The sequence below is a fragment of the Bradyrhizobium sp. GW821-FHT12B03 genome (assembly GCF_058807535.1).
Map to the genome: position 1 here is coordinate 557,584 of NZ_JBXAQU010000001.1, position 56,251 is coordinate 613,834.

Annotated in this window: 49 protein-coding genes and 1 pseudogene (2 of these 50 running past the window's edge); 24 read left to right on the forward strand and 26 right to left on the reverse strand. The window is 65.1% G+C overall.

The window, feature by feature from the left end:
- Positions 1-15: the start of an ABC transporter ATP-binding protein gene (locus AC1RUR_RS02725; RefSeq protein WP_492841067.1), read on the reverse strand. The gene continues 909 nt to the left of window position 1, outside the view; 15 of the gene's 924 nt are visible here — the first part of the coding sequence; it begins with the start codon at positions 13-15; its stop codon lies off the left edge, out of view.
- A 289-nt stretch (positions 16-304) separates the two neighbouring features.
- Here AC1RUR_RS02725 and AC1RUR_RS02730 point away from each other — a divergent pair, with 289 nt between their 5' ends.
- Positions 305-1,027: a hypothetical protein gene (locus AC1RUR_RS02730; RefSeq protein WP_492841069.1), complete on the forward strand. Its 723-nt coding sequence runs from the start codon at positions 305-307 to the stop codon at positions 1,025-1,027.
- A gap of 42 nt (positions 1,028-1,069) precedes the next feature.
- On the opposite strand, the gene AC1RUR_RS02735 is transcribed toward AC1RUR_RS02730, so the two are convergent.
- Both AC1RUR_RS02735 and AC1RUR_RS02740 read right to left on the reverse strand, forming a co-directional pair.
- Positions 1,070-2,248: a cytochrome P450 gene (locus AC1RUR_RS02735; RefSeq protein ID WP_492841071.1), complete on the reverse strand. Its 1,179-nt coding sequence runs from the start codon at positions 2,246-2,248 to the stop codon at positions 1,070-1,072.
- A gap of 19 nt (positions 2,249-2,267) precedes the next feature.
- Positions 2,268-3,479, reverse strand: coding sequence for an ABC transporter substrate-binding protein (locus AC1RUR_RS02740; RefSeq protein ID WP_492841072.1), 1,212 nt, complete (start codon positions 3,477-3,479; stop codon positions 2,268-2,270).
- Positions 3,480-3,638: 159 nt separating this feature from the next.
- Between AC1RUR_RS02740 and AC1RUR_RS02745 the strand changes: the two genes are divergently transcribed.
- From AC1RUR_RS02745 to AC1RUR_RS02755, 3 genes are all read left to right on the forward strand, one after another.
- Positions 3,639-4,061, forward strand: a complete 423-nt coding sequence (locus tag AC1RUR_RS02745; protein ID WP_492841074.1) for a MarR family winged helix-turn-helix transcriptional regulator — start codon at positions 3,639-3,641, stop codon at positions 4,059-4,061.
- 246 nt (positions 4,062-4,307) lie between these two features.
- Positions 4,308-5,159 carry a DUF3313 domain-containing protein gene (locus tag AC1RUR_RS02750; protein WP_492841076.1) on the forward strand — a complete coding sequence of 284 codons (852 nt, stop codon included), beginning with the start codon at positions 4,308-4,310 and terminating at the stop codon, positions 5,157-5,159.
- A 183-nt stretch (positions 5,160-5,342) separates the two neighbouring features.
- The gene (locus AC1RUR_RS02755) at positions 5,343-6,278 is read left to right on the forward strand and encodes a LysM peptidoglycan-binding domain-containing protein (protein WP_492841077.1); all 936 of its coding nucleotides are present in this window, start codon (positions 5,343-5,345) and stop codon (positions 6,276-6,278) included.
- Positions 6,279-6,619: 341 nt separating this feature from the next.
- On the opposite strand, the gene AC1RUR_RS02760 is transcribed toward AC1RUR_RS02755, so the two are convergent.
- The 5 genes from AC1RUR_RS02760 to AC1RUR_RS02780 form a co-directional block, all read right to left on the reverse strand.
- The gene (locus AC1RUR_RS02760) at positions 6,620-6,862 is read right to left on the reverse strand and encodes a hypothetical protein (protein ID WP_492841078.1); all 243 of its coding nucleotides are present in this window, start codon (positions 6,860-6,862) and stop codon (positions 6,620-6,622) included.
- 26 nt (positions 6,863-6,888) lie between these two features.
- Positions 6,889-7,206, reverse strand: a complete 318-nt coding sequence (locus tag AC1RUR_RS02765) for a hypothetical protein (RefSeq protein ID WP_492841080.1) — start codon at positions 7,204-7,206, stop codon at positions 6,889-6,891.
- 121 nt (positions 7,207-7,327) lie between these two features.
- Positions 7,328-7,783 (reverse strand): small heat shock protein HspD, encoded by a 456-nt coding sequence (gene hspD, locus AC1RUR_RS02770; protein WP_492841081.1) that lies wholly within the window; start codon positions 7,781-7,783, stop codon positions 7,328-7,330.
- A 247-nt stretch (positions 7,784-8,030) separates the two neighbouring features.
- Positions 8,031-9,104, reverse strand: a complete 1,074-nt coding sequence (locus AC1RUR_RS02775) for a tartrate dehydrogenase (RefSeq protein ID WP_492841082.1) — start codon at positions 9,102-9,104, stop codon at positions 8,031-8,033.
- A 21-nt stretch (positions 9,105-9,125) separates the two neighbouring features.
- On the reverse strand, positions 9,126-10,424 hold the full coding sequence (locus tag AC1RUR_RS02780) for an MFS transporter (protein ID WP_492841084.1): 1,299 nt from the start codon (positions 10,422-10,424) through the stop codon (positions 9,126-9,128).
- 156 nt (positions 10,425-10,580) lie between these two features.
- Between AC1RUR_RS02780 and AC1RUR_RS02785 the strand changes: the two genes are divergently transcribed.
- Together AC1RUR_RS02785 and AC1RUR_RS02790 are read left to right on the forward strand one after the other, a co-directional pair.
- A complete protein-coding gene (locus tag AC1RUR_RS02785; RefSeq protein ID WP_492841085.1) occupies positions 10,581-11,498 on the forward strand; it encodes a LysR substrate-binding domain-containing protein in 918 nt (305 codons plus the stop codon).
- A 38-nt stretch (positions 11,499-11,536) separates the two neighbouring features.
- On the forward strand, positions 11,537-12,361 hold the full coding sequence (locus AC1RUR_RS02790; protein ID WP_492841584.1) for an aspartate dehydrogenase: 825 nt from the start codon (positions 11,537-11,539) through the stop codon (positions 12,359-12,361).
- 136 nt (positions 12,362-12,497) lie between these two features.
- Here AC1RUR_RS02790 and AC1RUR_RS02795 read toward each other — a convergent pair whose 3' ends face one another.
- The 7 genes from AC1RUR_RS02795 to AC1RUR_RS02825 all read right to left on the reverse strand — a co-directional run bounded on the left by AC1RUR_RS02795 (position 12,498) and on the right by AC1RUR_RS02825 (position 17,775).
- Positions 12,498-13,802, reverse strand: coding sequence for a PQQ-dependent sugar dehydrogenase (locus AC1RUR_RS02795; RefSeq protein WP_492841087.1), 1,305 nt, complete (start codon positions 13,800-13,802; stop codon positions 12,498-12,500).
- A 133-nt stretch (positions 13,803-13,935) separates the two neighbouring features.
- Positions 13,936-14,145: a hypothetical protein gene (locus AC1RUR_RS02800; RefSeq protein ID WP_492841088.1), complete on the reverse strand. Its 210-nt coding sequence runs from the start codon at positions 14,143-14,145 to the stop codon at positions 13,936-13,938.
- Positions 14,146-14,287: 142 nt separating this feature from the next.
- A complete protein-coding gene (locus AC1RUR_RS02805) occupies positions 14,288-14,914 on the reverse strand; it encodes a methyltransferase family protein (protein ID WP_492841090.1) in 627 nt (208 codons plus the stop codon).
- 27 nt (positions 14,915-14,941) lie between these two features.
- Complete coding sequence (locus tag AC1RUR_RS02810) at positions 14,942-15,973, reverse strand: NAD-dependent epimerase/dehydratase family protein (protein ID WP_492841092.1); 1,032 nt, start codon at positions 15,971-15,973, stop codon at positions 14,942-14,944.
- A 29-nt stretch (positions 15,974-16,002) separates the two neighbouring features.
- On the reverse strand, positions 16,003-16,521 hold the full coding sequence (locus AC1RUR_RS02815) for an Mpo1 family 2-hydroxy fatty acid dioxygenase (RefSeq protein WP_492841094.1): 519 nt from the start codon (positions 16,519-16,521) through the stop codon (positions 16,003-16,005).
- Between the two features lie 172 nt (positions 16,522-16,693).
- The gene (locus AC1RUR_RS02820; RefSeq protein WP_492841586.1) at positions 16,694-17,359 is read right to left on the reverse strand and encodes an OmpA family protein; all 666 of its coding nucleotides are present in this window, start codon (positions 17,357-17,359) and stop codon (positions 16,694-16,696) included.
- Positions 17,359-17,775: a hypothetical protein gene (locus AC1RUR_RS02825; RefSeq protein ID WP_492841096.1), complete on the reverse strand. Its 417-nt coding sequence runs from the start codon at positions 17,773-17,775 to the stop codon at positions 17,359-17,361. The genes AC1RUR_RS02820 and AC1RUR_RS02825 overlap by 1 nt, the downstream gene beginning before the upstream one ends.
- Before the next feature lie 388 nt (positions 17,776-18,163).
- Between AC1RUR_RS02825 and AC1RUR_RS02830 the strand changes: the two genes are divergently transcribed.
- Positions 18,164-20,701 carry an HD domain-containing protein gene (locus AC1RUR_RS02830; RefSeq protein WP_492841098.1) on the forward strand — a complete coding sequence of 846 codons (2,538 nt, stop codon included), beginning with the start codon at positions 18,164-18,166 and terminating at the stop codon, positions 20,699-20,701.
- 3 nt (positions 20,702-20,704) lie between these two features.
- On the opposite strand, the gene AC1RUR_RS02835 is transcribed toward AC1RUR_RS02830, so the two are convergent.
- Complete coding sequence (locus AC1RUR_RS02835; protein WP_492841100.1) at positions 20,705-23,332, reverse strand: ATP-dependent helicase; 2,628 nt, start codon at positions 23,330-23,332, stop codon at positions 20,705-20,707.
- A 237-nt stretch (positions 23,333-23,569) separates the two neighbouring features.
- Between AC1RUR_RS02835 and AC1RUR_RS02840 the strand changes: the two genes are divergently transcribed.
- Positions 23,570-23,740 carry a DUF1328 domain-containing protein gene (locus tag AC1RUR_RS02840; RefSeq protein WP_458162376.1) on the forward strand — a complete coding sequence of 57 codons (171 nt, stop codon included), beginning with the start codon at positions 23,570-23,572 and terminating at the stop codon, positions 23,738-23,740.
- Between the two features lie 78 nt (positions 23,741-23,818).
- On the opposite strand, the gene AC1RUR_RS02845 is transcribed toward AC1RUR_RS02840, so the two are convergent.
- Positions 23,819-24,325, reverse strand: a complete 507-nt coding sequence (locus tag AC1RUR_RS02845) for a thioesterase family protein (RefSeq protein ID WP_492841102.1) — start codon at positions 24,323-24,325, stop codon at positions 23,819-23,821.
- Positions 24,326-24,410: 85 nt separating this feature from the next.
- Between AC1RUR_RS02845 and AC1RUR_RS02850 the strand changes: the two genes are divergently transcribed.
- The 3 genes from AC1RUR_RS02850 to AC1RUR_RS02860 all read left to right on the forward strand — a co-directional run bounded on the left by AC1RUR_RS02850 (position 24,411) and on the right by AC1RUR_RS02860 (position 27,686).
- Positions 24,411-25,835: an FAD-binding oxidoreductase gene (locus AC1RUR_RS02850; protein ID WP_492841104.1), complete on the forward strand. Its 1,425-nt coding sequence runs from the start codon at positions 24,411-24,413 to the stop codon at positions 25,833-25,835.
- Positions 25,836-25,936: 101 nt separating this feature from the next.
- A complete protein-coding gene (locus AC1RUR_RS02855; protein ID WP_492841106.1) occupies positions 25,937-27,229 on the forward strand; it encodes a Spy/CpxP family protein refolding chaperone in 1,293 nt (430 codons plus the stop codon).
- A 100-nt stretch (positions 27,230-27,329) separates the two neighbouring features.
- Positions 27,330-27,686 carry a hypothetical protein gene (locus AC1RUR_RS02860; RefSeq protein WP_492841108.1) on the forward strand — a complete coding sequence of 119 codons (357 nt, stop codon included), beginning with the start codon at positions 27,330-27,332 and terminating at the stop codon, positions 27,684-27,686.
- Positions 27,687-27,781: 95 nt separating this feature from the next.
- Here the strand turns inward: AC1RUR_RS02860 and AC1RUR_RS02865 are convergent, their stop codons facing one another.
- Positions 27,782-29,275: a caspase family protein gene (locus AC1RUR_RS02865; protein ID WP_492841110.1), complete on the reverse strand. Its 1,494-nt coding sequence runs from the start codon at positions 29,273-29,275 to the stop codon at positions 27,782-27,784.
- 145 nt (positions 29,276-29,420) lie between these two features.
- Positions 29,421-30,341 carry a LysR family transcriptional regulator gene (locus AC1RUR_RS02870; RefSeq protein WP_492841112.1) on the reverse strand — a complete coding sequence of 307 codons (921 nt, stop codon included), beginning with the start codon at positions 30,339-30,341 and terminating at the stop codon, positions 29,421-29,423.
- Positions 30,342-30,437: 96 nt separating this feature from the next.
- Here AC1RUR_RS02870 and AC1RUR_RS02875 point away from each other — a divergent pair, with 96 nt between their 5' ends.
- Entirely contained in the window at positions 30,438-30,881 is a 444-nt protein-coding gene (locus tag AC1RUR_RS02875; RefSeq protein ID WP_492841114.1) for a DoxX family protein, read from the forward strand.
- Between the two features lie 2 nt (positions 30,882-30,883).
- On the opposite strand, the gene AC1RUR_RS02880 is transcribed toward AC1RUR_RS02875, so the two are convergent.
- Entirely contained in the window at positions 30,884-31,051 is a 168-nt protein-coding gene (locus tag AC1RUR_RS02880) for a hypothetical protein (RefSeq protein WP_492841116.1), read from the reverse strand.
- Between the two features lie 171 nt (positions 31,052-31,222).
- On the opposite strand from AC1RUR_RS02880, the gene AC1RUR_RS02885 reads away from it, so the two are divergent.
- The 3 genes from AC1RUR_RS02885 to AC1RUR_RS02895 are packed head-to-tail and all read left to right on the forward strand — an operon-like array spanning position 31,223 to position 35,120.
- Entirely contained in the window at positions 31,223-32,254 is a 1,032-nt protein-coding gene (locus AC1RUR_RS02885; protein ID WP_492841118.1) for a TRAP transporter substrate-binding protein, read from the forward strand.
- A 22-nt stretch (positions 32,255-32,276) separates the two neighbouring features.
- Positions 32,277-34,130 (forward strand): TRAP transporter large permease, encoded by a 1,854-nt coding sequence (locus tag AC1RUR_RS02890; protein WP_492841588.1) that lies wholly within the window; start codon positions 32,277-32,279, stop codon positions 34,128-34,130.
- Between the two features lie 12 nt (positions 34,131-34,142).
- Complete coding sequence (locus AC1RUR_RS02895; RefSeq protein WP_492841120.1) at positions 34,143-35,120, forward strand: hydroxyacid dehydrogenase; 978 nt, start codon at positions 34,143-34,145, stop codon at positions 35,118-35,120.
- Here AC1RUR_RS02895 and AC1RUR_RS02900 read toward each other — a convergent pair.
- Positions 35,117-36,283, reverse strand: coding sequence for an ABC transporter substrate-binding protein (locus AC1RUR_RS02900; RefSeq protein ID WP_492841122.1), 1,167 nt, complete (start codon positions 36,281-36,283; stop codon positions 35,117-35,119). The two genes, AC1RUR_RS02895 and AC1RUR_RS02900, sit on opposite strands and share 4 nt — an antisense overlap.
- Positions 36,284-36,569: 286 nt before the next feature.
- Here AC1RUR_RS02900 and AC1RUR_RS02905 point away from each other — a divergent pair, with 286 nt between their 5' ends.
- The 3 genes from AC1RUR_RS02905 (at position 36,570) to AC1RUR_RS02915 (ending at position 43,319) form a co-directional block, all read left to right on the forward strand.
- Positions 36,570-38,999: a bifunctional diguanylate cyclase/phosphodiesterase gene (locus tag AC1RUR_RS02905; RefSeq protein WP_492841590.1), complete on the forward strand. Its 2,430-nt coding sequence runs from the start codon at positions 36,570-36,572 to the stop codon at positions 38,997-38,999.
- A 275-nt stretch (positions 39,000-39,274) separates the two neighbouring features.
- A complete protein-coding gene (locus AC1RUR_RS02910; RefSeq protein WP_492841124.1) occupies positions 39,275-40,576 on the forward strand; it encodes an MFS transporter in 1,302 nt (433 codons plus the stop codon).
- A 157-nt stretch (positions 40,577-40,733) separates the two neighbouring features.
- Positions 40,734-43,319: an EAL domain-containing protein gene (locus tag AC1RUR_RS02915; RefSeq protein ID WP_492841126.1), complete on the forward strand. Its 2,586-nt coding sequence runs from the start codon at positions 40,734-40,736 to the stop codon at positions 43,317-43,319.
- A gap of 243 nt (positions 43,320-43,562) precedes the next feature.
- On the opposite strand, the gene AC1RUR_RS02920 is transcribed toward AC1RUR_RS02915, so the two are convergent.
- On the reverse strand, positions 43,563-44,174 hold the full coding sequence (locus tag AC1RUR_RS02920; RefSeq protein WP_492841128.1) for a TetR/AcrR family transcriptional regulator: 612 nt from the start codon (positions 44,172-44,174) through the stop codon (positions 43,563-43,565).
- A gap of 142 nt (positions 44,175-44,316) precedes the next feature.
- Here AC1RUR_RS02920 and AC1RUR_RS02925 point away from each other — a divergent pair, with 142 nt between their 5' ends.
- The 4 genes from AC1RUR_RS02925 to AC1RUR_RS02940 all read left to right on the forward strand — a co-directional run bounded on the left by AC1RUR_RS02925 (position 44,317) and on the right by AC1RUR_RS02940 (position 51,122).
- A complete protein-coding gene (locus AC1RUR_RS02925) occupies positions 44,317-45,549 on the forward strand; it encodes a cytochrome P450 (protein ID WP_492841130.1) in 1,233 nt (410 codons plus the stop codon).
- A gap of 130 nt (positions 45,550-45,679) precedes the next feature.
- Positions 45,680-49,363: an AsmA family protein gene (locus AC1RUR_RS02930; protein WP_492841132.1), complete on the forward strand. Its 3,684-nt coding sequence runs from the start codon at positions 45,680-45,682 to the stop codon at positions 49,361-49,363.
- 349 nt (positions 49,364-49,712) lie between these two features.
- Positions 49,713-50,831, forward strand: coding sequence for a DUF2336 domain-containing protein (locus AC1RUR_RS02935; RefSeq protein ID WP_492841134.1), 1,119 nt, complete (start codon positions 49,713-49,715; stop codon positions 50,829-50,831).
- A 48-nt stretch (positions 50,832-50,879) separates the two neighbouring features.
- The gene (locus AC1RUR_RS02940) at positions 50,880-51,122 is read left to right on the forward strand and encodes a hypothetical protein (RefSeq protein ID WP_492841136.1); all 243 of its coding nucleotides are present in this window, start codon (positions 50,880-50,882) and stop codon (positions 51,120-51,122) included.
- Positions 51,123-51,371: 249 nt separating this feature from the next.
- On the opposite strand, the gene AC1RUR_RS02945 is transcribed toward AC1RUR_RS02940, so the two are convergent.
- Positions 51,372-52,109, reverse strand: coding sequence for a 3-oxoacyl-ACP reductase family protein (locus tag AC1RUR_RS02945; protein WP_492841138.1), 738 nt, complete (start codon positions 52,107-52,109; stop codon positions 51,372-51,374).
- 150 nt (positions 52,110-52,259) lie between these two features.
- Here AC1RUR_RS02945 and AC1RUR_RS02950 point away from each other — a divergent pair, with 150 nt between their 5' ends.
- Positions 52,260-52,808, forward strand: a complete 549-nt coding sequence (locus AC1RUR_RS02950; RefSeq protein WP_492841140.1) for a TetR/AcrR family transcriptional regulator — start codon at positions 52,260-52,262, stop codon at positions 52,806-52,808.
- Positions 52,809-52,948: 140 nt separating this feature from the next.
- A pseudogene (locus AC1RUR_RS02955) lies at positions 52,949-53,151 on the forward strand (LysR substrate-binding domain-containing protein); the annotation flags it as partial.
- Between the two features lie 47 nt (positions 53,152-53,198).
- Here the strand turns inward: AC1RUR_RS02955 and AC1RUR_RS02960 are convergent.
- The 3 genes from AC1RUR_RS02960 to feoB form a co-directional block, all read right to left on the reverse strand.
- The gene (locus tag AC1RUR_RS02960) at positions 53,199-54,650 is read right to left on the reverse strand and encodes a type II and III secretion system protein family protein (RefSeq protein ID WP_492841592.1); all 1,452 of its coding nucleotides are present in this window, start codon (positions 54,648-54,650) and stop codon (positions 53,199-53,201) included.
- Between the two features lie 256 nt (positions 54,651-54,906).
- The gene (locus tag AC1RUR_RS02965; RefSeq protein WP_492841594.1) at positions 54,907-55,404 is read right to left on the reverse strand and encodes a GNAT family N-acetyltransferase; all 498 of its coding nucleotides are present in this window, start codon (positions 55,402-55,404) and stop codon (positions 54,907-54,909) included.
- Between the two features lie 182 nt (positions 55,405-55,586).
- Positions 55,587-56,251 carry the 3' end of a ferrous iron transporter B gene (feoB, locus tag AC1RUR_RS02970; RefSeq protein WP_492841142.1) on the reverse strand. It continues 1,207 nt past the right edge of the window, so the window shows 665 of its 1,872 coding nt (coding positions 1,208-1,872); the start codon falls outside the window, past its right edge — the gene reads right to left on this strand; the stop codon is at positions 55,587-55,589.

Here is a 56,251-nt window from a genome sequence, read left to right on the forward strand (position 1 = left end):
AATGATGGAGGACATGATGGCCGCAAGTCTGAGGGCAAAGGCTGGGGAGGGGGGAGGCTGGAACCGGCCGGGCGGGCTGGTCAGCGGAGCCCTGAGATAGGAATGCCCTTGCCCGGTCGCAATTGGCCGGAGAAAAATGGTCCCAAAACAGGCGCTTCGGTGGCAGGTTTCGGGCAAGTGTTGCGCGATGGTCACGTGCTGCGGCTAAGATTGCCGCTCACGCGGCTCTTTGTTGCGTCTGCGAGCAGGCCATGGCTACGATTCCGGCCAATCGCAAAGCGTATTGTTCCCAGGGAATAGATCGATGAGACCGAACGGCCGTCACACCGCCGGCGCCAGCCAGTTGCCCGCCATCCGTGTGTGGGCGATGTGCCTGCTCCTGCTGTCAGCTGTTGCCATGAGCCCGACCACCGCAAAGGCGGCGCCGAGCCAGGCAGCCGCTGCGACCACGCATGTCTACCTGCTGCGCGGCGTGCTCAACATCTTCTCGCTCGGGCTCGACACGATCGGTTCCCGGCTTCAGGCGCAGGGCATTCCGGTGACGGTTGCCAATTTCGTGTCCTGGTCCTCGCTCGCCGATGAGGCCGCGACCGCCTACAAGGCCGGCCGCATCAAGACCATCGTCCTGGTCGGCCATTCCTCGGGCGCGACCGCGCTGCCGGACATGATCGCCAAGCTCAACCAGCTCGGCGTGCCCGTGAAGCTCGCGATCGGCCTCGACTCCGTGTTCAAGACCAAGCTGTCGACCGGCGCCGAGCGCTACATCAACATCTATATCGGCGATGGTCCCGGCGAGCCGGTGCGCGCCGCAAACGGCTTCCGCGGCAAGCTCGACAATGTCGACGTGCGCGGCACCGGCGTCGGCCACATCTCGATCGACAAGAACGAGGCGATCCAGCGCCGCGTCATCGCCGAGATCGACGCCGCGATCATGCGCTCGCGTGCGCCGGCGGCGCCGGTTGCTGCCGAGCCGGGCACACCCCGGCAGGCGCGCTCGGCCGCGGCCACGGCACCGCCGCGGAACTGAGCGCGTCGCTCCCGTCGGGATCCCGGACCCGCCTGATGCAGCCTAGCAGGCGGTCACGCGGACCGGCATGGTCTCCAGCCCGCGCAGGGAATTGTTGAGCCTGCGTCGCGGCTCCCCCACAAGCTCGATCGTCTTCACACGCCTCGCAAGCTCGCTGAAGATCAATTCACCCTCCAGGCGTGCGATCATCTGGCCGACGCAGGCGTGAATGCCGGCGCCGAAGCCGACATGCCCCGTCGCAACCCGTTCCACCTCGAAACGGTCCGGCTTGTCCCATCGTGCGGGATCGCGATTGGCGGAGGCCATGAACAGCAGCACCTTGCGGTGCGCCGGGATCACGCCGCCGTCGGTCTCGACGTCGCGCGAGGTGGTGCGAAAGAACGTCTGCACCGGTGAATCGTAGCGCAGGCCTTCCTCGAAGGCGTTGCGCGCCAGCTCCGGCTTGTGGTGGAGCTTGCGGTATTCATCCGGGTGCGTGGCGAGCGCGAGCAGGGTATTGCCGATGCCGTTGACCGTGGTGTCGATCCCGGCGGTGAGAAACGGCCGCACCAGATGGGTGGCTTCGTGCTCGCTGATCTCGCCTTCGTCGGCCGCCTGGTAGATCATCATGCCGAGCCCGTCGGGCTGCAGCGCATCTCGCGCGCAACATTCCATGATCCAGCTCTGCGCCGCGAGCCCCGCTTGCCGTGATGCCGCCAGCTGATCGTTCTCGGGACCAAAACTGTCGAACACGAAGGTGCTCCAGGCCAGCAGCTTATCGCGGCCGTCCGGCCGGATGCCGATCGCATCCGGAAACACCTTCATCGGATAGGCTTCGGCGAGATCGGCCACGGCATCGAACGTGCCTCTGTCGAGCAGCTCCGAAATCTTCTTCTCCGCCTCCTGCTGAAACGTCTCGCGCAGCCGCCGCGCAACGCCCGGCGACAGCGTGCGGCCGAGGACCCGCCGCCCCTTGTCGTGCTCCGGAGGATCGATCTGAAGCGTCAGCGGTCTCGGCAGGGCAGGGTTCATCCCGTTGAGGCCGACCCCTTCGCCGCTGATGAATGTCTTCCAGTCCTTCAGCGCCGCCTCGACCCCGGCATAGCCCGCCATGGCCCACACGTCGTAACGCTCGAGCTTGAACACCGGCCCGAGCGCGCGTAGCGCTTCATAGGCGGGGTAGGGATCGGCCAGGAAATCAGGCGCAAACGGATCGGCCTGGCTGCATGCGATGCCGGTCATCGTGAACTCCCGAAGCTGCTCATGGACTGGAAAGCGCACACTTGCCGTCGCCCTCCGGCCGGAACGCATCCTCACCCTTGATCGTGCCGGCGACCTTCAACAGGTCCCAGGCCGCGGTCGATTCCTCCGGCGCCTTGACCTGGAGCAGGTAGAGCGGATGGATCTTGCGACCGTCCTTGCGGATGTAACCCTTGCCGAACAGCGCATCGTCGGTGGGCAGGTCCTTCATCACGGCCACGACCGCCTTGCCGTCCTTGGCGCCGCCGGCCTTGTCGACCGCCTTGAGATAGTGAATGACCGACGCGTAGACGCCGGCCTGCATGTCGTTCGGATAGGCCTTCGACGGAATGCGTTCGGCGAAGCGTTTGGCGAAAGCGCGCGTGCCGTCGTTCAGATCCCAGTAGAACGGGTTCATGATCTGCGCGCCCTGCGCGAACTTCAGCCCGAGCGCGGGAAGGCCGTTCATGCCCAGGATCAGTCCGACGAGCTTGTGGTCCTTGGTCAGCCCGAACTCGGCGGCTTGCTTCATCGACGTGATGGTATCGTCCCCGGCATTGGCGAAGCCGATGACGTTTGCGCCCGAAGCTTGGGCCTGGAGCAGGAAAGAGGCGTAATCGGCCGTTCCCAGCGGATGTCGCACACTGCCGAGCACTTCGCCGCCGGAGGCTTTCACGGCCTCCGCGGCCTGCTTTTCCAGATCATGACCGAAGGCATAGTCGGCCGTGATGAAGAACCACTTCTTGCCGCCCTGCTGGACGATCGCCTTGCCGAGGCCGCGCCCATAGGCATAGGTGTCGTAGGTCCAGTGGATGGTGTTTGGCGTGCACTTCTCGCCGGTCAGCAGCACCGTTCCGGCGCCCGATCCGACGAAGACCTTGTTCTTCTCGGCGCTCATGCCGGCCACCGCGAGCGCGATCGACGAGTTCGGAATGTCGAAGATCGCATCGACGCCGTCGTTCTCGTACCAGCGTCGCGCAATGCCGATCCCGATATCGGTCTTGTTCTGGTGATCGGCCGCGACGACCTCGACAGGCTTGCCGGCGGCCTTTCCGCCATAATCCTCGACCGCCATCTTGGCGGCGACGACCGAGCCGATGCCCTGATAGCTCGCGAACGGGCCCGACTGGTCGTTCAGGATGCCGATCTTCACCACATCCTGGGCAAATGCCGGCGCCGCGGCGGCCAGCATCACGGCCGAAATGCATAATTTATGCAGGAATTTGCTGTTCATTGTGTCCCTCCCAAGCGCGGTCTTGGTGCCGCTGAATTATAGTTATATTTTATAGCTATTTTGCGGAGTGTCAATTCGGTGGACGTTTGGCCGCCGCGGTTTGAGGATCATGAGCCCGTGAAACCCGCAGTGAAGTCCGGCCGGCAGCCGGAGAAATCGTTGGATCTGAAAGCGCTCCAGCGCACGCCCGGCTTCATGCTGCGGCTGGCGCAGCTGAAGTTCTTCGAAGGCTTTTATGAAGAGTTCGCCGCATTGGGGCTGACGCCCGCGACCTATGCGATTTTCGCCGTCATTCGTGACAATCCCGGCGTTCCCCCGAGCAGCCTCGCCAGCCTGCTTCGGCTGCGCCTGCCGAACCTGATCAAGATCCTGAACGAGCTCGAATCGTCCGGCTTCATCAAGCGCAACCGCTCGAAGTCGGATCGTCGCGCCGTCGAGCTCATGCTCACGCCAAAGGGCGCGAAGATCATTCAGGAGGGGACGAGGCTCACGGAGCCCTATAACCGGAAGATGCTGGCCCCGCTCACCGAGGCCGAGCAGCGCACCTTGCTCGAACTGCTGAACCGGATGCTGCCGCTCTAGGCCAGGCCGCAGCGAACGGGGATCGCGATCGGCAATGTGCCGAGTTCTCAATGCGCGCGTCTTCCCCCGTGGACGCTCGATCCGGCAACAATCCAGCAACATTTCGTCATGAGAACATCAAGATTAAAGAGTTCCCTCTCGTCACGTTGACGCGCGACTGGGGGCGAGAGAGTGACTGCCGGAGTAATCTCTCCAATGGATTGTCTCGACGCGCGCCGGGCCAGGCGCTTGCGATGGGCGGTCCTGATGTCTGTCGCGCTTGCGCTCGGGGGATGCGCGACCGCGCCGCTTGAACGCGCCGGCTCGCTCAGGAGCTACGACCGGATGTCGGACGCGAACGGGCTGATGACGCGATCGCAGATCCGCGTGAACAAGCAGGACGTGCTGGCGGCGAAAACAATCCGGATTGCATCGACAGTCTTTCCCGCGCGCGGCGATGTCCCCTTGAATGAAAAGGAGCGGCGTCTCGTCGCCAACGCCATCAGCCGCGAACTTTGTCTCCGCTTGAGCGAACGCTTCCGCATCGTTGCCGCCGATGACGACGCGGACCTCACCGTGCAGGCGACGGTGACTCATGCGGCGCCGACCAACCCGACCGCCGCCGGCGCATCCCGGGCCCTGTCGATCGCCAAGACCGTTGCGCTTCCCGCCGTGCCTGTGCCCGTGCCCAGGCTTCCGGTCGGGCTCGGCAGTCTGTCGGTCGAGGCGGAAGCGCGCGACTTCGCCGGATTTCAGAAGGCGGCCATGGTCTGGGCGCGCGGCGCCAATTCGATCACGAATTCTGCGCGGCTCGCCAACGAGGGGGACGCCTACGATCTCGCGGCCGATTTCGGCGCCGACTTTGCCAAGCTGGTTGCGACCGGAGAGTCGCCGTTCGGCGGCGTTCCTGCGCTGCCTCCGATGGAAAGCATTCCCGTGCGCCTCGGCGGCGCGCCCAAATATGTCGCGTGCGAGGCGTTCGGACGGTTTCCAGGCGTGACCGGCTTCGCGGGACAGGGGCTCGGCCTGCCGCCTGCATGGACGGATTCCGGCGCCAAGGACGGTCCGCCCCCGGCCCCGGCGCCCGAGGTGAATTCAGAGCAGACACTGACGCAATGACGTCGATGCGTTGTTGGCCGCTTTCCGCGTGGCGACCGTGCTCGACGCCTGCGCAGCCGACCTGCCACGGTCGCGGGCTCCTTGGTCTCCAGAGCCCGGTTCCGTGCCCCAAATTCCACCCAATCGGTGGTCACTAAGCGCCTTGGGAAGGCGGCGGCCTTCCATCGTGGGACTGTTGGACTGATGATTGATTTGAGGCGACTAGTCGTGCTGGCAGCGGTCGCGCTGCTCGCCTTGAGCACCGGCACGGCCGTTGCCTCACCCGCCAAGTCAAAGCCTGCAGCGGTCGCACCCGTCGCTCCGCCGCCACCTCCACCGGCCGAGCCGCTGCCGCCGCCGAAAATCTATCTGTTCCGCGGCGCCATGGGGCCGATCTTCTCGACCGGCATGGATCGGCTCGAAGAGAAGCTGACGAAGGCCGGCTTCTCGGCCAACGTCTATGAGTTCACCATCTGCCGGTGGATCGGCGACCGTGCCATCGCCAGCTACAAGGAAAGCCCGGCGCCGATCGTGCTGATCGGCCACTCCATGGGCGGGTTGTGCTCGATCGTCATCTCGGAGATGGCGGCCAAGGAGAATATCCCGATCAGCCTCGTCATCGCCATCGATCCTGCGCATGCGACCGGCGACGTGCCGCTCAATGTCGAGCGCTTCATCAACATCTTCCTGTCCGACAGCGTGCTGGGCGGTGGCGATGTCGTGGCGGTGCCCGGCTATCGCGGCCATTACGCGAGCTACGACCTCAAGGAGAACAGCCGCGTCTCGCATATCAACATCGAGAAGTCCGACGACATCCATCGCCAGATCGTCGAGATGGTGACGCAGTTGCCGCGGATTCAGGCGCAGACCCAGGCCGATGCCGTGCCGCTGCGCTATGTCGTGCCGGCGAATACGCTGGTGGAATTGTGGGACTCCGGCGTGCGGGTGCCGGTACGCCGCGGCGACACCATGGAGAGCATCGCCGCGGCCAATCGCGTGCCGCTGTGGTCGCTTGCGCAGAGCAACTCGCTTGCGGAAAATGCGCCGCTCACGCCCGGCCAGTCCATCATCGTCCCCCGCCACCTGACGCCGCCCGAGCCGGCGGCCGCGATGGCAACGCCGCCGCCGGCGCGGCGGTAGGCCGTCAGGAGCGGAGATGGCCGGCACGGGCATTGCCTGACGCCGAGCGTCGGCTCCGTACCTCGTCTCGTCATTCGCGCATCTGCTGCCGCGGCAGCCACCTTGATGCTGGCGTCGCCGAGGAGGAGCGCGCCATGGCGGAGGCTTGGCTCGCCGGCCGATAGGGCGCGGCGAGAAGCATCAAGAACAATGCCCTTTCAGCCGCATATTTCGCCGCAGGCCGGTTGTTTTCGGACCCATGCATGACGAGGTGTCCTTCCGTCGTGCAGACGCGCCACCGCCATGTCCTTCGCCGGTATCTCCTCAAGAACATTTCGAATGTCGGGAGGTTGTCGGACATGTCAATTCGCCGCGGCAGCTTGCGTCATGAGCGTGGTTGCGTTCCGGATCGGCCTCTTTGGAGGTCGAAGGGCGAGGGGAAACGCGGAGGCTGCGAGCTTCTCGATCGCGCGGCGCTCCTCGGACAGGCGCCTCTCGATGAACCGCCGCTCGACCTCCGTCAGTTTGGTCTCGAGCAACCGTTGGTAACGGCCGATGTTGTTGCGGTGTGCGCGCAACAACGCCAGATCTTCATCCATCATCATCGCAATCCCCCTTGAGCCGTCGTTGCCTAGGCTGCGAGACCGGTTCGCAAGATGGATCGCGTGCGGACCGGCTTGCCACCCGGAGGGCCCTTTGGATGGTGGTCCAGCGTCGCGAGCGCTTCCAGAATCTCGTCGATGGGGACGGGCTGGTCCGAGCCCGGCAGTTCTCTGAGCGCCGGGTTTGAGGCAACGCTGGCGGCGTCCGAAGCCCAGGACGCCAGGATCGCGCGCTTCTCGCCGATCGACAGAGCCGGATCCGCGACGACGTCGCGAGGATGATCGTAGACAGAGCCGGGGTGCAGTATCGCGTTCAGGTCGATGATGTTGTCAGCATGATCGATCATGAGAGGTCCTCCTTCTCCTTTCGCTAAAACCTCTGGTTTGCATCGGGGGGTACGCGGTCGAAGGCAGGGTCGATCCCGCCCGACGATCAGGCGGGATCACCAGGTCTCCGACGAGCGAAAATCAGGCGGCTTTGCTCTCGAGCTGATGCACGGTGCCCGACGATGCGCCGTTGATGGCGATGCGCCGCGGCTTCATGGCTTCGGGGATTTCCCGGATCAGCTCGATCTTCAGCAGACCGTTCTCGAATGACGCGCTCCGCACCTGAACGTAGTCGGCAAGGTTGAACTGCCGCTTGAACGGCCGTGCGGAAATGCCCCGATAGAGATATTCGCGCTCGGCCTTGTCGGCCTTGTTTCCCTCGACGGTCACCGCGTTCTGCTCGGCAGTCACCGAAACCTCGTCCGGCGAAAAGCCCGCGATCGCAAGCGAGATCTGGTAGCGGTCCTCGCCGACGCGTTCGATGTTGTAGGGGGGATAATTGTCCTCGCCGGCACGCTGTGCCGTCTCTACGAGGTCGAAAAGGCGGTCGAAGCCAATGGTCGAACGCCACAGGGGAGAGAAGTCGTAAGTGCGCATAGCCAGATCCTCCAAGGAGCAAAATGGATACGAGCGGCACCGGACACGACCGGTGCCCGTCTCAGTCTTTCCCGACCCATCAGGCGCCGGGAACGCCACCTCTCGGCGGCATCGGAAAAATAAAAAAACTCGTTTTTGGTTTCAAGAGGGGAGGTCAAGAATTTTTAGAACCACCTGCGCCACCTGAGAGAACCGGCGCCCCCTGAACCAAAAAGGGACGCCGTACCAGGCGGTGCTGTTCGGCCTTCTACACATTCGATCCGTGAATCGCGTCGATCACGGCATCCGTGACTTCCTTCGTCGTCGCCTTGCCGCCGACGTCGGGCGTCAGCACGCCGGCTGCGCAGACGCGCTCGACGGCCGCCATCAGCCGTACCGCGGCGTCCTTCTCGCCGAGATGCTCGAGCATCTGCGCGCCGGTCCAGAAGGTCGCGACCGGGTTGGCGATGCCCTTGCCGGTGATGTCGAAGGCCGAGCCGTGGATCGGCTCGAACATCGAGGGGAAGCGGCGTTGCGGATCGATGTTGCCGGTCGGCGCGACGCCGAGGCTTCCGGCGAGCGCGCCGGCGAGGTCGGAGAGGATGTCGGCGTGGAGGTTGGTCGCCACGATGGTGTCGAGGCTCTTCGGATGCAGGGTCATGCGCACGGTCATGGCGTCGACCAGCATCTTGTCCCAGGTCACATCGGGGAATTCGGTCGCGACTTCGGCTGCGATCTCGTCCCACATCACCATGCCATGGCGCTGCGCGTTCGACTTGGTCACGACCGTCAGGAACTTGCGCGGACGTGACTGCGCGAGCTGGAAGGCATAGCGCATGATCCGCGTCACGCCGACGCGGGTGAAGACCGCAACCTCGGTGCCGACCTCTTCCGGCAGCCCCCTGTGGGCGCGACCGCCCATGCCGGCATATTCGCCCTCCGAATTCTCGCGCACGATCACCCAGTCGAGATCGCCGACGCCGACATTGCGCAGCGGCGAGGCGACACCCGGCAAAATCCTGGTCGGCCGCACATTGGCGTATTGGTCAAAGCCCTGGCAGATCGGCAGCCGCAGGCCCCACAGCGTGATGTGGTCGGGCACGTCGGGGGCGCCGACCGCGCCGAAATAGATCGCGTCGAACTTCTTCAGTTCAGCAAGACCATCGGCCGGCATCATCACGCCGTGCTTCTTGTAATAGTCCGAGCCCCAGTCGAAGGTTTTGACGTTGAAGGCGAGGTCGCCGCTGCGTTTTGCGAGAGCCTCTAGCACACGGACCCCGGCCGAGATGACCTCGGGGCCGATGCCGTCGGCGGGAATGGCTGCGATCGAATGGGTGCGCATGAAGATGCTCCGTGTGGGATGTCAGCGGGATTGCGGGACGGGTTCGGCGGGCGCGGTCTGCGCGCGCGACAATAGCAGGGTCAGGACCGCGGAGAGAACGAGCAGACCGCTGACGAAATAGAGCCCGCCGACGAAACTGCCGGTCTGGTCCTTGATCCAGCCGATCATGGCGGGCCCGACGAAGCCGCCGAGATTGCCGATCGAGTTGATGGTGGCGATGCCGGCTGCGGCCGCCGGACCGGACAGGAACAGCGTCGGCATGCTCCAGAGCGGCGGCTTGGCCGAGGAGATGCCGATGTTCACCAGCGCCAGCGCGACCAGCACGGCGACGACGCCGGTCGCAAGGCCGGCAGAGGCAAGGCCGGCGGCGGCGATCAGGCAGGCCCAGACGACATGCCAGGTGCGCTCGCCGGTGCGGTCCGAATGCCGCGCCCACAGCACCATGGCGACGACGGCCGCGGTCGCCGGCAGCGCATTGAGGAAGCCGACCTGGAGCGAGGACAGGCCGAACTGCTTGATGATCTGCGGCGCCCAGACGCCGAGCGTGTAGAGGCCGGCCGAGGTGCCGAAATAGATCAGCGACAGCGCCAGCACGCGCGGATCGGCAAGCCCGCGCCAGATGCTGTGGCTCGCGGTCGCGGCCTTGCTGGTGGTCTCCACGTGCATGGTCTCGATCAGCCAGCGGCGCTCGTCATCCGCGAGCCATTTCGCCTTCTCGGGACGATCGGTCAGGAAGCCGAGCACGACGAAGCCGAGCAGCACGGCCGGCAGCGCCTCCAGCACGAACAGCCATTGCCAGCCCTTGAAGCCGAACATTCCGTCCATCTCCAGCAGCGCGCCCGAGATCGGCGAGCCCAGCACGGTCGAGAGCGGTGCTGCCGCCATGAACAGCGCCGTCACCGCGGCGCGCTGGCGCGCCGGGAACCAGTAGGAGAGATAGAGGATGATGCCGGGAAAGAAGCCGGCTTCGGCGACGCCGAGCAGGAAGCGCAGGATGTAGAAGCTGGTCGGCCCTTGCACGAACGCCATCGCCGCCGACACGATGCCCCAGGTGATCATCACCCGCGCGATCCAGATCCGCGCGCCGATCTTGTGCAGGATGATGTTGGAGGGCACTTCGAACAGGAAATAGCCCCAGAAGAAGATGCCGGCGCCAAAGCCGTAGACTGCCGGCGACAGGCCGATGTCCTTGTTCATCGTCAGCGAGGCGAAGCCGATATTGACGCGGTCGATGAAGGCCACGAAGTAGAGCAGCATGATGAAGGGAACGATGCGCCAGGTAATCTTGCGCAGTACGCGCGTCTGAATCTCGCTCGTCATCCTCGCCTCCCTCGGTTCCGGCTTGTTGTTGTGTCGGCGGACCCGGAGGTCCATGCCGGCAGCGAGCCTAGGCGGGGGGAGGAGGCATACTCAATTGGCGCTGGTTTATACAAAAAAATGATATAATCATCGCGGGGCGAGACAAGAGGATCCGGGATGGAATTGCATCAGTTGCGATGCTTCGTGGCGGCGGCCGAGCAATTGCATTTCGGCCATGCGGCGCAGCAGCTCCGGATGCTGCCCTCCGCACTTGGCCGGCAGATCAGGCTCTTGGAAGAGGATCTGGGCGCGCGGCTGTTCGCGCGGACGACGCGCGCCGTCTCGCTCACGGAAGACGGCGCGACGCTGCTGCGCGACGCCCGCGCGATCCTCGCCAAGGTCGAGGCGGTCGAGAATAATTTGCGCAACCGCTCGCGTGCGGGCGCTGCCCGGCGGCTCCGGGTCGGCGCCATCGACAGCGCGGCGGCGGGATTGCTGCCGGCGCTGCTGCGCGATTTCCGTGACAAGCATCCTGATATCGCGGTCCAGCTTCTGGAGGACAAGACGGTCCGGCTACTGCCAAAGATTTTGACCGGCGCGCTCGATCTCGCCTTCGTCCGTCCGCCCGACAGTGCCGACAAGCGGCTCGAATTCCGCGATCTGCTCCAGGAGACCGCCATCGTGGCGTTCCCGCAGCGGCATGCGCTGGCGGATCGCAAGTCGATCACGCTGGCGCAGATCGCCGACGAGGCCATGCTGGTGCCGGACCGCCGCTCGCGGCCGCACAGCCACGACCTCACCATCAAGCTGTTCGAGCAGGCCGGATTGACGCCGCACATCGTGCAGGTCGCCGACGAGAAGCAGACCATCATCCATCTGGTGGCGACGAAGCTCGGCGTCGCGATCGTGCCGCGCTGGACCACGCGAATGGCGGTGACGGGCGTGCGCTTCGTGCCGCTCCGGCCCAAGCAGAGCGGCCCGGTCGGCCGGCTGCCGCTCGCCGCCGCCTGGCTGCGCGGCTCGCGCGATCCGGCCCGCGATGCCATGCTGGCGGTGCTCGAGGCGCGCCTGCGCAGCTATGCGCGCGAGGCCTGAGCGGCTATGACATTGGCGTCGATAGGAGGTGGAAGATGATGACGGATCAGAAAGCTTCGAGCGAATTGCGGGTGGCCATCGCGGGCCTGGGCTCGATCGGCACCAGAATCGCGACCGCGCTCGATCAGGGCATCGAGGGACTGACGCTGTCCGCCGTTGCCGTGCGCGATCCCGCCAAGCATCAGGCCTTCCTCAACGGCCTGCGTCGCCCGCCCTCCGTACTGCCGATCGACCGGCTCGGCGAGGCCGCCGACATCGTGGTCGAGTGTGCACCGAGCAGCCAGCTGCGCGCGATCGTCGAGCCGGCGGTGACACGCGGCAGGGCCGCGGTCGTGGTCAGCGTCGGCGGTCTGCTCGACAATTTTGATCTGGTCGATCTTGCCCGCGCCAATGGCGGCCGCATCATCGTGCCGACCGGGGCGCTGATCGGGCTCGATGCCGTCAACGCCGCGGCCATCGGCACCATCCATTCGGTGAAGATGGTGACGCGCAAGCCGATCGACGGGTTGCAAGGCGCACCCTTCATCGTCCAGAACAATATCGACATTGGCAATCTGCGCGAGCCGCTGAAGCTGTTCGAGGGCACCGCGCGCGAGGCCGCCAAGGGTTTCCCGGCCAATCTCAACGTCGCGGTGGCGCTGTCGCTCGCGGGCATCGGGCCCGATCGCACCTCGGTGCAGATCTGGGCGGACCCGACCGTGACCCGCAACGTTCACCGCATCGAGGTCGAGGCGGATTCGGCGCGCTTCTCGATGTCGATCGAGAACATCCCGTCCGAAAATCCCAAGACGGGGCTGATCACCGCGCTGTCCGTGATCGCGCTGCTGCGGAAGCAGCGCGCCACGTTGTGCGTCGGGACGTGATGGGTTGAGGCTCTATGGCCAGACGGCGATGCGCTCTATCACCGTCACCCTGAGGTGCTCGCCTTTTCGGCGAGCCTCGAAGGATGACGGAATGCATATGAGATCGCCCGTGGCGATCTCAGCACATTTCTTACTATTAAGCCCCCGTCACGCGCCAGATCACGTTGCCGACGTCGTCGGCCATCAGCAGCGACTTCTTGTCGGGGCCGATCGCGACGCCGACCGGGCGGCCGTAGGATTCCTTCTCGTCCGGGGACAGGAAGCCCGACAGGATGTCGCGACCGGGGCCCGAGGGCTTGCCGTTCTCGAACGGGATGAACACCAGCTTGTAGCCTGAGAGCTTGCTGCGATTCCACGAGCCGTGCTGGCCGATCACCATGCCGTCGGGGAAGCCGGGCAGCGTGCCTGCCGGCATCCAGCACAGGCCGAGCGAAGCGGTGTGGCCGCCGAGCGCGTAGTCGGGTTGAAGCGCCTTGGCGACCATCGCCGGATCCTGCGGCACGCGGTCGTCCACCGTCTTGCCCCAGTAGCAATAGGGCCAGCCGTAGAAGCCGCCGTCGCGCACCGAGGTGAGATAATCCGGCGGCGTCTCGTCGCCGAGGCCGTCGCGCTCGTTGACGACGGTCCAGAGCACATTCGTGTTCGGCTCCCACGCAAGTCCCACCGGATTGCGCAGGCCGGCGCCAAAAATGCGATGCGTGCCGGCGGCAAGATCGAGCTCGTAAACTGCGGCGCGGCCTTGCTCGACCTCCATGCCCATCTCGGCGATGTTGCTGAGCGAGCCGACACCGGCATAGAGTTTTTTGCCGTCGGGGCTGGCCAGAAGACTGCGGGTCCAGTGGCCGCTCGGCTTGAAATTGGTGAGCCGCTTGCCCGGTGCGGTGATGCGGTCGGCATTGGCGACGTAAGGAAATGCCATCACGCCGTCGGTATTGCCGACATAGAAGGTGTCGCCGACCAGCGCCATGCCGAAGGGCTGGCTGAGATTCTCCATGAAGGCGCCGCGGACTTCGGCGACGCCGTCGCCGTCCTTGTCGCGCAGCAGCGTGATGCGGTTGGCGGAAACGCCGAGGGCCGCGGCGCGCCGCATCGTCGCCTGCATCGCGTAATGGAACACGCTCCGCGGCGCGCCCGCGATCTGCGTTGCTTCCGCAATCAGCACGTCGCCATTGGGCAGCACCTCGATCCAGCGCGGATGGTCGAGGCCGGTCGCGAACGCATTGACCTTGAGCCCGGGTGCGACCGTCGGCGTCTGGCCCTCGCTCCAGCCGCGCGCGGTCGGCATCTTCAGGGTCGGCAGAGCCCCTTGCGGCTTCGCCTCAGGGATAGCCGGCGCCTGGCCCCAGGCCGGTGCAGGCGTGGTGCCTGACAGCTTTCGCCATTGCAGCGCGATGCCGCCGATGAACGCGACGAACTGCGCAAAGATGCTGGAAAAAGTCATGAGAGGCCCCCGTGTGCGCGCGCATCCAACTGGCTGAACGGGCACACGTCAACCTGTGCGGCGCGCCGGCCGGGCCTATTCCAGTGGAATGGCAGCCGATCGAATTTGCATGGCAGAGTGGGGTGTCCGCGGATCAGCGGCCGATCTGCCGCTCCAGCCGCCGTGCCGTACGAAAATCATCGAGGTGATGGATGTTCGGCGTCAGCGCGGCTTCCTTGGACAGGAGATGATAGACCCGCGCCACCGTGCGCTGCTTCTGCTTCGGTCGTCCCGGCGGCAGCGCCCGCGCCTTGCGCGCGGCGGCAATGGCGTGCTCGCGAAAATAATCGTAGGCGTCCGACATGGCTCGATGCTCTGCGCTCAGTGCAGGTGTCGAGGGGATAACGGGCTTGGGGAGGGGCGGTTCCTGGCAAAGGCGCGCTGCCTCCATGACGTCGTCCTGGCTTTCGCCAGGACGACGTCGGAGGATATAGCGGCTTGTTACATCACTGCGGCGACAGGAACGGGATGATCATCGGCACGCGGCGGCAATAGGCGCCGTAGGCGTCTTCGCCGAGCTCCTTCGACAGGAACACCTCTTCCATCCGGCCCTTCTGCCACATGCCGAGCGAGATCAGGATGGCGCCGAGGATCGTCGTCACCAGGCCGATCGCAACGCCGGTCACCAGCATGCCGAAGATCAGCCCGGTGTAGATCGGGTGGCGGACGATGCCATAGGGGCCGGTGTCGATGACGCGGTGATCTTCCTTGTGGGTGATGGTGTTGGACCAGAACTTTCCGAGATGCAGCCGGCCCCACCAGGCGAAGGCGATGCCGACGACCGAGAGGACGGCGGCAATGATGATGCCGGTGTTGCCGAGCACCCAGAGCGGCTTCCAGCCCAGGATCTCCGCAATCCAAGGCGTGTACAGGATGCCGCCGACCAGGATTGGCAGGCGATAGCGCTGCGACTCGAGTGTCATGACCTGCTTCTTGGTCTGCCCCTGCCAGAACGAGGCGCCCACCCAGCTGGCGAGAAAGGCGAGCCAGATCAGGGCCAGGAGTTCAGTCGGCCAGGTCGTGGTCCAGCCACCCCAGGCGACAGAGAGAAGCTTGCTGAAATCGAAGGACATGAAGGTTCTTTGCGTTAGGCGGCGGCTTTAGCCCGCGCGCGAGGAGAGCGCGTGTTGCTTGATGGCGCCGGAGGGCTGCACGCCGCCGCGGGCGAGCAGATAGGTGATGGTCTCGCGCAGGACCGGTTCGATCGGGCGCGGCGAATAGCCGAGCTCGTTACGGGCTTTGCCGATCGAAAGATCGCTCGCGGCCAGCGCGATGCGCACGCCTTCGGCAGTGCCGTTGGGCGGCCGGCGCGTGAAATTGTCGGACAGGTATTCGAGCATGATGCCGGAGAGCTCGGCGATCTTGCCGGGCACGACGACCGGGAACTGCCGGCGGCCGCTCATCGCCGACATCATCCGCAGGATGCGGCCGAGCGGGACGCAGTCGCCGCCGAGGATGTAGCGCTGGCCGTTGCGGCCGCGCTCCATGGTCAGCACGAGGCCCATGGCGACGTCGCGGACATCGACGAGATTGACCAGGAAGTTGAGATGCGGCTGCACCTTCTTCTGGAGGAAGTACCAGAGCATCGCAGTCGGCGGCGTCAGATTGTGGTCGGCAGCTCCAATCGGCATGGTCGGCGTGCCGATCACGAGCGGAAAGCCATCGGCCGCGGCCTTGGCGGCGTGATGCTCGGCGAGCGACTTCGAGCGCGTATAGGCGCCCGGCATCGCGTCGGCCGGCTGCAGCGCCTCTTCGGCGGCAACGCCGTTGAGGTCGGTATAGGGGAACAGGATCGATTCCGTCGAGCAGTGCAGGAAGCGCGACACGCCGTGCTTCATCGCGGCCGCGAGCACGACCTCGGTGCCGCGGCAATTGACGTCGTGGAAGTCCTGCTTGTTGGCGACCCACATGCCGGGCAGGCCGGCGAGGTGATAGACCTGATCGACGCCGGCCAGCGCGGCATCGACCGCGGCGCCGTCCAGCACCGAGGCATGAACATAGTCAACGTCGGCGTTCGCCGCGGCGGGCGGCCGGACATCGAGAACACGCACCCGCTGCCCGCGGGCGCGGAGCGCTTCTACGAGATGATGTCCGATGAAGCCACTGCCACCGGTAACCAGGACGAGAGCCATGAAGAAGGTTTGCTGTTTCGCTTCTGGAGCTATCGGGTTGAAAGGGAATTGGTCGGAAGAGGCGCCAGAATCGCGGCAAGGTCGCGACGGAAGCCCAATGCAATGAATAATTTCGCCATGACAAACATCGGTCCAAGCAGAAAATGCGTGGGGTGATCGACCATCGACGGCTGGCGTTCCTCGAATACCTTGTGGCCGACGATCTGCGCTGCGACGCCAAATCCGATCAGCACTGCAAAAATCGACCACATCATGACGATCGAGACCTGATTGCCGATCGCGGTTGCGACCGAAAGCAGCACGATCATCGCCGCGAGGATACCGAACCCGACCCCGGCGTCCAGCATCAGCCAGTATACCAGCACCGGAAGCGCCAGAATCACCGCCAGGCTCACCTCGATCCCGAAGACGGAGAAATGCACGAGGGTTAGCGGCAGCACGGCGCCGGTGAAGAGCAGCAGGATTCCGACCACGTGCATCGCGCAGTTCCAGGGATCGCGATGATATTCGACGTAGTCGGCCAGTTGGCGTTGAAAATAGCCAGCCATCTCAATCTCGTGCGGCACGGGGGGCGGGAAGGATGAAAAAAGCCTATAGCACCTGATAGGGCGGTGCACAAACCGGCACAATTGTCGCGCAAAGCCGTGCCGTCGTGCTGTGAAGCAGGTCACAAACGATCAGGACTTCAAAGGGTTCCGTCAGGCGCCGCGGCGCGCCTCCTCAGTGCTTCTTGGCGGGCTTTTTCGCCGCAGGCGCAGGTGCCGCAGCCGGGTGCGCAGGCGCCTCTTCCGGCACCTTGGCATAGGTCAGGATTTGCAACTGGCCGTTGACGGCGGAGGTCGGCTTCGCCCGGTCGAGAAACTGCTCCTCGCCGAGGCCGATCGGGTGCAGCCGCTTGGTCGAGATCTTGAACGTGTTCACCAGCACGTCGCGGATCGCGTCGGCGCGGCGCTGGCTCAGGATCGCGTTGGCCTCCCGCGTCTTCGAATTGGATTCGACATGGCCGACGATCAGGAAGGTGTAGGGCAGCAGCGAGGCGTGAACCAGCGCGTCCGCGATGCGGCCGACGGTCTGGTAGGACGCCGGCTGGATGATCGGCGTGTCGGCGTCGAACTGGATCTGCGCATTGAAGGCGGGCAGCTTGGCCAGATCAGGCGCGATCGGCGGCCGGTTCACCGGACCCGGATCGTTCTTGATCCTGGCCTTGGCGCGCTCCATCACCTGCTGTTTCAGCGCAGGAAGATCGATTTCGGCGGCCTCTTCGAAATGGTTCAGCTTGCCGACGATGTCGTCGCGGGTCGGCGGCGCCGTCTGCGCGCCCGCTGCGCCCGTGAGCAAGGCGAGACCGAATGCGATGCCGGCGGTGGAGAGCCTCTTCGCGCGCATCATCGATACCCCGCGTCGTCCACGGCCTTCAGGCAGTTGTTGCTGATGCCCTTGGGTGTCGAGACCAGGCAGGGGACCGATTTGCTGGTCTCCTTGGTCGAGCCGCCGCAGACCTTGACGATCTCGCGCTGGCAGGCGTTCGCCACCGTGATGCGTGCGGCGACGCGCTTCTGGATGGCGTCGAAGACGCCGAGATAATCGCTCTGGCACTGCGGCGAGAGCACGTCGCGGTTACGCGACAGGCACTCCTTCAGCCGGGTCGAGTCCGGATTGACGCCGCGGCAATTGGCGACGATCTCCGCACCGCAGCTCGCCGCCAGCTTTCCGATCGAATCGCCAAAGCTCATGGTCTCCGCCGCCGCAAGCGACGGCATAACCAATGCCAGCAAGATCAGTGTGATGGAGCCCCGGACCATGGGCGCATCTGATACGGGGAAGTTCGCGGTGGTCAAGGGGCGTTCGGGCGAGAACTGTCGAGAGTCCGGCGAGTGCGGCGAACAGTCCTCACTCCTCGGTGCTGGGGGATTCGATCCGGGCCACCAAGTGGTTCCCCACAGGCGGGATCGGCGTCAAGCTCGGCCAGCGTTCTCGGCGGGGGACGTTGGTGGTCCTCCCCGATCAGGTCTTGCGCGTAAGGCGCGAGCGCTTCGGATGCGTTCTCCAAGGCCCAGGAGCTCCTCAATAGGACTCTTTATACCTCCCTCTAATCCGCCAATTGGGGACGTGTGCGCATCTTGCAACCTAAGCGGTTGGCATGGCAGCGTATTTCAACTTTTGGATTCGTCCCCAAAGACGGCGGAACATATGACTTTCACAACTTATCAAGAAACAAAATTGTGGAAAAACGCGTTTTCTGAACCTCGGAAGGACTCAAGTTCTGACGAGCAAAAGTTCTTTCAAACCCAGTATCAACTACTCAGAGAAAAAGCCGCAGCGTTGGTCGCTTCGATCGAGGGAGACGTTCCGGGACTTACAGTGCATGACATCGGCCACCTTGATGCTTTGTGGGATATGGCGTCACTAATTGCCGGCGACGTCATAGATTTGAATCCTCCCGAGGCCTTTGTCTTTGGCGCGGCTGTTCTTCTGCATGATGCTGGCATGAGCTTGGCAGCCTATCCAGGCAGAGTGGCCGACCTAAAATCGACGACTACCTGGAAAGACCTCGCAGCTCTCTCTTCCACTACGACAGGTGCTGTAAACGAGAGAGAACTCACTTCTTTCGTTCTTCGAAAGCTTCACGCAGAAAAGGCAGGCGAACTTCCCGTTCAACCGTTCTTCCTGGCTAAAGATCAACAACTCTTCCTTATCGAGGAGGTCGATCTGCGACGGTTCTATGGAAGATCGATTGGTCTTTTGGCGCATAGCCACTGGTGGTCAGTAGAACGCGTCGAGGAGGAATTTACAGCGGCCTTGGGAGCGTTTGCTCCCTATACAAGATGCCCTGTCAATCGGCTAAAATTAGCATGCTTGCTTCGGGTGTCGGACGCCATTCATTTGGATCGGAGGCGTGCCCCAATCTTTAGGAGGGCGTTGGTCGATCCTCACGGAGTATCGTTAGCTCACTGGGTGTTTCAGGAGAAGCTAGCATCGCCTCAATTGGAAAATGACTGTTTGGTCTTCACAGCCAGTAGTGTGTTTCCACGTGCGGAGGCAGGTGCATGGTGGCTTGCATACGAGTCTATTGTTTATGCAGACCGGGAGCTCGTAAATTCGAATAGGTTGTTGAGGGAGCGAACCGGCTTTGAATTTTCTGCGAAGCGCATCAAGGGCTCGCTTACGCCGGAAGACTTCTCCAGATTTATTCCCGTCGAGGGTTGGAAGCCCGTTGAGTGTAAGATCCATGCATCGAGCATTCCACGGATAGTAGAAAGCTTTGGTGGAAGTAAGCTCTACGGCGATGACCCGCTCGTTGCTGTACGCGAGCTGATCCAGAATGGTCGCGATGCCATTGATGCGCGGCGTCGAAGACAGAGCCGCGCAAAAACGTGGGGATCAATACGACTAAGCAGCTTTAGTCGAGATGGCACAACTTGGCTCGCGATCGAGGACAATGGTGTCGGTATGTCTGAGCGAGTCTTGGCGGGGCCGTTGATTGATTTTGGCGTATCACTTTGGAGCTCACCGCTACTTCATGAAGAGTTTCCTGGGCTTGCCACCATCGGCGTCAATCCGGTCGGTAGATTTGGAGTTGGATTTTTTTCCGTCTTCATGCTTGGAAAGCGAGTAAGAATAATTTCGCGGCCATATGATCACGGAGAGGATCAAGCGCTAGTTCTGGAGTTTTCTGAAGGTCTGGCGAGTCGGCCGGTGCTTTATCGCCCCCTTCCGACCGATATTGTGCCAGTGGATGGCGGTACCCGTGTTGAGGTCACTCTTGAAGGTCCTGATGCATTTGGCTTCCAAAGGCGCGAGGCTCGAGGAAAAGCCAAGGGGATTGGTTTTAAGTCGATGGTTGCCGCAATCGCTCCAACGATCGATGTTAATATTCAAGTTGAGAAGGAGACGGTCATAAGGCCGTCTGACTGGCGAAAACTTGAGCCAAAGAAGCTGTGCCAGAGATTCTTGCCCTCGATGGAGCACTTGCGTGTTGGGACCGTTCCAGAAGACGTAAATCGCCTAATGTCCCCAATTTTTGGTGATGGGGGTGAGATGGCTGGACGAGCAATGATTTGGCCATCCGGTGAGTACACCCAAGCCGCAATTGTAACAGTTGGCGGAATGACTGCGTCCGGTTTGCTGAACGTTGCCGGGATTCTTGAGGGTGAACCAGCAACTGTTGCGCGGAATGAAGCAAGTTTGCGTATCGATATGCGCAGCCAAGGAATTTGGGCTACCGAACAAGCGAAGCTGCTTAAGCGGCAGCGGTACGAACCAATTCTTGAAGCGAAGGTTGCAGAAATCGTCTTGGGGTGTGGAGGTGATCCGAAAAATCTATTTGTTGCAAAGCTAGGGAGCAACTGGCTTAGCTCGAATGATCTCGTCAAAGTCTTACGGTCTGCGGAAGAAATCTCGGTTCACTTTGGAGAGATCGTGTTTGACGAAGAGGATGGAATCCCCCGAAGCTCATTTGACGTTTTTTTTCAGCAGTTGGGCGATGTTCTTATGCTTCCGCAGTATGACGGCAGGATAAGGCCAGTTTCGCATCGGTCGGCGGTTTATGATTTCAGATTCTATGACGAATATCTTGTACAGGAGTGGTTCTTTCAAACGATCGAGAGACTTTGGAAGTCTCTTGAGCAAGAGGAAACCGAAGGCGTGGTGGGTTTCGTTGACGGTGTTGAAATTAGGCGGAACATCACATTGTTTAGGAAGAGCGTGAGCGGCAGAACGCGTCGTTAGGCTTCACGCCCGCTGCACGAAACTGTCCACGACCTTCTTCTCGCCGGCCTTGTCGAAGGCGATGGTGAGCTTGTTGCCGTCGATCCTGGTGACGCGGCCGTAGCCGAATTTCTGGTGGAAGACGCGGTCGGCGAGCGAGAATTCCGAGGTCGTGCCGGTGGATTTGGCGACCAGCTCGCCCTCGATCGTCATCGGTCCGCGGCGGCGCGAGGAGAAGCTGCCGAAATCGGGCGAGGACGACGAGGAGGAGAAGGTCGAGGCCTCTTCCTCGAAACCGCCGCTTCGGCCCCCGCCAGTGCGGCCTTGTCCTGTCGCCTGGCCCCGGTTGCGATTGGCCTGGGCGCGCTGCCAGCCCGGCGTCGAATAGGTCGACCCGAACGCCTCCATGTCGTCGAAGCGCGAGGCGCCGTAGCCGCCGGTGCCGCCCCAGGCCGAGCCGCCCTTGGATTCCGTGATCTCGACATTGGCCGCCGGCAGTTCGTCGAGGAAGCGCGACGGGATCGTGGTCGACCAGGTGCCGTGGATCCGCCGGTTGGTCGCGAAATAGATCATGGCGCGGCGCCGCGCCCGGGTCAGGCCGACATGGCCGAGCCGGCGCTCTTCTTCCAGCCCGGCGCGGCCCTGTTCGTCCAGGGTGCGCTGGCTCGGGAACAGGCCTTCCTCCCAGCCCGGCAGGAATACGTTGTCGAATTCGAGCCCCTTGGCCGAATGCAGCGTCATCAGCGACACCGCGTCCTCGTCGGCGCCGCTGTCGCGGTCCATCACCAGCGAGATGTGCTCCAAAAACCCTTGCAGGTTCTCGAACTCCTCCATGGAGCGCACCAGCTCCTTGAGGTTTTCGAGTCGGCCCGCGGCATCTGCCGAACGGTCCTTCTGCCACATCTCGGTATAGCCGCTCTCGTCGAGCACGATCTGGGCCAGATCAGTATGCGCGGTGACCTCGCGCTGGGCGCGCCAGCGGTCGAACTGGGCGACGAGGTCGCGCAAGGAGCCGCGCGCCTTCGGCTTCAGCTCGTCGGTCTCGACCACCGCACGGGCGGCCTCGAACAGCGGAATGCGGCGCTTGCGGGCGTGGTCGTGCAGCATCTGCACGGTGGCATCGCCGAGGCCTCGCTTGGGCGTGTTGACGATGCGCTCGAAGGCGAGATCGTCGGCCGGCGAATTGATGACGCGCAAGTATGCCAGCGCGTCGCGGATTTCGGCGCGCTCGTAGAAGCGCGGGCCGCCGATCACGCGATAGGGCAGGCCGAGCGTGACGAAACGGTCTTCGAACTCGCGCATCTGGTAGGAGGCGCGCACCAGGATCGCGATCTCGTTGAGCTTCTCGCCCTGGCGCTGGATCTGCTCGATCTCCTCGCCGATGCCGCGGGCTTCCTCTTCGGAGTCCCACGAGCCCGTGACCGTGACCTTCTCGCCCTCGACGTCCTCGGTGCGCAGCGTCTTGCCGAGCCGGCCTTCGTTGTGCGCGATCAGGTGCGAGGCGGCGGCGAGGATATGGCCGGTCGAACGGTAATTGCGTTCGAGGCGAATGACCTTGGCGCCGGGAAAATCGTGCTCGAAGCGCAGGATGTTGTCGACCTCGGCGCCGCGCCAGCCATAGATCGACTGGTCGTCGTCGCCGACGCAGCAGATGTTCTTGACGTGGGGTGTCTTCTCCTCCCCGTCCTTCACGGGGAGAGGGTCGCGGTGAGCGGCTGTCTCCACGAGCGCGGTCTCTGGAGAGTCCCCCTCACCCGCATCGCTCAGGCGCGCAATTGCGCTGCCGGGCGATGCGACCTCTCCCCGCACGCGGGGAGAGGTGAGGGAAGACGGCGCCTGCGACAGCAGCCGCAGCCACAGATATTGCGCGACGTTGGTGTCTTGGTACTCGTCGACCAGGATGTATTTGAAGCGCTGCTGGTATTGCCGCAGGATGTCCGGGTGCTCGCGGAAGATGCGGATGTCTTCGAGCAGCAGATCGCCGAAATCGGCGGCATTCAAGATCTTCAGTCGCTCCTGATAGTTCGCATAGAGCTTGCCGCCCTTGCCGTTGGCGAAGACGGCGGCTTCGCCCGAGGGCACCTGCGACGGCGTCAGGCCGCGGTTCTTCCAGCCGTCGATCAGGCCGGCCAGCATGCGCGCCGGCCAGCGCTTGTCGTCGATGTTGTCGGCCTGGAGCAGCTGCTTCAGCAGCCGGACCTGGTCGTCGGTGTCGAGCACGGTGAAGTTCGACTTGAGCTGTGCCAGCTCGGCATGGGTGCGCAGGATGCGGCCGCCGATGGAATGGAAGGTGCCGAGCCACGGCATGCCTTCCACCGCGTGGCCGAGCATCTGGCCGAGCCGGTGCTTCATCTCGCGCGCGGCCTTGTTGGTGAAGGTCACCGACAGGATCTCGGCGGGGCGGGCGCGGCCCTGGCTCAGGATATGGGCGATGCGCGTGGTCAGCACGCGGGTCTTGCCGGTGCCGGCGCCGGCCAGCACCAGGACCGGGCCGTCCAGCGTCTCCACCGCCTCGCGCTGCTCCGGATTGAGCCCGGACAGATATTTCGGGCCCACGGAGGCGCGCGCACGCGCGGCGATGCCGCCGGCCGCGGGCTGGTGGTCGGGGACGTCCTGGGAGGTGATCTTGCTCGGCTCGGTCATGCGAATCATTTGGCCCCACGATGGCACCGCGGGGTGACGGGAGGGAGCCTTCATAACAGGGATGGTGCCTATATGGGGCGCCGGTGCGGGGTTTTCCACGTGCGCGGCAGGCCGATTTGTTCCTCCAGGAGCCGCTAATTTCCACCCTTCATGCGGCGGAACCATCGTTTCCGCGTCGAGATTGTCTTGGCAGGTGGCGCGGCCCAGCCGCGCCGACGCAGACAACATCAAGACGAGGGTTTGACCATGCTTGGCTGGGTTGTGACGTTTCTGGTTATCGCACTGATCGCCGGTATTCTGGGCTTTGGCGGCATCGCCGGCGCATCGATCGAAATCGCCAAGATCATCTTCTTCATCGCGATCGTGCTGTTCCTGGTCTCGGCCGTGGTCGGATTGGCCCGCGGCCGCAGGATATAGGTGTGACCTGGCAAGAAGCGTGTTTCACCTCTCCCGAAGGGGGAGGTGAACCAAAATCGGCTGACGATATTTGAGCCACTAACGTTTCGAGGGCATCGCCACGCTACGGCCGATGCCCTCGGGCCGGGTTAGGGCGCGGTGAGCCTTGGCGATGCCTGCAATGCGCTGCTGGATGTCGGGCGGAAACGCCGCAACGCGCCGCGCCTTCATGTCCATGTGCAGCGACATGTTCTCCGAGGTGGCCGAGAGCCAGCCTTCGGTGGCGTGTCTCATCTCCTCGAACGTGTGCAGCCGCTTGTCGTCGGCTTCCAGCAGCCACACCAGGATCCGCACGGGATCGCCGAGGTGGATTTCGCGCAGGTACCGCACATGGCATTCGGCGGTGAAGGTCGAGCCGTGACGCTCCTTCTTGTAAGTGGGACCGATGCCGAGCTCGAGCCAGAACTCGTCGATCGCCCGGTCGAACATCACGTTGTAATAGGCCATGTTGAGATGGCCGTTATAGTCGATCCATTGCGGCTCGACCTGCATGATCGAGGCGTGGAACGGCTCGGGCTTGGGCGCAACGGTGGCAGTCTCCGGCATGTGTTCTTCCCTAGCTATGCGTCCGGTCGCTTGACTTGACCGGTTAGATGTCCTTTGCCACGTTCCTTCTGTCGGAGGAATTTCCGTGGGTACGACCATCACCAATAATCCGCCGCGGCCGGAGCCGAAAGCCCTTGCGAGCGCGCTCGAGCAGCTTGCCGCACGCTTCGGCAACCGCCTCATCACCTCGCAGGCCGTCCGCGAGCAGCACGGCCATACCACGACATGGATTCCCAACCAGCCGCCCGATGGCGTGGTGATGGCGCAGGAGACCGCCGACATCCAGGACGTGGTGCGGATCTGCGCCAAGAACCGCGTGCCCGTGATCGCCTTCGGCACCGGCACCTCGCTGGAGGGGCAGGTCAATGCACCCGCCGGCGGCATCTCGATCGATTTGCGCGACATGAACAAGGTGCTCGCGGTGCATGCCGAGGATCTGGACTGCGTGATCCAGCCCGGCGTCACCCGCAAGGCGCTCAACGAGCATCTGCGCGACCAGGGCCTGTTCTTTCCGATCGATCCCGGTGCGGACGCTTCGCTCGGCGGCATGGCCTCGACGCGCGCCTCCGGCACCAATGCGGTGCGCTACGGCACCATGCGCGACAGCGTGCTGGCGCTGAAGGTCGTGCGCGGCGACGGCGCGATCATCACGACAGGCACGCGCGCCAAGAAATCATCCGCCGGCTACGACCTGACGCATCTGTTCGTCGGTGCCGAAGGCACGCTCGGCATCATCTCCGAGCTGACCATCCGCCTGCGCGGCATCCCCGAGACGATCGCGGCCGGCGCGGTGTCGTTTGAGACGGTTCACGGGGCGTGTCAGGCAGTGATCCTGGCGATCCAGACCGGCATTCCCGTGGCGCGCATCGAGCTGCTCAATGCCGCGCAGGTGAAGGCCTGCAATGCCTATTCCAAGCTGACGCTGCCAGAGACGCCGCTGCTCCTCATGGAATTCCACGGCAGCGAGATCGAGGTCGCCGAGCAGTCCAAGGCGTTCGGCGAGATCGCCAGGGACTGCGGCGGCGGTGATTTCTCCTGGACCACGAAGCCGGAAGATCGCACCAAGCTGTGGCAGGCCCGGCACGATGCCTATTGGTCCGTGAAGGCGCTGCGGCCCGGCGACAGCATCGGCGTGGTCGCCACCGACGTCTGCGTGCCGATCTCGCGGCTTGCGGAATGTGTCGGCGAGACCGAGGACGATCTCAAGCGGCTCAATCTGCTGTCGCCGATCGTCGGTCATGTCGGCGACGGCAATTTCCACTGCTCGCTGGTCTGCGACACCAACGATGCCGACGAGATGGCGCGCGGCGAGGAGTTCATGCATCGCCTGGTCGAGCGCGCGCAGGCGATGGACGGCACCTGCACCGGCGAGCACGGCATCGGCCAGGGCAAGCAGAAATATCTGAAGGCGGAACTCGGCCCCGAGGCGCTCGACGCGATGCGGGCGCTGAAGCAGGCGCTCGATCCCCAAAACATCTTCAACCCCGGCAAGATCGTCCCGGAGGCGTAGGCCCGCGCGCTCAGGATCGGGAACTTTTGGCAGTGCTGCCGGTTCCAGATCCCGCCAAGGTTCCGATGCCTCGATGGCAGGGCTCTGCGCGGGAGGATGCGATGGTGCGACCGGTCGTTGGGATTGCCGCAGTGGCACTTGCCTGCATTCTGGCGGGCGCGGCTCTGGCGAAGGGCGGACATGGCGGCGGCCATGGAGGAGGGCACGGCGGCGGTCATGGCGGTGGCCATCGCGGCGGCGGCCATTTCCACGGCCACGGGCACGCGCAAGGGGGCGGGCATCATCGCGGGATGCGGTTTGCCCCCAGCGCCCGACGCGGCGGCCCAAATTTCGGTCAGATCCGCAACGCGGCGATACGGCCCGCGAACTTCCGCAACGCCCTGAACGCCAGCGCACTCCGGAACGGCCGGCTGATCAGCAATCCGGCGGCGCGTGCGCAGATCGCGACCGCGGCCGCGCTTGCCGGCTGGCACGGTGCGAGCAGTGGATGGTGGCAGCATGCGGGCGGCGGCTATGGCTGGGTCGGACCGCTGTTCTGGCCGTTCGCCTATAACGACCTCTACGATTACACGATCTGGGGCGACGGGCTCGGCTTCTGGGGCTACGGCTATCCGGACATCTATGCCGGCATTTTTGGTCCCTATGGCTATGATGGCCTGTCGGCCTATCTGCCGCAGCGTCCGCAGGGACGACGGCGGGCGCGAAGCGCTCCGCTCGACCAGCTCTGCGGCAGCGACCGCCGCGAGATCGTTGGCCTGCCCATCGATCAGATCGCATCCGCAGTGCAGCCGACGGACGTGCAAGGTGCTGATCTCGATGCGCTCGGCAATGCCTCGATCGACGCCGCAGGGCTGATCCGCACGTCCTGTCCGACGCAGGTCGCAGCGACGGCGCCCGGCCGGCTCGCGACGATGCAGCAGCGTGTCGAGGCGATGCAGAAGGCGGTCGATCTGGTCCAGCCGGCACTCGACAAGTTCTACGGTTCGCTTGTCGACGAACAAAAGGCGCGCTTCAACGCGCTGGCCGATGACCAGCGGCGCGCGACGGCGCCCGGCAATGCCAATGGCTCGCTCGTCCAGAATTGCGGCGCGTCCCTCGCGCTCGATTGGCCCGGCGCCGAGCTCGAGCAGAGACTTCGTCCAAACGACACCCAGCGCGCCGCGTTGCAAGTGCTCCAGGATACCAGCGCCAAGGCCAACGCATCCCTCAAGGCTGCCTGCCAGCCCGGTGACGTGATGACACCACCGGCGCGCCTGGTCGCGATCCGCAAGCGGCTCGACGTGATGCTGGACGGCATCAAGTCGGTGCGCGGGGCGCTCGACGATTTCTACGCCACGCTGAATGACGAGCAGAAGGCGCAGTTCGAGGCGATCGGGCCGCGCCGCACGTCCTGAACGTGTCGCACGCGAACCGGCATGCGGAAAAAACTGCCTCGCCGATCTCGATCCGGTTCAATATGGTGGGCGCGTCTGCAAGATCGCGGGTGGCGGAGCGATGACGTGGTTCGCGAGGCAAACGCCGAGGGACATCTGGGACGAAGCGATCGAATGGCCCCTCGGCGACATCGAGGCCGCCGAACGCATCCGTGCGATCTGTGAGGCCGCGCGCGCGGCAGGCTCGGCGCGGAGTGACAAGCGTGAAGGCCAGCGCTACGAGCGCGCGGCCAAGGTCGCGATGGAAATCGCCATGAAGATCGCCGACGGCCTGATGCGCGACGATGCGGTTCGCCGCATCGTCGATCTCTGCATGATGGCGAGCGACGTCAAGACCGCGCAGATCCTGTTTCGCGCGATCCATACCAGCTGGATCCGCGAGACGGTGCAGCGGGATCATCCGACACTGGTGCAGTAACAGTCCCGTGCCGAATGCGCCAGCACGATTGCCGCAGCAGCGAAGTCCGCAAGCCATCGGCTTGCGGACATCTCTTCGCGGCGCGGGCGGGAGCCTCAATAACGGCCGCGGTCGTGGTGATAATCGCCGCCGCGACCGCCGCCACCCATGCCCATGCCAATTCCGATCCCGATGCCGATGCCTTGCAACACGGCGCCTGGCGGCGGGCCGCGATCCGGCGGCGGGGCGCGCTCGTAGACCACTTCCTCGGACGGAGGAGCAGGCCGGCGCTTGGGCGGGGTCTCGACCACCTTGCGCTTCGGCGGCGGGTCGTCGACGCGCTTCTTGATCACCGGCGCGACCGCCGGGTTGACCGGCGAGGCTGGCGGGGTGGGCGTCGAGCACGGGCAGGTCGGCGCCATTGCGACGGCGATCGGCGCGGGGGACGCCGCGGCGGCAACCGGCAAGGCATAGTTGCGGTTCTGCACGCGAAGCAGCAGCCGGCGTGCGGTCGCGGCGAGATCGCTGCTATCCCAGTTCGCGAGATAGGCCTCGAACGAGGCGCGGGTATTGATCGCGGTGGCGCGCTCCCAGGCCAGCATCTGGCGCCGGCGCTCCAGGACCGTGCGCAGGCGCTGCGTGTAGGAGGCTTGTGCGTAGAGCTCGATATAGGCCTGATAGGCCTCTACGGTGTCTTCAGCGATCACGAGATCGTAGGCGACCTTGGCGTCCTTGCCCTGCAAATCCCTGCGCCAGTCCGCGACGCTGCGTGCACCGCCGGCGAGCGCCATGGCGGAAGCGCCGGGAAGAGCAGGCTGACCGCCACTGCTCTCGCCGCCGAAGAATTTGAAGTCGGTCGTCAGCGAGGAGCTTTCCCAGGGGATCTGCCGCCCGTCGGTCGATTGCGCCACGGCGATGCGGATGCGCTTGAACACTTCCTCGATCGGCAGGTTCGGTTGCTTCACGATCGAGAGCGCCGCGGTGGTGTAAGGGCTGTCGATGCCGGAGCCGTCCTCGGCTTCGGCGCCGGGCGAGGTCGAATAGGAAATGAAGGAGCCGGGCGCGCCCGCCTTGGTGTCGACGATCGCAAGTCCGTGGCCGGCGCCGCTGAGCGCGGGGAAGGGATTGTTGCGGCAGGCATCGAGCATGAAGATGCGCGCCCGCGTCGGCAGCGCGCCGAGCGTGTTGAGCAGATCGTTCAGCCGCACGCCCTGGAGCGGAATGTCCGCCTCGCGCTTGGGATCGAGATCGACCGGCACCAGATAGTTCTCGCCGTCGATCTGGAGCCCGTGGCCGGCATAGAACACCAGCGCGACGGTGTCGGAGCCGCTGGCGCTGACCTTGCCGGCGAAATCCGAGATCGCCGTGCGCATCTCGTTCTGCGCCAGATTGGCCGCCGTGGTGACGGTGAAGCCGGCATTGCCGAGCATCTCGGTCATGCCCTTGGCGTCGTTGGCGGCGTTGGGCAGCTCCGGCACGGTGCGATAGGCGGACTGGCCGATCACGAGCGCAAGCCGCGCTTCGGCGGCCGCTTCCGTCGGCGTCATCAATTGCGTGAGCGCGAGGAAGCTGGAGGCAAGGAACAAGTTACAAAGGATTGGGCGGCGCATGATGTCACCTCCATCGGCAATGGGCGCGAGGATGTCACCTTTTCTAGTCGCGCGCCATGACCCTGTCTGTGCACTGGATCACGCTGCGGGCTGCGGCAAAATGGGCAGCGGGACTGCCGCAGCCGGCGCGCCGGGCCGTGCGCCGTCAGAACAGTCCGCGGTCCCAGGGCGGGTCAGGCGCAAAACGCGCGGCGAGAAAGTCGATGAAGGCGCGTACCTTGGCCGGCGGACGGCGGTCGTGCAGATAGACTGCATGGACCGCGGAGGTCTGGATCTCCGGCTGGTCGAGCGGAAGCGCGACCAGCGTGCCGGCGCGCAGATCGTCGGCGATGATGAAGGTCGGCTGTCGCGCGAGACCGAGGCCCGCCAATGTTGCCGCGCGCAGCGCATCGCCATTGTTGGCGCGCAAGGTGCCGCCGACCTGGACGCGAATCTCGCCGTCGACGCCGAACAGCCATTCCGCCGCGCTCGACTGCTGCGAGAGCGTGTAGCCGAGACAATTGTGAGTGGCGAGATCGGCGACGCGGCGCGGCGTGCCGTGCTTCGCCAGGTATGAAGGCGCTGCGCAGACGACCAGGCGGTTCGGCGCGAGCCGCCGCGCCACCATGCTGGAATCGCGCAGCTTGCCGATGCGGATCGCGAGGTCCCAGCCTTCCTCGGCAAGATCGACGAGGCGGTCGTTGAGGCCGAGCTCGACGGTGACCTCGGGATGGGCTGCCGAAAACTCCGCAATCACCGGCGCGATCTGCCGCGTGCCGAACACGACGGGGACGTTGACCCGCAGCAGCCCGCGCGGCTCGACACGCTCGCGCGCCACCGCTGCGTCGGCAGCCTCCATGTCGGCGAGGATGCGCTCGGAGGATTCCAGATAGTTCCGTCCGGCCTCGGTGATCCACAGCCGCCGCGTGGTGCGGTGGAACAGTCTTGTGCCGAGCCGGGCCTCGAGCGCGGCGACATGCTTGGTCACCATGGTCTGTGACAGGCCCATGGCCCGGGCCGCGCCGGACAGGCTGCCGATCGCCGCCACCTTGGCGAAGACCTCCAGGCTGGTCAGCCGGTCGAGCATTTATTTCACTCTCATGGTGTGAGGTATAATTCCAAAATAGCTGATTATCATTGAATTTGAAATAGATCATAGCGCAGTGCAGCAAAGGAGACCGCCATGATCGATTCCCGTACCGCTCCCTACGCCGCGCTCGTGCTGCGCGTAACGCTGGGCGCGCTGTTCCTCGCCCACGCCGGCCTGAAGCTGTTCGTGTTCACCCCCGCCGGCACCGCAAAGTTCTTCGGCAGCCTCGGCTTCCCGCCCGAGCTCGCCTATCTCATCATGACGGTGGAAGTGCTCAGCGGCGTCGCGCTGATCCTCGGCGTCTGGACCCGCTATGCGGCGCTGGCCGGCATTCCGATCCTGCTCGGGGCGATCTTCACCGTGCATGGCGCCGCCGGTTTCTTCTTCACCAATCCGAAGGGCGGCTGGGAATTTCCCGCCTTCTGGGCAATCGCGCTCGCGGCGCAGGCCCTGCTCGGCGACGGCGCCTATGCGCTGCGTCCGTCCCGCGATGTCGCGGCGGCAAGCGGGCAGCTCAGCGGCGCGCATTCGCGCTGAGGTCACGGCATCCGTTCAAGCGTGAAAGCCGCGGGATCACGATCCCGCGGCTCGTGCCGTTTCGCACCGATCAATCTGCGTTCGGCATTGATCCATACCTGAATTGGATCGATCCGCGTCGATCCGGCATGGCGGGCGTTGTCGCTGCCGTGCGGCATGATCGAAAACACCGATAAATACAGGCGTTCCGCTGCGTCTCTGCCGGCGCGCCTGCTTCTTGCACCGTCGCGGCGCCCCCGGCCGCAACCCTTGCCTGGGCCGTCGCTTTGGCCATACAGTCCAGGCAAAGGCGGCGGCAATGATCGCGGCCGCGAATAAAAAATACCGGGAGAGACCGCACCATGACCATCGTGCCCGTGAACCGTCGCGCGTTCATCAAGTCATCGGCGGCGGTCACCGCCGGCCTCGTGCTCTCTCCCGCGATCATCGGCCGTGCCGAAGCTGCGACGCTGAAGCTGAAATGCTCCTCCTCGCTGCCGAACGACCCGAAATACGCCAACGGCCGCGTCTACTACGACAACCTCGTCAAGAACCTGAAGGCGAACGGCCTCGGTGAGCAGATCGAGGTCGCCTTCTTCCCGGACAACCAGCTCGGCCAGGAAATCGACGTCATCAATTCGGTGAAGCTCGGCGTCATCGACCTCATGGTGTCGGGCTCGTCGATCTCGGCCAATCTGACGCCGCTGGTCGGCACCTTCGACCTCGGCTATCTCTTCACCAGCTTCGAGCAGCAGACCAAGGCGTTCGATGCCGGCGCCGCCAAGCCGATCGAGGATGCCCTGCTCAAGGGCAGCAACATCCGCATCATCGCCTGGGCCTATAATTTCGGCGCCCGCAGCGTGCTGGCGAAGAAGCCGGTGAAGACGCCGGAGGATCTGGCCGGCCTCAAGATCAGGACGCTGCCCAATCCCGTCATCACCGAATGCCTGCGCCTGATGGGCGCCGCGGCAACGCCGCTCGCCTTCGGCGAGATCTACACCGCGCTCCAGGCCGGCGTGCTCGACGGGCTCGAGCACGACGCGCCGACCATCCTCGCCAGCAAGTTCTTCGAGACCTCGAAGCACTATGCGACGACGCAGCACATCTTCTCGCCGCTCGCGATCTATTTCAGCGACATGACCTTCAACCGCATGGACCCGAAGCTGCGCGAAGGTTTCCTCGACGCGGCGAAGAAGGCGGCGGCCGACAGCCGCACCCATGGCCGCGCGGTCGAGAAGGAGGCGCTGACGACGCTCGGCGAGAAGGGCGTGACCGTGATCGAATGCGACCGCGAGGCCTTCCGCAAGCGCGTGTTGCCGCAGACCGAGAACTTCATCAAGGCGCGGCCGGAATCCAAGGCCATCATCGACATCATCCGCGCGACGCAAGCTTGAGATGGCCAAATCTGAACTGACCATGACAGCCGCCATGCCCCTCTCGGGCGGCCGCCACGGGAGCATTACGCTGCTGCTTCGCCTCAGCGACGCGATCGCGGCCCTTCTCCTGGCTGCCGATCTCGTGGTCGTCTGCGCGTCCGTGCTGCTGCGCTTCTTCTTCAACGCGCCGGTCGAATGGTCCGACGACGTCGCGCGCGGATTGATGGTCGGCTCGGCGTTCTTCGGCGCGGCGAGCGCGCTGGCGCGCGGCGAGAATGTCGGCGTGTCCTTCTTCCGCGACCTCCTGCCGGTCCGCCTGCGCACGCTGGTCGACGCCGCCAGCGCGCTGCTGGTGGTGCTGATCTCGGGCTACGTCGCCTATCACGCCATCAAGCTCGGCTCGCTCACGGCGGGCCAGACCACCGGCTCGGGCCTGCCGCTGGAGCTGACTTTCTATCCCATGGGCGTCGGCGCGCTGTTCATGACGGTGTTCGCGATCGATCAGCTCTGTGCAAGGCCGCTTCCGGATATCGTCAGGGGCCTCGTTGCGATCGTCATCGTCACTGGCCTTTATCTGGCCTGGGATTATCTGTCGCCGTCCTCGGTGCCGTCGGCGGGCACCTTGATGCTGATCGGCTTCTTCGCAACCCTGTTCGGCGGATTGCCGATCGGATTCGCGCTGGCGCTGGCCGCGCTGATCTTCATCTGGGTCGAGGGTGCGCTGCCCGGCGTGATCTTCGCCCAGCAGATGGCGCGCGGCATCGACAATTTCGTGCTGCTCGCGATCCCCTTCTTCATCCTCGTCGGCTACCTCATGGAAGCCAACGGCATGTCGGTGCGCCTGATCGAATTGTTGCAGCGTGCCGTGGGGCGCATGCGCGGCGGCCTCAACGTCGTGATGGTGGCCTCGATGGTGCTGTTCTCCGGCATATCGGGCTCGAAGATGGCCGATGTCGCCGCGGTCGGCTCGGTGCTGATCCCGGCGGCGCGCCGCTCCAAGCAGAATCCCGGCGGCGCGGTGGCGCTGCTCGCCGCGTCCGCGGTGATGGCGGAGACCATTCCGCCCTGCATCAACCTGATCATTCTCGGCTTCGTCGCAAACCTGTCGATCGGCGGCCTGTTCGTCGCCGGCCTGCTGCCGTCGGCGCTGATGGCGCTGGTCCTGATCGCCGTCTCCATCATCTTCGGCAAGCGGCCGACGGAAGCCGAGGACGTCGAGCCGCAGATGCCGGTGTCGGGCCTGTGGAGCGGCGCGATCGCCTCGTTCGGCCTGATCTTCATGATCTTCTTCGGCTTCAAGAGCGGCTTTGCCACGGCCACGGAAATCTCCGCGTTTGCCGTGGCCTATGCCCTCGTCGTCGGCAGCCTGGTGTTCCGCGAGCTCGGCTTCAAATCGGCCGCGCACAGTTTCGTGCAGGCGGCGACCCGCTCCGGCCTCGTGCTGTTCATCGTCGCCGCCGCGCAGTCGCTGGCGTTCACGCTGACCTTGCAGCAGGTCCCGCATGCGGTCGGCGACTTCATGCTCGGCTTGTCGAAGACCTCAGGCGTCTGGCTGTTCATCCTGCTCGCGATCGCGGTGCTGATCGTGATGGGCTCGGTGCTGGAAGGCGCGGCCGCGCTGATCATCTTCGGGCCGCTGCTGCTGCCGGTGGCCGTGCAGCTCGGCATCGATCCCCTGCATTTCGGCGTCGTGCTCGTCATCGCGATGGGCATCGGCCTGTTCGCGCCGCCGCTCGGGCTCGGGCTCTATGGCGCCTGCCTGATCGGCAACGTGCCGATCGAGCAGACGGTGAAGCCGATCATGGGCTATCTTGGCCTCTTGTTCCTTTGCCTGCTCGTCATTGCGTTCGTGCCATGGCTCTCGACCGCGCTGCCGCGAGCATTCGGCTACTGACGGAGTCTTGTCTTGAAAGTGTTGCTCGCCCATACGCCGGAGATGCGCCGCAATTACTACGGCGACCGCAGCCTGAACGGCCTGCGCGCGGCCGCCGAGGTGATCCTCCACGAAGGCGATCAGCCGCTGGACGCAGCGAGCCTCGTCCGCGCGGCCAAAGACGTTGACATCATCGTCGCCGATCGCATGACGGAAGGGCGCGGCGAGATCTTTGCGCAACTGCCGCATCTGCGCGCCTTCGTCCGCTGCGCCGTCGATATCCGCAACGTCGACGTCGACGCGGCCTCGAAGGCGGGCGTGCTGGTGACCCGCGCCGGCCCCGGCTTCGTGCAGGCGGTGGCCGAGCTCGCGCTCGGCTTCATGGTCGATCTCTCCCGCGGCGTGTCGCGAACGACGGCCGACTACCAGGCCGGCCGCAAGCCGGAGGCGCGGATGGGCCGCCAGCTTGGCGGCAGCAAGATCGGCATCATCGGCTATGGCAGCATCGGGCGCTATCTCGCCGAAATCGCCAGGGTGCTGCGCATGGAGGTGCTGGTCTGCGACCCCTTCGCGACCGTCAGCGACGGCGCGATCCGGCAGGTCAGCCTCGACGAGCTCCTCGCCGCATCGGACTACGTGGTCTGCCTCGCCATCGCCAACGAGCAGACCGAGAATTTGATCGGGGAGGCGGCGCTGGCGCGGATGCAGAAGCACGCCGTGTTCATCAATCTGTCGCGCGGCAACCTCGTCGACGAGGCGGCACTGGCACGCGCGCTGTGCGAGAACCGCATCGCCGGTGCGGCGATGGATGTCGGCCGCGCGCCCGACCAGATGCCGACGCCGGAGCTGGCCAAACTTCCGAACGTCATCGCCACGCCCCACGTCGGCGGCCTGACGCCGCAGGCGATCGAATACCAGTCGCTGGAAACCGTGCGGCAGGTGGAGGCGATCGTCAAAGGCGAGGCGCCGCAGGGCGCCGTCAACGCCGAGCGCTGGACGCGGCGGCCCTAAAGCCGATCCACCGCCTTGAACGTCCCGTCCTTCTGGATCACCGTCAAAAACACCTTCGGCGGCGTGTCGATCGCGTGCGTGCCGACGGTGACGACGTTGCCGCTGATGTCGAAGCGGCCGACGTCGTTGATGGCGCGCAAGAGGCTCGCGCGCGTCGGTTTCGGTCCGGCCTTTTCCAGCGCCGCGGCTGCGAAGCGGCCGGAGAGATAGCCTTCGAGCGACACGAAGTCCGGTGTCAGCACCGGGTCGAACGCCGCCTGTGCCGCCTGGTAGTCCGCGACGAGCTTGAGCGAGCGATCCCAGGGGAATGGCACGACCTGCGAGACGATGACGCCTTCGCCGTCGGGGCCGAGCTCCTTGGCGAGCGCGTTGGCGCCGACGAAGGAGATGTTGACGAAGGTCGGATAGGCGCCGCTGCGGTGCGCGAGCTTGATGAACTCGGCGCAGGGACCGTAGGTCCCGACCATGACGATGGCCTCGGGCTCGGCGCGCTTGATCATCCGCCAGGCCGCGGCGACCGCGCGGGTGTTGCGCTCGAAAGTGCCTTCGGCGGCAAGCTCGAGACCGCGCTTGGCGAGCGCGCGCTTCACGCCGGCCAGACCGTCGCGGCCGAATGAATCGTCCTGGTAGAAGATGCCGATGCGGGTGAATCCGCGGTCCTCGGTGAGGTGCTTGATCCACGCTTCGGCCTCCGCGCCGTAGCTAGCGCGGATGTTGACGACGTTTGGAAGCTCGAGGTCGCGCAGGAACTCGGCGCCGGTGAACGGACCGATGAAGGGGACGTTCCTCGCGCTGGTGATCGGTATCGTCGCGATTGCGGTCGGCGTGCCCACCGCGCCGATCAGCGCGAACACCTTGTCGTTCTCGATCAGCCGCAACGTCTGCGCCACCGAACGATCAGGATCGTAGCCGTCGTCGCGGCTGATGAGCTGGAGCTTGCGGCCATGGACGCCGCCCTTGCCGTTGATCTCGGTGAACGCCGCGACGATGCCTTGCCGCATGCGCTGTCCGAGCGCGGAGGAGGGGCCTTCGAGTGCGGCCGCCTGGCCGAACAGGATCGCATCGTCGCTGACGCCGATCTCGTCGCCTTTCGCGGGCAGCATTGCAGCGGCCAGCAAGGCGATGGTCAAGGCGGCGTATGTCGTGGGTCGCGATCGTGTCATGTGGATGCTTGTCGGATGCAGGACGCGTTGCGGAAACGATAGCCGTGCGGGCTGAACAGGTCGCTAACCCGCGCCATGCCGACGTTCCGTAAGACTCCGGGCAAAACCGGCAACTTACTGCCAGTCTGCCGCAACTTGCAGGGCAATCGTTAACTAAGCCGCGCAATGCCGGCCGAGCGGGTTCCGAAATTTTGCAGTTCTTAACCCCGATCCTTGTCCGATAGTGGTTCCGGGGGCTCAACCAGAAGTTCGAGCTGCCGTGCCGATGGGGGACTTGCGGATCAAGATGGGCGGTCGCGATCAGAACGATCAGGATCGGAGACGGACGACCGGATGGTGGCGTGCCGCGCCGCTGCTCGGGCTCTATCGCCCTGCGCTGGTCGCAGTCGCCGTCGGGCTGCTGTTCTCGATCGCGGGCGCGGCCGCCGTCGCGCGGTGGGAAAACCGCGTCAACAAGATCGAGTTCGAGAACGCGGCCGAAACCGAAGCGATCGTCATGCAGAATGGCATGGGCGAGTACATCAGCAGGCTCGTCGCGCTGCGCACGCTGTTCGAATCGACCAACGACGAAATCACCCGCAGCGAATTCGAGACCTTCAGCGCGCGCCTGTTCGAGCGCCATCCCGGCATGCTGCGCATCGCCTGGCTGCCGCGCGTCAACCGCAAGGAGCGCGCCGAATACGAGGCCGCCGCGATCGCGGATGGCGTGTCCGGCTATCGCATCAAGTCGCTCCAGGGCGGCGGCTTTGCGACGGCGCCGCAGAGCGACGAATATTTCCCGGTGTTCTACTCGACCCAGCCGAAGACCTCACAGGTCTACGGCATGGACTATGCGACCGTCCCGGAACGCCGTGCGGCCCTGGAGCGGGCGCGCGACAACGATCGGATCGCGGCGATCCGCGCCCGCCTCTTCGAACCCAGGGATAGCGGACGGCTGCCCGACGTCCTCGTGGCCATTCCCGTCTATGCCAAGGGGACGTCGCGCGAGACAATCGCGGACCGGCGCCGCAATCTGGCCGGCTTCGTCGTCGGCGTGTTCGACCTGCCGATGCTGGTCCAGTCCATTCGCGTGACCACCGGCGCAAGCCCCGCGGTCAGCGTCAACGTCTATCCGCCCTTCACGGGCCAGATCGTCAGCCTGGAGGAAATCCGGCCGGATTATTCGTCGGCCGCCACGGCGCCGCAGTCGATGCGGGACGTCGCGCGGGCCCTGCACTGGTCGGGCAATCTCAAGATCGGCGACACCGACTGGCAGGTGCGCGCCATGCCGACGGCTGGCGGCGCGCTGGAGACGTCCTACGATCGCGCGGTCGCGGTCTTCATCGTCGGCATGCTGCTGACATTGTCGCTGTCGACCTATCTCATGCTCGCAAGCCGCAATTCGCGGCGATTGTCGCTGGCGAACCGACGGGTGCTCGAGCTCGCCCAGACCGACATCCTGACCGGGCTGCCGAACCGCGCCTTCTTCCTCGCCCGGCTCGACGCTCTCAACAGCCAGCTCGACGGCAGGGGGGAGAGCTTCTCGATTCTGATGCTCGATCTCGACCGCTTCAAGAACGTCAACGATTCCCTCGGTCACGGCGCCGGCGATGCGCTGCTGCGCCAGGTGGCGCAGCGGCTGAAATCCGCGCTACGCGCCAGCGACGTGCTGGCACGGCTCGGCGGCGACGAGTTCGCCATCATCCAGGAAGGCTGCGAGGACCAGCGCGTCTGCTCCACCGAGCTGGCGGGCCGGATCGCCAAGCTCGTCGCCGAGCCGTTCCTCCTGCCCGGACATCGCGTCGAGATCGGCACCAGCATCGGCATTGCGATCGCGCCGGATCATGGCAGCGACCAGGAGCAGTTGCTGAAAAAGGCCGACCTCGCGCTCTACCGCTCGAAATCGGCAGGCCGCAACTGCTTCACCATCTACGACGAGGCGATGTCGGCCGAGCTCGAGGCGCGCAACACGCTGGAAGGCGATCTGCGCGACGCCATCGCGCGCTGCCAGCTCGAGGTACACTACCAGCCGTTCGTCGATGCCCTCAGCGGCCAGCGGCGCGGCTTCGAGGCGCTGGTGCGCTGGCGGCATCCGACGCGCGGATTGATTCCGCCGGACCAGTTCATTCCGCTTGCCGAGGAGACCGGGCTGATCGTCCCGCTCGGCGAATTCGTGCTGCGGCGCGCCTGCGCGGACGCGACCGGCTGGCCCTCCGATCTCGCGGTCGCCGTGAACCTGTCGCCGATCCAGTTCAAGGAAGCCGAGCTGTTCGAGGTGATCTGCGCGGCGCTCGCGGCGTCCGGCCTGCCGCCGGAACGGCTGGAGATCGAGATCACGGAATCCGTGCTGCTGGAACGCGGCGGCGAGAACCACGCCTTCATGGAGCGGCTGAAGGGCATCGGCATCGAGCTCGCGCTCGACGATTTCGGCACCGGCTATTCCTCGCTCAGCTATCTGACCGCGTTCCCGTTCGACAAGATCAAGATCGACAAGTCGTTCATCCGCAACCTCACGCATCAGCCGCGCAGCTCCGCCATCATCTCCTCGATCGTGACGCTGGCGCGCGGGCTCGACATGTCGGTCACCGCCGAGGGCGTCGAGACCCGCGAGGAGTTCGAGCGGCTGAAAGCGCTCGGCGTCAATTTTGCGCAAGGCTATCTGTTCGGGCGTCCGCAGCCGGTCGACCAGATCGCATTCGACGCGCCCGTTCAGTCTTCGCGGCTCGACGCCGCCTGAGCGCGCGCCTCGTCCTTCGAGACGACCGCTTCGCGCTCTCCTCAGGATGAGGCTAAGCGGCATCGGTGCCTGTTGAAACTGCTGCCGCGCGCTCCGTCCTCATCCTGAGGAGCCCGCCTGAAGCGGGCGTCTCGAAGGATGGGCCGCAAGAAATCGTCCAGCCTCGTTTCTCTCGCATGCGATTGCGGTGCGCCTGACGGAGACCCGCGAAAATCGCTTGACCCAGGCGGCCCCGGATGGTCGGTAGGATCGTCTAGGGATGAAATAAAGACAACATGCGGCTTCCGTTCTTCTACGGCTGGGTCGTGGTCGCGGTGACCTTCGTCACCATGGCCATCGGGGTCAACGCGCGCACGGCGTTCTCGCTGTTCTTTCCGCCGATCATCTCCGAGTTCGGCTGGGAGCGCGGCGTCACCGCAGGTGCCTTCTCCTTCGGCTTCGTGGTGTCGGGCGTGGTCAGTCCGCTGATCGGCCGCCTGATGGATCGCGCAGGTCCCCGCGCGGTGATGGAGCTCGGCGTCGTGCTGATGGGCGGCGGGCTGCTGCTCGCCCCGCTCACCAGCGAGCCCTGGCATCTCTATGTGACCATCGGCGTGATGGTCGGAGCCGGCAGCGTCTGTCTCGGCTATTCCGGCCAGTCGCTGTTTCTGCCGAACTGGTTCATCCGCAAGCGCGGCTTCGCCATCGGCATCGCCTTTGCCGGCGTCGGCATCGGCTCGGTGACGCTGCTGCCGTGGGTGCAGCACATGATCGAGCAGACCGGCTGGCGCACCGCCTGCACCGCAATGGGCCTGCTCATCCTGATCGTGCTGGCGCCGATCAATCTGTTCCTGCGCAAACGCCCCGAGGATGTCGGCCTTCAGCCGGACGGCGATGCCGCGCCGGTCGCGGGTGCCGCCAAACCAATCTCCAACATCGTCGATCCCGTCTGGGTCAATACCGAGTGGACGCTCAAGCGTGCCGTCGCGACGGCGCGGTTCTGGTGGATCGCGGTCGGCTATTTCTCCGGCCTGTACATCTGGTACGCGGTGCAGGTGCACCAAACAAAATTCCTGCTCGATATCGGCTTCAGTCCCGGTGTCGCGGTGTGGGCGCTCGGCGTCGTCAGCCTGCTCGGCATTCCCGGCCAGATCGTGCTGGGCCATGTCTCCGACCGGATCGGACGGGAATGGGTCTGGGCGATCAGCTGCACGGGTTTTGTCATCTGCTTCGCCGCGCTGATGGCGCTGAAGTATCAGCCCTCGCTCTGGCTCGTCTATCTCATGGTGTTCGCGCAAGGCGCGCTCGGCTACGGCCTCACCTCGATCATGGGCGCGGTGGTGTTCGAGATTTTCCAGGGCAAGCACCAGGGCAGCATTTTTGGGGTGATCATGCTGGCGGCGCTGGCGGGCGGCGCGGCCGGTCCCTGGGTGACGGGTATCCTCCATGATCGCACCGGTGACTACACGCTCGCCTTCGCCATCGCCGTCGTCATGAGCGGACTGTCGGCGCTGTCGGTCTGGCGGGCATCGCCGGGCAAGGTGCGGGCTGTCGCCGGCCGGCTGCACAAGCTGCACGGTGGAACCGCTGCGGAATAAGTTCCGCGAGCACCAAAATACCTTCATTGCTTTCGCGGAATGTTAAGCATGTCGCCTCATCGCCCGAGGCGACGCTGTTGCAAAAACGTCTTGGACACCATCGGAGCATTAGCGTCGAGCCGATTGCCGCATCTTCCCGATGCCTCCGGGTCAGACGATGTCCGCCTCCGATTGCCTTGTGACAGAAATTCCGGACGTGCTGCGCGCCGCGCTCGAACGCGCCGACGATGGTGTCGCCATCGTCGATGACACGCATCGCATCACGTATTTCAATGCCGCAGCCGAGCGGATCTGGAAGCTCGCACGCGCCGAGGTGCTCGGCCGCGACGCCGACATTCTCACCCTCAGGTGCCTTCAGGCCGATCCAATTGCCGGTTTCCGCGATGAGATCAGCCTCGTGCGGCGCGACGGCAGCCGCATCAAGGCGCTCGTGTCGATGTCGTCTGCGACCGTCGACGGCAGGGTCCATCACATCGTATTCGCGCGCGACGTCACCGCTGACGCGGAACGCCGCGTCAGGATCGGGCTTCTCCACGCCGTCTCCGACCAGACCAACCGCGCGGTCATCATCACCGACGTCGAACAGAACATCGTCTACGTCAATTCGGCATTCACGGCGCTGTTCGGCTATACCAGCGAGGAGGCCGAAGGGCGTCGCGCCGGCGAGCTCATCGCCGGCTGCCACACCGATCGCAAGGCCGTCGCGAAGCTCGTCAAGCGCCTGATGACTGGCGGCCGGCGCAGCGAAATCGAGACGCTGGTCTACGACAAGGACGGCGAGGAGATCTGGGTGTGTGCCCGGATCGACGCCTTCCGCGACAAGAAGGGCAGGGTCAGGCATATCTTCGCGCTGCTCGAGGACATCACCGAGACCAAGCAGCTCCGCTCGCTCCAGCAGCTCATCATGAGTGCGCTGGCCGACGAGGTTCCGATCGCCGAGATTGCCGACCGGCTGTGTCGCCGCGTCGAGGAGATCGCGCCCGACGTGGTCTGCTCGCTGCTTCACGTCGATGCCGCGGGCCTGATCCATCCGCTCGGCGGTCCGAGCCTGCCCGAGGACTATTCCCGCGCGCTGGACGGCGTTGCGATCGGTCCCAATGTCGGCTCCTGCGGCACCGCCGCTTTCTATGGCGAGCCGGTCCTGGCTGAAGATCTCGACACCGATCCGCGCTGGCAGCCCTACAAGGCCATGCCGCTCGGGATCGGCCTGCGCGCCTGCTGGTCGACCCCGGTCAAGGCCAAGGACGGTCGGGTCATCGCCACCTTCGCCTTCTACTATCGGGAACCGCGTGCGCCGAGCAACTGGCACCGGCGCATCGTCGATGCCTGCGTCAACCTCGGTGCGTTTGCGATCGAGCGCAAGGAGGCACGTGCGGAGATCGCGCGGCTTGCCTATCACGACATCCTCACCGGCCTGCCCAACCGCGCGCAGCTGCGGCACCTGATCTCGGCCGCAATCGACGCCTGTCCGGCGGGCAGCCACGTCGCGCTCGCCTTCCTCGACGTCGACCATTTCAAGGACGTCAACGACACGCTCGGTCACGCGGCGGGCGACGAGCTGCTGATCCAGCTCGCGCAGCGCCTGCGCGAGCAGATCGGGCCCGAAGACATCCTGGGCCGGCTCGGCGGCGACGAATTCGTCGTGTTGCTGCCGCATCGCGACGCCGAGGGTGCGGAGCGTGTCGCGACCGGGATCACCGAGGCGCTGTCCGCGCCGCTGCGGTTCGGCTCCAGGCAGATGCAGATGTCGGCCAGCATCGGCATCAGCCTCTATCCCGATCATGCCACCGACATCGACACGCTGATGCAGCAGGCCGACGCCGCCATGTACATGGCCAAGCAGGCCGGACGTTCGACCCATCGGCTGTTCAGTGCCGAGATGAACGGGCTCACCGAGCAGAGGCTGGCGCTGATCGCGGCGCTGCGCCGCGCCATCGCCGAGGGCGAGCTGACGCTCAGCTACCAGCCGCAGATCCGCAGCTCCGACGGCGCGATCCACGGCCTCGAGGCGCTGGCGCGCTGGCATGATGCCGTGCTCGGCGACGTCTCGCCGGCAAAATTCATCCCGCTCGCCGAAGAGTGCGGCCTGATCGAGCAGATCGGCCTGTGGTCGGTGCGCGAGGCCTGCCGGCAGATGGCGAGCTGGCGCCGTGCCGGCCTCAACATTCCCTGCGTATCGGTCAATTTGTCGCCGATCAATTTCCGCAACGTCACGCTGGCCGCGCGGCTCAAGGGCATCCTCGCCGAATACGATTTGCCCGCGGATGCCTTGATGCTGGAGATCACCGAAGGCGCGTTCATGCAGGACAGCGTCGCCGCGCTCGATACCATGAACGCGATCCGCGAGCTTGGCGTCGGACTCTCGGTGGACGATTTCGGCACCGGCTATTCCAGCCTCAGCCGTCTCGCCCATCTGCCGATCCGCGAGCTCAAGATCGACCGCAGTTTCATGCGCGATATCGAGAAAGACGCGGGCGCGCTCGCCATCGCCACCGCCGTGGTGCGCGTCGGCCAGGGCCTCGGCATGACCGTCGTCGCCGAAGGCGTCGAGACCGAGGGCCAGCGCAAGGTGCTGGCCGAACTCGGCTGCGACGTGGTGCAAGGCTTCCTCTACGCGCCGGCTCTTGCGCCCATCGCGTTCGAGCGCTGGCTGATCGAGCACTGTGCCGAGCAGGCGAGGGCGATGCTGGGAAGGCTCGGCGTTGCGCCTGCGGATCGCGACGTGGTGAAGCGCTCGGCGTAGGCCCGGGATCTGTTGCTCACGCATCGAATGATGCGTATTGGGCCCGGCAAGACAGATGCCATTCAATCGACTTCACGTTCCGCAGGCATTGGCGATTGCGACGTGCCAGGCAATCAATGCGTGCCTCTTCAGCGGAACTGGATCGGTCAAGTCGGTTCTGGGCTATCGTCGATAAACCCAGCCGCTCCGCGATCGAGCTGGAAAGCCTCCGGCCAAAACGCTTCCATCAAACGTCGGTCGCGCTCACCCTGCCGCCAACCCCGTCCTCCGCCGCAAATCCGTGATCGCGCGCAGAAAGCTGTCGGCCGGCGTCGTCTCCGGATCGATCAGCCGGTGCAGCCGAAAGCCATCCTCCAGCGCCAGCACGACGGAGGCCATCCACGGCGGGTTCAGCGAGTTGTTCCTGCCATTGCTCTTCAGCGTCGCCTCGACGATGTCGGCGATCAGCTTGCGCCGCGCGCGCAGCCGTTTTGCAAGTTCCGGGCGGCGCTTCTCGGCGCGCGCGACGAACAGGATCATCTCCATGTGGAGGAGCGGCGAGCGGCCGAGCGGATCCTGCCGGGTGCGGTCCATCGCCTTCAGCGCGGCGATGAAATCGTCGAGATTGTCGTGCTGGGCGAGGATGTCCATGTTGCGCCGGATCGACTGATCGACATGGTCCTCGAGCATGGCGATGATCAGCTCGTCCTTGCTCTTGAAATTCGAGTAGAACGCGCCGCGGGTGAAGCCGGCCGCAGCCGCGATCGCCTCGATGCTGGCGCCGCCGATGCCGTCTGCCTCGAACACCCGCGCGGCCGCCTCGAACAGCCTGTCGCGCGTATCGTCCCTGGTCGGCCTGGTTCTCACCCTTGACATGGCGCCAGGTTAGGGCAGAATGCAACTCGATACAATAATGTATCGAGTTGATAATTGACTCGAACGATTTCGGGGATGGTTACGCCGGGCTTTGGGGCAGCCTTGCGTATTCGTGTCATGCGGCAACCGATGTGAGGTCACCATGAACGAGCAAGCGCAACCCACAGGCGGCGATCCGCTGTTCAATCCGCTGGCGCCGGACTTCATCCGCGATCCCTATCCGCATTACGACCGGCTGCGCACGATCGATCCCGTCCACGTGACGCCGTTCGGCCAGTTCGTCACCAGCCGCCATGCCGACGTCAGCCTCGTGATGCGCGACAAGCGCTTCGGCAAGGATTTCGTCGAGCGCTCCAAGCGCCGCTATAGCCCCGCCATCATGGACGAGCCGGTGTTTCGCAGCATGAGCCACTGGATGCTGCAGTCCGATCCGCCGGACCATACCCGACTGCGCGGCCTCGTCGTGAAGGCCTTCACCGCGCGCCGGGTCGAGGACATGCGGCCGCGCATCCAGGAGATCGTCGACCAGGCCATCGATGCGGTGATCGAGCGCGGCCACATGGACCTGATCGACGATTTCGCCTTCCGCCTGCCTGTGACCATCATCTGCGACATGCTCGGCATCCCCGAGGACCATCGCGAGGTGTTCTACAAGAGCTCGCGCGACGGCGGGCGGCTGCTCGATCCCGTGCCGCTCTCGCCGGAGGAGATCGCCAGGGGCAACGCCGGCAACATGATGGCGCAGATGTATTTCCAGCAGCTGTTCGATCTGCGTCGCAAAAATCCCGGCGACGACCTCATCACCCAGCTGGTGCAGGCCGAGGAAGACGGCAACAAGCTCACCAATGAGGAGCTGACCGCCAACATCATCCTGCTGTTCGGCGCCGGCCACGAGACCACCGTCAACCTGATCGGCAACGGCCTCCTGGCGCTCTACCGCAATCCGGACCAGCTCGCGCTGCTCAAGGCGCGGCCGGAGCTGATGATTGGCGCGATCGAGGAGTTCTTGCGCTACGATTCGTCGGTGCAGATGACCGGGCGCGTCGCGCTGGAGGACATCGAGGATCTCGGCGGCAAGAGCATTCCCAGGGGCGAGACCGTGCTGTGCCTGCTCGGCTCGGCCAACCGCGATCCGGCGGTCTACCCCGACCGTCCTGATCAGCTCGACGTCACCAGGCAGAACGTCAAGCCGCTGTCGTTCGGCGGCGGCATCCATTTCTGCCTGGGGGCCCAGTTGGCGCGGATCGAGGCCGAAATCGCCATCGCCACGCTCCTGCGGCGGCTGCCTGACTTGCGCATCGACGACATCGAGAACCCGGAATGGCGGCCGACCTTCGTGTTGCGCGGCCTGACGCGCCTGCCGGCCAGCTGGTGAGGCCGGCCCGTTAACCTCCGCGCGCAACAGTCGCTGTGACTTCGCCACACTTCCCCCTATATAAGGAGCTGTTCCGGCGCGCCTGAGGCCCTCAGGTTGGGCCCGGGCCGGTTTGGCCGAGGGGAGACCCGTGCAGACGACGCTGCTCGGATTGGCGATTGCCTTCATCATTGCGCTGCTGGCCGCGCTGATCGGGCCTTACTTCATCGACTGGAACCAGTTCAGGCCCCAGTTCGAGGCGGAGGCAGGCCGGATCATCGGTGTGCCGGTGCGGGTGGCGGGCGAGCTCGACGCGCGGCTGCTGCCGGCGCCGACCCTGCGGCTGCGTTCGGTCACCTTCGGCGGCAACAACGATCTCGGCCGGCTGCGCGCCGACAAGCTCGACGTCGAGTTCAGCCTCTCCTCGCTGATGCGCGGCGAATGGCGCGCCACCGAGCTGACGGTCAATGGCATGGCGGTCGATCTCGGCCTCGACGCCCGCGGGCGGGTCGATCTGCCGTCCACCGCGCGCGGCACGTTCAATCTGGCTTCGCTGGCGATCGAGCGCCTCAATCTCACCGGCCGCATCGCGCTGCATGACGCCGCCAGCCGCTCGACGCTGGAGCTGAGCGACATCGCCTTCTCCGGCGACGTCCGCTCGCTGGCCGGCTCGGTGCGCGGCGACGGCAGCTTCACCGCGATCGGGGTGCGCTACCCGTTCCGCATCTCCTCCGGCCCGAGCGCCGACGGCAGCGCCACCCGTCTCCACCTCAACATCGATCCCGGCGAGCGCGCTGTCCTCGCCGATCTCGAAGGCGTGCTCGCCTTCGACAACCGCCTGCCGAAATTCGACGGTGCGCTGACGCTCGCGGTGCCCGCCGTGAAGAAGGCCGGCGAGGCCGGGCCGATGCCCTGGAAGCTCACCGCAAAACTCAAGGCCGATCCCGCCGGCGCCAAATTCGACCAGATCGACGCCAGCCTCGGCGCCGAGGACAACGCCTTGAAAGTCGGCGGCGTCGGCGACCTCAGGTTCGGCGCCTCGCCGCTGCTGCGCGCGGTGCTGTCGGCGCGCCAGATCGATGCCGACAGGCTGGCCGGCAAGGACGATGCCGAGCCGCTGCGCATCCTGCCGGCGCTGCGCGCAGGGCTTGCCGCAATCCCGCAGGCGCCGATCCCGGCGCAGATCGAGTTCAACTCCGACCAGATCATGCTGGGCGGCCGTCCGCTGCAGAACATCGCGGCCGAGCTCAAGACCGACGGCCGGTCCTGGACTTTCCAGCGGCTCGAGCTGCGCGCGCCCGGCATGACGCAGCTCTCGCTCAACGGCTCTGCGCCCGGCGCCGACAGTTTCAGCGGCCGTCTCAGCATCGAATCCTCCGATCCCGATACGCTGGTGGCCTGGCTTCAGGGCCGCAGCGAGATCAATCGCCGCAGCACGCGGCCGCTGCGCCTTGCCGGCGATGTGACGATCGCCGCCAATCATCTCGCCATCGACAGGCTGAAGGCCGACATCGAAGGCGGCGCGGTCGAGGGCCGCATCGGCTTCGTGCAGACGGGCGCGAGCAAGGGCTCGCGGATCGACGCGGAGCTCAAGGCCGATCGTCTCGATCTCGACGCCGCCGCAAGTTTCGTGCGCGCGCTCGCCGGGCCGCAAGGCGAATGGCCGGAGGAAGCAAAGCTCTCGCTCGATATCGGCCGTGCGATCTCCGCCGGCCAGGAGCTGCGGCCGTTCGCGGCCAAGCTCGGCTACGGTCCAAATGCGCTGTCGCTGGAGCAGTTGCGGTTCGGTCAGACTAGCGGCGTGACCACCGAGGCGAGCGGCAGTTTTGATCGCACCAAAGCCACCGGCAAGCTCGCGCTGAAATCCTCGGCCAATTCGCTGCGCGAGCTGACCGCGCTGATCGAGCCGTTTGCGCCGTCGGTCCGCGCACGCTTCGATGCCCTCCCGTCATTGCCGGGCGCGACCCGCCTTAAACTCGATCTCAGCCTCGACAGGAACGCCGAGCATACCGATCGCAGCGACGCGCGCGCCGTGCTCGATCTCGACGCGCCGCAGCTCAAGGTCACCGCGACGCTGGCCGCGCAGACGCCGCTCGCAGCCGTCAACGGCATCGACATCGACCGCCTGCGCAACAGCGACTTCACGCTGGACTCGAAAATCTCGACGCCGCAGGCGGGCGCACTGCTGGCGCTGCTCGGCCTCGATCGCATGGTGGCGGCAGGCGAGGGCGCTTCGCAGTTCGAAGGCAAGGTGAACGGCGCCTGGCGCCAGCCGCTGCAATTGAATGCGAAGTTGAGCGGCGGCGGGCTGGACGCGGACGCGCAAGGCAGCGTCGAGCTGTCGGAGCCGAAAGCCAACGTGAATCTGCGCGTGCGTAACGTCAACCTCGCGCCGCTGTTCGGCACCAGCCCCGCGGACAAATCGACTCAGAACGTCAACCTGTCGTCCCGCCTCACGCTATCGGGCAACCGTCTGACCTTCGACGATCTCGACAGCAGCATGGCCGGCTCGCATCTGCGCGGCCGTCTGGCGGTCACGCTCGACCAGGAGAAGAGCGTTGACGGCGAGGTAGGCCTCGACTCGCTCGATCTTGCGCCCGCGCTCGCGATGGCGATCGGCGCGGCGGGACATGATGGCGGCGAGCCGCTGCGCGCGGGGCTGCTCGGTGGCTGGCGCGGCCGCATCGCCTTCCAGGCGTTGCGCGGCACGTTGCCGGGCGTCGAGTTGCGTCCCTTCGGCGGAACGATCCGCAGCGACGGCCAGTCGCTCGCGCTCGATGCGCTGAAGGGCAATGTCGGCGGCGGCGAGATGTCGGCGAGTCTCGACGCGCGCAATGGCGCCAATGGCCTCGCGCTGAACGCGCGCGTCGATCTCAGCAATGTCGATGCGACGACGCTGCGCTACCGCGACCTTGCGCTGCCCAAGGGACGCGCGTCGGTGCAGATGGCATTGACCAGCCAGGGCCGCAGCGTTGCGGCCCTCACCGGCGCGCTCGCCGGCAACGGCACGGTGACGCTGGACTCCGCTGAAATCAGTGGCCTCAATCCCCGCGCCTTCGAGATCGCCATCCGCGCCAGCGACGGCGGCCAGGTCGCCGACGACAACCGCCTGCGGCAACTGGTCGAGCCTGCGCTGGCGGCGGGTCCGATTGCGGTCGCCTCGGCGCAGATTCCGTTCACGATCCGCGACGGACGGCTGCGCGTCGGTGCCACGCCGCTGGAAGCGAAGAACGCCCGCGCCATCGTTTCCGGCGGCTACGACATTCCCGCCGACCAGGCCGACATCCGCGCCAGCCTGACGCCGATCATGACCGGGCTCTCCGGCGCGCCACCGGAGATCCAGCTGTTCGCGGCGGGTCCCCCCGACAAGCTCAATCGCACCGTCGATCTTGCGCCGCTGTCCTCGTGGCTCGCGGTGCGCACGATCGATCGCGAGACGCGCCGGCTGGACGCGATCGAGCGCGGCGAGCCGCCGCCGGCGACCGCGGCGCTGCCGATGCTGGTCTCGCCCGATCCCGCGCCGGAGCCGTCGCTCACCGACGTGCCGATGCCCGGCCGCGATCCGCGCCGCGCGCCGCCGAAGCCCAGGCTCGAGCCAAAGGCCGCGCCGACGCCGAAGGCGCCGCAAGCCGCGCCCGCCGTGCCAAGTCCTCCGCTCGCAAGTCCTCCGCTCGCAAGTCCGCCGCTCGCAAATCCGCCACTCACGAGCCCGCCGCTCGCCAGCCAGCAGGTCGCGCCCTTGCCGCCGCCGATCGAAGTGCGGCCGGCCCCGGGCCCTGCGCCCGCAAAGCCCAAGCCGAAGCCGCCGCTGGTGCTGACGCCGTCGAACCCGTAAACGCAGCACTCGTCATGCCCGGGCTTGTCCCGGGCATCCACGTTCTTCGTCCCGTGCGGTGAGGCGTGGATGGCCGGGACAAGCCCGGCCATGACGTCGGAGAGACATCAGTGCCTCAAGCTTCTCCCGCTTGCGGGAGAGCCCACCTCCCACGCCTTGCGCGCCGGTAAATCCATTCCCTCGCATTTTAACGAATTTTGCCCGGCAAAACTGATCTGCCGGTTTTACTGGATTCTCGCGTTTGTTCCCTAGTCTCGGCTCTCAGAGGAATTCGGCGTCGCGCCAACACGGGCGGGACGGCCCGCCAAGAAGCTGGCCAAGAACTCGGCCAAGAACTGGGGTGATCGACATGAACGGGGCGAAATCGCTTCTACAGGATCTGGACGACGCGATCGCGCGCGGCACCGACGAAAGCCGGGCACGCGCGCTGTGGCACGCGACCGACATTCTGATCACCGGCCGCTACAGCGACGACGAGATCAGCATGTTCGGCGAGGTCATCGGCCGGCTTGCCGACGAGATCGAGGTCGCGGCGCGAACGCAGCTCTCCGAGTTGATGTCGGCGTGCGATCATGCCCCGCTCAACGTCATCGAGAAGCTCGCGCTCGACGACGAGATCGCGGTCGCCGGTCCCGTGCTGCGCGACTCCACGCGGATCGACGAGAAGATGCTGGTCGAGAGCGCCCTGACCAAGGGCCAGTCGCATCTGCTCGCGATTGCCCAGCGCAAGTCGATCGGCGAGGCCGTCACCGACGTGCTGGTCAAGCGTGGCGACCAGGAGGTCGTGACGTCCGTCGCAAAGAACGAGGGCGCGCGCTTCTCCGGCTCGGGCCTGCTGCACATGGTCCGCCGTGCCGAGGGCGACTCGATTCTTGCCGAGCAACTCGGCCTGCGCAAGGACGTGCCGCGGCACATCTTCCAGCAGCTGATCTCGAAGGCGTCGGAAGACGTCCGCCGCCGGCTCGAGAGCGAGCGCCCCGAGATGATGGCGCAGATCCAGAGCTCGGTGACCGAGGTCACCGGCGATCTGCAATCCAAGTTCGGTCCGTCCTCGCGCAGCTATTTCGTCGCCAAACGCGTGGTGACGACGCAGTACCGCCAGGGCAACCTCAACCAGGATTCGATCTCGAACTATGCGCGCCAGCATCGCTTCGACGAGGTGCAGATCGGCCTGTCGCTGCTCTCGGCGCTGCCGGTCGACGTGATCGAGCGCGCGCTGATGGACCGCAACCGCGAGATGATCCTGGTGCTGTGCAAGGCGCTCAACTTCTCCTGGGACACGACGATGTCGCTGCTGTTCCTCGGCGCCAAGGATCATTTGATCACCGCGCGCGAGCTCCAGGACAACGAGCGCGAGTTCGGCCGGCTCAAGATCGAGACCTCGCGCAGCATTCTGAAATTCTACCAGTCGCGCAAGACCGGCGCGGGTGCCGATGCGGGCCGCCAGCCCGAGCTGCAGGTGCACTGAGCAGGTTCACTGGGCATCATCCCGGAATTGGCAGGGGAGTATTCGCAAATGTTGCCTCAATTCGGCACCGCCGTTCGCAAGAAGAAGCTCGACAACGCCTTCGCCGCCGATGTCGGCGGCGGAGCTCCGGACAAGGCCTCGGTCGACGCCGCCTGGCTGGTGCTGGAGGCCGCCAACGACCTCGGCGATCACGCCGCGATCGAAGCCTGCCGCCGCGTCATCGACGCCGAGCTGAACGGCACGGTCGCCGGCGGTGCGGACCTTGATCTGGTGCTGGGGTATTTCAGGTAGGTTCCGTAGCCCGGATGGAGCGCAGCGCAATCCGGGGCTGCTGTGTCTGCGCAAGAAGACCCGGATTGCGCTGCGCTCCGTCCGGGCTACGCGACCATTTCCGAGCAGTCATTGCGAGAAGCTCTTGCGACGAAGCAATCCAGACTGTCTCCGCGGAAAGAGCCTGGATTGCTTCGCTACGCTCGCAATGACGGAGTCCGGGGCGCCGTCATTGATTCTGCGTTGAGAGCGACGTAGCTCGAAAATACTTCACGCGTTCGCGCCGCCGTCGACCGTCAATGTCGTTCCCGTGATGTACTTGGCCTTCGCGCTTGCGAGGAACGCCACGGCGCTCGCGATGTCATCCGTCGCGCCGTACCGGCCGAGCGCCATGAACTGCTTCAACGTCTCCGCGGTCGGGCCACTCGCCGGGTTCATGTCGGTGTCGATCGAGCCCGGCTGCACCAGATTGACCGTGACGTCCCTGGGGCCGAGCTCGCGCGCCAGCGCCTTCGTGAACGCGGCCAGCGCTGCCTTCGACCCCGCGTAGACGCCAAGCGCCGGCGAGGGCACGCGGTCGGCGAAATAGCTGCCGATGGTGATGATGCGGCCGCCCTTGCCGAGGTGGCGCAGCGCGGCCTTGCTCGCGACGATCGGCGAACGGACGTTGACGTCCAGCAGCGCGTCGATATCCCCGAGCGAAATGTCGTTGAGGCCGCCCAAGCGAAGAATTCCGGCGTTGTTGACCAGAATATCGAGCCCGCCCAGCGCAGCGACGGTCTTTTCGACCGAGGCCTGAACGGCGGCGACATCGGCGCTGTCGGCCTGGATCGCCACGGCCTTTCGCCCGCTCGCCTTGATGGCGTCCACGACCTTCGCGGCGCTGTCCGCGGACTTCTCGTAGGTGATCGCGACATCGGCGCCTTCGGCGGCAAGCGCCTTCGCGATGGCCGCACCGATACCCCTGCTTGCGCCCGTCACCAGGGCCCGTTTTCCTGCCAGCGTCATCTGATCTCTCCAATTCTGTAACGATCGACACAGAATATGTGGAGTCTTGATCGCGGCGGTCAAGTCAATTATGTGTTGATCATTACAGAAAGGCGGGCGATGGCAGGTCGGCCACGGGAATTTGATCGCGACGCGGCATTGGAAGCCGCCATGCTGCTGTTCTGGCGCAAGGGCTTTGCCGCCGCCTCGATGCACGACCTCTGCGACGCCATGGGCGTCCGCTCGCCGAGCCTCTATGCGGCCTTCGAAAGCAAGGAGGCGCTCTACCTCGCCGCGATCGAGCATTACGTCCTGGCTCACGGGCAGCCGGTCTGGGACAGGCTCGCCGAGGGCGCAACCGCGCGCGAGGGTGTTGAGAACCTGCTGGCCGCGGCGACCGAGACCCTGCCAAAATCCCGGATGACACCGGCGGGCTGCATGGCCGTGCTGGCAGCCGTCAGCGATGAATGGCCGGCCTCCATCGCCCGTGTGATCAGGAAAGTCCGGCTCGACATGCTGGATAGTTTGCGCGCGCGGATCGAGACTGCGGTCGCCAACGGCGAACTGCCTGCTGCGACGGACATTGATGCCCTGAGCCGGTTCTATCTCAGCGTCTTCCAGGGCATGGCCATCCAGGCCAAGGACGGCGCCACGGCGGCGGAGTTGGGGGGGACAGCCAAGGCGGCGATGGCGGCGTGGCCGGCAGAAGGCCGCAAATAGACAAGCCTACGAGACAGGTGCCCAATGGACGAACCTACCGACGATCAGGCAGGCGCTCAACAGGCCGGGTTTGCCGGTGTCGCTCATTGCTGCCGATCGGGACGCCGGGACGACGGCGAAGGAACAGGCTCCTGCGATCACTCGACGCCGCCTTGAACGGGTACGGCATCGCCTATGTGCCGGAGAACATCGCGCAGCCGCACATCGCGTCAGGCGGCCTCGCATTGGTCCTCGACGACTGGTCCCCATGTTCGACGGCTATCACATCTACTATCCGAGCCGGCGCCAGAACTCGCCCGCCTTCAAGGTCATCGTCGATGCGCTGCGCCATCGCGGCGAGTGACATGCGCATCGCGATGAGACGGAGCGGAGGTTCTTCACGCCGAGGCCTCAATCGATGATGAATCCGACCCCGTCGGTCTGCCGTTGCGGTTTCCGGCGGCTTGCGGTGGTGCCATAGAGGCGATTGATGCTGCCGAGCAGATTGGCCTCCGGATCACTTACATTGGCGAAGCCGTCATCCGGCCTGGACAGGTCCTTCGGGTTTGTCGCGCGAACGATATAGGGCGTCACGAGGACGACCAGCTCGCTCTGATTGTTCACGAAGTCCTGGCTTCGGAACAGGGCGCCGAGAACCGGCAGTTGCATCAAGCCGGGTAATCCATTCACGGCTCGCTTTGTCTGGTCCTGGATGAGGCCCGCGATCACCATGGATCCTCCGGAGGGAATCTCGAGCGTGCTTTCCGCCCGCCGCGTCTTGATGGAGGGCACCGTCAGCGAGTTCGTCGTCGTGTCGCTGACGGCCTGAGACAAGGTGATCGCGTGCTCGTTGGACAGCTCCGAGACTTCGGTCATCAGATGCAGGCTGATGCGCCCTTCGGAGAGAACGACGGGGCTGAAATTGAGAGCCAGCCCGAATTTCTTGAAGCTGATCTGTGTCGTGCAGACATGGGTAGTCGGGTCGCAGGAATAGCCCGCCGGAACCGGAAACTCGCCGCCGGAGACAAAGGTGGCCGACTCTCCTGAAACCGATGTCAGCGTCGGTTCGGCCAGGGTGCGCATGATGCCGGCGGTTTCCATCGCCCGCAGCGTTGCCGTCGTTCCGCCGGCCGACAGCGTCACGTTATTTCCTGACACCAGGTTTTGGCCGTAGGCAATGAACGGATTCGAGTTGGTCAGGCTGACGGCGGTGGTACCGGAACTGAGGCTGGTACTGAGATCGATCCCGAGCTGCTTGACGATCGAGCGCGATACTTCCGCAACCGTCACCTTCAACATGACCTGGTCACGGGCCTGCACGACGAGCGAGTTGACGACCTTGTCGGCGGATCCAACGAGGCGAGCCGCCACGTCATTGGCCTGTTGAGCTTCGATCGGGGTCGCGGCCGTACCCGTAAGCATCACGCCATCGCCGATGCCTTCGATCCGGATATTTGAACGCGGAAACATCTGCCGCAACGTGGCGCGTGCACCGTTGAGGTCCCGTTTGACGGCGATGTCATAGGCAACCATCTGCTGGCCCGCGGCATCGAAGAAGACGATGCTGGTCTGGCCGACGGACGCGCCGATGATGTAGGCCCGCTGCGCGGACCGGACCACGGCATTGGCGATCTTGGGATCGGCGACCAGGATATCCTTGGCGTCCCGCGGCAGGTCGACCACGATCGATTTGCCGACGCCGAGCGAGAGGAATTGATAGTTCGACTGCGAAGCCGTGGTTTCCGGTTGAAGGCGGTGCGCCTCGCCGGCGAAAGCCACGGCCGGCCCCCAGCCCAGAAGGGCTGCGAGCACCGCGACGGTCGAGAGTCGCGGGCGTCGCGCGCGTGGCGATTGCCTCCTGATGCTGTTCACGCAAATTCGTTGATGCACTCTGACGGCTCCAGTCGGGTTCGCTCCCCAGCGCCGCCTGCTTGAACGGTCGGGGGTGTGGCGTCAGGCGCCCGCGGGAACAACTGAAACAAATCTGTGGCCGGCGATACGTTCGGAATGTCGGGAAACAGAGCGCTGGCCGCCCGTTACGCAAGCGCCACGGTGTCGCCGCCTGCAATGGCGTGAAGAGACGGCAGCATTCCGGCTGGCGCCATTGTCCTTGCGGCTGTCACCGTCGGGCGCGATAGATCACGACGTCCTCGCCGTGATGCGTCGTACTCTTCTCGAGGACGTAGTTCGATTTCTCCAGCACGCGGCGCGATGCGCCGTGTCCGACGAAGACCAGGCCGATGAGGGACGGCAGCGCGAGTTGCGACAGCCCGATCTGCGTCAGCGCGGTCGCGATCTCGCTTGCAAGTCCCTGGCCCCAGAGGCTGCGCTTGAACGTGTAGGCGATCTCGATCTCGTCCACATCATCCACGAGGATGTGCCGGATGCCCGCCCGTCCGGCGAACGCGCCGTCTTTCGTTCGCAGGACCCACAGCCCGAAGCCATGCTGGTCCCAATGGGCGACGTTGACGGCGAGATAGGTCTTCGTCGCTTCAGCCGAGCGCACGCCGCCGAGATAGCGCGAGACGTCTGGATCGAGATGGAGTTCGATGAGGTCGGGGAGGTGATCTGCGTGCAGTCGCTCGGCGGTCAGCCTGTTGGTGCTGAAGTGATTCATGGACGCAGATGGCCGCTTGGCGCTTGCCGCGATCTTGATGCCGTCGGGGGTCGAGGATGCCAATATGCCCCTGTTTTGCCCGACGGGTCAAGCGAATTTCGGATAATTCGTAAACTGTTGTTTTCGCTGGCCCGGTCTACTGTGCATGGGGTTGTTTTCGAAGTTTTTGTTTTGGAGGGGCGCTACCCCGCCCCCAGCGCCACCGCGACATTGTACGTCACGAGGCTTGCGGCATAAGCCAGCACCAGCATGTAGGTGAAGGTCACCGCCATCCATCGCCAGCTTCCGGTTTCACGCCGGATCACGGCCAGCGTCGAGGCGCATTGCGGGGCGAAGATGTACCAGGCCAGCATCGACAAAGCGGTAGCGAGCGACCATTTCGTCGCCAGCACCTGGCCGATCTGCTCGGCGGCTTCCTTGCCGCCTTCGATCGCGTAGACGGTGCCGAGCGCTGCGACCGCGACCTCGCGCGCCGCCATGCCGGGGATCAGGGCGACCGCGATCTGCCAGTTGAAGCCGACGGGGGCGAGCAGCGGCTCGAGCGCCTTGCCGATGATGGCGGCGAGGCTGAAGTCGATTGCGGGTTCCGTCGCGCCCGCCGGCGGCTGCGGGAACGAGGCCAGGAACCAGATCAGCACCATCATCGAGAAGATCGTGGTGCCGGCGCGGTGAAGAAACATCTTGGCCCGCGTGTAGACGCCGATCGCGATCGATTTCAGCCGCGGCATCTTGTAGTCCGGCAGCTCCAGCATGAATGGCGCCGGCGCATAGTCGCGCAGCATGAAGAATTTGATCAGGAACGAGACGGCGAGCGCGCTGATGATGCCGGCCGCGTAAAGGCCGAACA

What these genes read in the sequence shown, in the direction of transcription:
- AC1RUR_RS02730 (WP_492841069.1), top strand. Translation starts at nt 305, where the DNA reads ATGAGACCGAACGGCCGTCACACCGCCGGCGCCAGCCAGTTGCCCGCC.
- AC1RUR_RS02735 (WP_492841071.1), bottom strand. Translation starts at nt 2,248, where the DNA reads ATGACCGGCATCGCATGCAGCCAGGCCGATCCGTTTGCGCCTGATTTC.
- AC1RUR_RS02740 (WP_492841072.1), bottom strand. Translation starts at nt 3,479, where the DNA reads ATGAACAGCAAATTCCTGCATAAATTATGCATTTCGGCCGTGATGCTG.
- AC1RUR_RS02750 (WP_492841076.1), top strand. Translation starts at nt 4,308, where the DNA reads ATGTCTGTCGCGCTTGCGCTCGGGGGATGCGCGACCGCGCCGCTTGAA.
- AC1RUR_RS02755 (WP_492841077.1), top strand. Translation starts at nt 5,343, where the DNA reads ATGATTGATTTGAGGCGACTAGTCGTGCTGGCAGCGGTCGCGCTGCTC.
- AC1RUR_RS02760 (WP_492841078.1), bottom strand. Translation starts at nt 6,862, where the DNA reads ATGATGATGGATGAAGATCTGGCGTTGTTGCGCGCACACCGCAACAAC.
- AC1RUR_RS02765 (WP_492841080.1), bottom strand. Translation starts at nt 7,206, where the DNA reads ATGATCGATCATGCTGACAACATCATCGACCTGAACGCGATACTGCAC.
- hspD (WP_492841081.1), bottom strand. Translation starts at nt 7,783, where the DNA reads ATGCGCACTTACGACTTCTCTCCCCTGTGGCGTTCGACCATTGGCTTC.
- AC1RUR_RS02775 (WP_492841082.1), bottom strand. Translation starts at nt 9,104, where the DNA reads ATGCGCACCCATTCGATCGCAGCCATTCCCGCCGACGGCATCGGCCCC.
- AC1RUR_RS02780 (WP_492841084.1), bottom strand. Translation starts at nt 10,424, where the DNA reads ATGACGAGCGAGATTCAGACGCGCGTACTGCGCAAGATTACCTGGCGC.
- AC1RUR_RS02785 (WP_492841085.1), top strand. Translation starts at nt 10,581, where the DNA reads ATGGAATTGCATCAGTTGCGATGCTTCGTGGCGGCGGCCGAGCAATTG.
- AC1RUR_RS02790 (WP_492841584.1), top strand. Translation starts at nt 11,537, where the DNA reads ATGACGGATCAGAAAGCTTCGAGCGAATTGCGGGTGGCCATCGCGGGC.
- AC1RUR_RS02795 (WP_492841087.1), bottom strand. Translation starts at nt 13,802, where the DNA reads ATGACTTTTTCCAGCATCTTTGCGCAGTTCGTCGCGTTCATCGGCGGC.
- AC1RUR_RS02800 (WP_492841088.1), bottom strand. Translation starts at nt 14,145, where the DNA reads ATGTCGGACGCCTACGATTATTTTCGCGAGCACGCCATTGCCGCCGCG.
- AC1RUR_RS02805 (WP_492841090.1), bottom strand. Translation starts at nt 14,914, where the DNA reads ATGTCCTTCGATTTCAGCAAGCTTCTCTCTGTCGCCTGGGGTGGCTGG.
- AC1RUR_RS02810 (WP_492841092.1), bottom strand. Translation starts at nt 15,973, where the DNA reads ATGGCTCTCGTCCTGGTTACCGGTGGCAGTGGCTTCATCGGACATCAT.
- AC1RUR_RS02815 (WP_492841094.1), bottom strand. Translation starts at nt 16,521, where the DNA reads ATGGCTGGCTATTTTCAACGCCAACTGGCCGACTACGTCGAATATCAT.
- AC1RUR_RS02820 (WP_492841586.1), bottom strand. Translation starts at nt 17,359, where the DNA reads ATGCGCGCGAAGAGGCTCTCCACCGCCGGCATCGCATTCGGTCTCGCC.
- AC1RUR_RS02825 (WP_492841096.1), bottom strand. Translation starts at nt 17,775, where the DNA reads ATGGTCCGGGGCTCCATCACACTGATCTTGCTGGCATTGGTTATGCCG.
- AC1RUR_RS02830 (WP_492841098.1), top strand. Translation starts at nt 18,164, where the DNA reads ATGACTTTCACAACTTATCAAGAAACAAAATTGTGGAAAAACGCGTTT.
- AC1RUR_RS02835 (WP_492841100.1), bottom strand. Translation starts at nt 23,332, where the DNA reads ATGATTCGCATGACCGAGCCGAGCAAGATCACCTCCCAGGACGTCCCC.
- AC1RUR_RS02840 (WP_458162376.1), top strand. Translation starts at nt 23,570, where the DNA reads ATGCTTGGCTGGGTTGTGACGTTTCTGGTTATCGCACTGATCGCCGGT.
- AC1RUR_RS02845 (WP_492841102.1), bottom strand. Translation starts at nt 24,325, where the DNA reads ATGCCGGAGACTGCCACCGTTGCGCCCAAGCCCGAGCCGTTCCACGCC.
- AC1RUR_RS02855 (WP_492841106.1), top strand. Translation starts at nt 25,937, where the DNA reads ATGGTGCGACCGGTCGTTGGGATTGCCGCAGTGGCACTTGCCTGCATT.
- AC1RUR_RS02860 (WP_492841108.1), top strand. Translation starts at nt 27,330, where the DNA reads ATGACGTGGTTCGCGAGGCAAACGCCGAGGGACATCTGGGACGAAGCG.
- AC1RUR_RS02865 (WP_492841110.1), bottom strand. Translation starts at nt 29,275, where the DNA reads ATGCGCCGCCCAATCCTTTGTAACTTGTTCCTTGCCTCCAGCTTCCTC.
- AC1RUR_RS02870 (WP_492841112.1), bottom strand. Translation starts at nt 30,341, where the DNA reads ATGCTCGACCGGCTGACCAGCCTGGAGGTCTTCGCCAAGGTGGCGGCG.
- AC1RUR_RS02875 (WP_492841114.1), top strand. Translation starts at nt 30,438, where the DNA reads ATGATCGATTCCCGTACCGCTCCCTACGCCGCGCTCGTGCTGCGCGTA.
- AC1RUR_RS02885 (WP_492841118.1), top strand. Translation starts at nt 31,223, where the DNA reads ATGACCATCGTGCCCGTGAACCGTCGCGCGTTCATCAAGTCATCGGCG.
- AC1RUR_RS02890 (WP_492841588.1), top strand. Translation starts at nt 32,277, where the DNA reads ATGACAGCCGCCATGCCCCTCTCGGGCGGCCGCCACGGGAGCATTACG.
- AC1RUR_RS02900 (WP_492841122.1), bottom strand. Translation starts at nt 36,283, where the DNA reads ATGACACGATCGCGACCCACGACATACGCCGCCTTGACCATCGCCTTG.
- AC1RUR_RS02905 (WP_492841590.1), top strand. Translation starts at nt 36,570, where the DNA reads ATGGGCGGTCGCGATCAGAACGATCAGGATCGGAGACGGACGACCGGA.
- AC1RUR_RS02910 (WP_492841124.1), top strand. Translation starts at nt 39,275, where the DNA reads ATGCGGCTTCCGTTCTTCTACGGCTGGGTCGTGGTCGCGGTGACCTTC.
- AC1RUR_RS02915 (WP_492841126.1), top strand. Translation starts at nt 40,734, where the DNA reads ATGTCCGCCTCCGATTGCCTTGTGACAGAAATTCCGGACGTGCTGCGC.
- AC1RUR_RS02920 (WP_492841128.1), bottom strand. Translation starts at nt 44,174, where the DNA reads ATGTCAAGGGTGAGAACCAGGCCGACCAGGGACGATACGCGCGACAGG.
- AC1RUR_RS02925 (WP_492841130.1), top strand. Translation starts at nt 44,317, where the DNA reads ATGAACGAGCAAGCGCAACCCACAGGCGGCGATCCGCTGTTCAATCCG.
- AC1RUR_RS02935 (WP_492841134.1), top strand. Translation starts at nt 49,713, where the DNA reads ATGAACGGGGCGAAATCGCTTCTACAGGATCTGGACGACGCGATCGCG.
- AC1RUR_RS02940 (WP_492841136.1), top strand. Translation starts at nt 50,880, where the DNA reads ATGTTGCCTCAATTCGGCACCGCCGTTCGCAAGAAGAAGCTCGACAAC.
- AC1RUR_RS02945 (WP_492841138.1), bottom strand. Translation starts at nt 52,109, where the DNA reads ATGACGCTGGCAGGAAAACGGGCCCTGGTGACGGGCGCAAGCAGGGGT.
- AC1RUR_RS02950 (WP_492841140.1), top strand. Translation starts at nt 52,260, where the DNA reads ATGCTGCTGTTCTGGCGCAAGGGCTTTGCCGCCGCCTCGATGCACGAC.
- AC1RUR_RS02965 (WP_492841594.1), bottom strand. Translation starts at nt 55,404, where the DNA reads ATGAATCACTTCAGCACCAACAGGCTGACCGCCGAGCGACTGCACGCA.